The organism is Streptomyces broussonetiae, assembly GCF_009796285.1.
Lineage (GTDB): Bacteria > Actinomycetota > Actinomycetes > Streptomycetales > Streptomycetaceae > Streptomyces > Streptomyces broussonetiae.
The window spans coordinates 5054535-5111072 of sequence record NZ_CP047020.1 but is presented as its reverse complement, the minus strand read 5'-3'; the positions used below and the strand labels follow the sequence as shown (position 1 = coordinate 5111072).

52 protein-coding genes and 2 pseudogenes (1 of these 54 cut by a window edge) are annotated in these 56538 nt (G+C 71.8%); 28 read left to right on the top strand and 26 right to left on the bottom strand.

Annotation, left to right across the window (positions count from 1 at the left end; genetic code table 11):
* The first annotated feature begins 340 nt into the window (after positions 1-340).
* Positions 341-745, top strand: coding sequence for a nuclear transport factor 2 family protein (locus GQF42_RS23715; protein WP_158923021.1), 405 nt, complete (start codon positions 341-343; stop codon positions 743-745).
* A 125-nt stretch (positions 746-870) separates the two neighbouring features.
* Positions 871-1368, top strand: a complete 498-nt coding sequence (locus tag GQF42_RS45015; RefSeq protein WP_199273177.1) for a GAF domain-containing protein — start codon at positions 871-873, stop codon at positions 1366-1368.
* A 282-nt stretch (positions 1369-1650) separates the two neighbouring features.
* On the opposite strand, the gene GQF42_RS23705 is transcribed toward GQF42_RS45015, so the two are convergent.
* On the bottom strand, positions 1651-2025 hold the full coding sequence (locus GQF42_RS23705; RefSeq protein WP_031172494.1) for a hypothetical protein: 375 nt from the start codon (positions 2023-2025) through the stop codon (positions 1651-1653).
* Between the two features lie 635 nt (positions 2026-2660).
* Between GQF42_RS23705 and GQF42_RS23700 the strand changes: the two genes are divergently transcribed.
* A complete protein-coding gene (locus tag GQF42_RS23700; RefSeq protein WP_158923019.1) occupies positions 2661-3011 on the top strand; it encodes a MerR family transcriptional regulator in 351 nt (116 codons plus the stop codon).
* Between the two features lie 384 nt (positions 3012-3395).
* Here GQF42_RS23700 and GQF42_RS47305 read toward each other — a convergent pair.
* Positions 3396-3539 (bottom strand): annotated as a pseudogene (locus GQF42_RS47305) (VapC toxin family PIN domain ribonuclease); the annotation flags it as partial.
* A gap of 154 nt (positions 3540-3693) precedes the next feature.
* Between GQF42_RS47305 and GQF42_RS23690 the strand changes: the two are divergent.
* The 11 genes from GQF42_RS23690 to GQF42_RS23640 all read left to right on the top strand — a co-directional run bounded on the left by GQF42_RS23690 (position 3694) and on the right by GQF42_RS23640 (position 13812).
* Positions 3694-5535: a trypsin-like serine protease gene (locus tag GQF42_RS23690; RefSeq protein ID WP_158923017.1), complete on the top strand. Its 1842-nt coding sequence runs from the start codon at positions 3694-3696 to the stop codon at positions 5533-5535.
* A 612-nt stretch (positions 5536-6147) separates the two neighbouring features.
* Positions 6148-6294: a hypothetical protein gene (locus GQF42_RS23685; protein ID WP_158923015.1), complete on the top strand. Its 147-nt coding sequence runs from the start codon at positions 6148-6150 to the stop codon at positions 6292-6294.
* Positions 6295-6421: 127 nt separating this feature from the next.
* The gene (locus GQF42_RS23680; protein ID WP_158923013.1) at positions 6422-8287 is read left to right on the top strand and encodes a SpoIIE family protein phosphatase; all 1866 of its coding nucleotides are present in this window, start codon (positions 6422-6424) and stop codon (positions 8285-8287) included.
* A 387-nt stretch (positions 8288-8674) separates the two neighbouring features.
* Positions 8675-8935, top strand: a complete 261-nt coding sequence (locus GQF42_RS23675; RefSeq protein ID WP_158923011.1) for a hypothetical protein — start codon at positions 8675-8677, stop codon at positions 8933-8935.
* 78 nt (positions 8936-9013) lie between these two features.
* Positions 9014-9304, top strand: a complete 291-nt coding sequence (locus GQF42_RS23670; protein ID WP_158923009.1) for a hypothetical protein — start codon at positions 9014-9016, stop codon at positions 9302-9304.
* A gap of 174 nt (positions 9305-9478) precedes the next feature.
* Positions 9479-9817, top strand: a complete 339-nt coding sequence (locus GQF42_RS23665; RefSeq protein ID WP_158923006.1) for a helix-turn-helix domain-containing protein — start codon at positions 9479-9481, stop codon at positions 9815-9817.
* Between the two features lie 231 nt (positions 9818-10048).
* Complete coding sequence (locus tag GQF42_RS23660; protein ID WP_020943091.1) at positions 10049-10255, top strand: cold-shock protein; 207 nt, start codon at positions 10049-10051, stop codon at positions 10253-10255.
* Between the two features lie 216 nt (positions 10256-10471).
* Complete coding sequence (locus GQF42_RS23655) at positions 10472-11941, top strand: DEAD/DEAH box helicase (protein ID WP_199272767.1); 1470 nt, start codon at positions 10472-10474, stop codon at positions 11939-11941.
* An 80-nt stretch (positions 11942-12021) separates the two neighbouring features.
* A complete protein-coding gene (locus GQF42_RS23650; RefSeq protein ID WP_158923004.1) occupies positions 12022-12429 on the top strand; it encodes a CBS domain-containing protein in 408 nt (135 codons plus the stop codon).
* Between the two features lie 33 nt (positions 12430-12462).
* Positions 12463-12750, top strand: coding sequence for an SCO5918 family protein (locus GQF42_RS23645; protein WP_158923002.1), 288 nt, complete (start codon positions 12463-12465; stop codon positions 12748-12750).
* Between the two features lie 186 nt (positions 12751-12936).
* On the top strand, positions 12937-13812 hold the full coding sequence (locus GQF42_RS23640) for a PhzF family phenazine biosynthesis protein (protein WP_158923000.1): 876 nt from the start codon (positions 12937-12939) through the stop codon (positions 13810-13812).
* 52 nt (positions 13813-13864) lie between these two features.
* Here GQF42_RS23640 and GQF42_RS23635 read toward each other — a convergent pair whose 3' ends face one another.
* The 10 genes from GQF42_RS23635 to GQF42_RS23585 form a co-directional block, all read right to left on the bottom strand.
* On the bottom strand, positions 13865-14047 hold the full coding sequence (locus GQF42_RS23635; protein ID WP_158922998.1) for a hypothetical protein: 183 nt from the start codon (positions 14045-14047) through the stop codon (positions 13865-13867).
* Positions 14048-14049: 2 nt separating this feature from the next.
* The gene (locus GQF42_RS23630; RefSeq protein ID WP_158922996.1) at positions 14050-16080 is read right to left on the bottom strand and encodes a multicopper oxidase family protein; all 2031 of its coding nucleotides are present in this window, start codon (positions 16078-16080) and stop codon (positions 14050-14052) included.
* Positions 16081-16387: 307 nt separating this feature from the next.
* On the bottom strand, positions 16388-17308 hold the full coding sequence (locus GQF42_RS23625; RefSeq protein WP_158922994.1) for a hypothetical protein: 921 nt from the start codon (positions 17306-17308) through the stop codon (positions 16388-16390).
* Between the two features lie 19 nt (positions 17309-17327).
* A complete protein-coding gene (locus GQF42_RS23620) occupies positions 17328-17810 on the bottom strand; it encodes a DUF6114 domain-containing protein (protein WP_158922992.1) in 483 nt (160 codons plus the stop codon).
* An 87-nt stretch (positions 17811-17897) separates the two neighbouring features.
* Entirely contained in the window at positions 17898-18533 is a 636-nt protein-coding gene (locus GQF42_RS23615; protein ID WP_158922990.1) for a DUF6230 family protein, read from the bottom strand.
* 329 nt (positions 18534-18862) lie between these two features.
* Positions 18863-19306: a DUF7144 family membrane protein gene (locus tag GQF42_RS23610; RefSeq protein WP_158922988.1), complete on the bottom strand. Its 444-nt coding sequence runs from the start codon at positions 19304-19306 to the stop codon at positions 18863-18865.
* A 185-nt stretch (positions 19307-19491) separates the two neighbouring features.
* Positions 19492-20805: a hypothetical protein gene (locus GQF42_RS23605; RefSeq protein ID WP_158922986.1), complete on the bottom strand. Its 1314-nt coding sequence runs from the start codon at positions 20803-20805 to the stop codon at positions 19492-19494.
* Positions 20806-21659: 854 nt separating this feature from the next.
* Positions 21660-21965, bottom strand: coding sequence for a hypothetical protein (locus GQF42_RS23595; protein ID WP_233273438.1), 306 nt, complete (start codon positions 21963-21965; stop codon positions 21660-21662).
* 220 nt (positions 21966-22185) lie between these two features.
* Positions 22186-22725, bottom strand: a complete 540-nt coding sequence (locus tag GQF42_RS23590; protein WP_158922982.1) for an MFS transporter — start codon at positions 22723-22725, stop codon at positions 22186-22188.
* A 30-nt stretch (positions 22726-22755) separates the two neighbouring features.
* Complete coding sequence (locus tag GQF42_RS23585) at positions 22756-23214, bottom strand: MarR family winged helix-turn-helix transcriptional regulator (protein WP_233273437.1); 459 nt, start codon at positions 23212-23214, stop codon at positions 22756-22758.
* Positions 23215-23491: 277 nt separating this feature from the next.
* Here GQF42_RS23585 and GQF42_RS23580 point away from each other — a divergent pair, with 277 nt between their 5' ends.
* Positions 23492-24715, top strand: coding sequence for an esterase/lipase family protein (locus GQF42_RS23580; RefSeq protein ID WP_233273436.1), 1224 nt, complete (start codon positions 23492-23494; stop codon positions 24713-24715).
* Positions 24716-24928: 213 nt separating this feature from the next.
* A pseudogene (locus GQF42_RS46045) lies at positions 24929-25087 on the top strand (alkene reductase); the annotation flags it as partial.
* A gap of 65 nt (positions 25088-25152) precedes the next feature.
* Here GQF42_RS46045 and GQF42_RS23570 read toward each other — a convergent pair.
* Complete coding sequence (locus GQF42_RS23570; protein WP_158922978.1) at positions 25153-26514, bottom strand: C1 family peptidase; 1362 nt, start codon at positions 26512-26514, stop codon at positions 25153-25155.
* A gap of 129 nt (positions 26515-26643) precedes the next feature.
* The gene (locus tag GQF42_RS23565) at positions 26644-27459 is read right to left on the bottom strand and encodes a TrmB family transcriptional regulator (protein WP_158922976.1); all 816 of its coding nucleotides are present in this window, start codon (positions 27457-27459) and stop codon (positions 26644-26646) included.
* A gap of 270 nt (positions 27460-27729) precedes the next feature.
* On the opposite strand from GQF42_RS23565, the gene GQF42_RS23560 reads away from it, so the two are divergent.
* On the top strand, positions 27730-29004 hold the full coding sequence (locus GQF42_RS23560) for a S53 family peptidase (protein ID WP_233273435.1): 1275 nt from the start codon (positions 27730-27732) through the stop codon (positions 29002-29004).
* Between the two features lie 80 nt (positions 29005-29084).
* On the opposite strand, the gene GQF42_RS23555 is transcribed toward GQF42_RS23560, so the two are convergent.
* Positions 29085-29270 (bottom strand): hypothetical protein, encoded by a 186-nt coding sequence (locus tag GQF42_RS23555; protein ID WP_158922974.1) that lies wholly within the window; start codon positions 29268-29270, stop codon positions 29085-29087.
* Positions 29271-29393: 123 nt separating this feature from the next.
* The gene (locus GQF42_RS23550) at positions 29394-30173 is read right to left on the bottom strand and encodes a VOC family protein (protein WP_158922972.1); all 780 of its coding nucleotides are present in this window, start codon (positions 30171-30173) and stop codon (positions 29394-29396) included.
* A 256-nt stretch (positions 30174-30429) separates the two neighbouring features.
* On the opposite strand from GQF42_RS23550, the gene GQF42_RS23545 reads away from it, so the two are divergent.
* From GQF42_RS23545 to GQF42_RS23530, 4 genes are all read left to right on the top strand, one after another.
* The gene (locus tag GQF42_RS23545) at positions 30430-31281 is read left to right on the top strand and encodes an SCO2400 family protein (protein WP_158922970.1); all 852 of its coding nucleotides are present in this window, start codon (positions 30430-30432) and stop codon (positions 31279-31281) included.
* Positions 31282-31379: 98 nt separating this feature from the next.
* Entirely contained in the window at positions 31380-32252 is an 873-nt protein-coding gene (locus tag GQF42_RS23540; RefSeq protein WP_158922968.1) for an NAD(P)H-binding protein, read from the top strand.
* Between the two features lie 62 nt (positions 32253-32314).
* Entirely contained in the window at positions 32315-32815 is a 501-nt protein-coding gene (locus GQF42_RS23535) for a hypothetical protein (RefSeq protein WP_158922966.1), read from the top strand.
* A gap of 60 nt (positions 32816-32875) precedes the next feature.
* The gene (locus tag GQF42_RS23530; protein ID WP_158922964.1) at positions 32876-33244 is read left to right on the top strand and encodes a hypothetical protein; all 369 of its coding nucleotides are present in this window, start codon (positions 32876-32878) and stop codon (positions 33242-33244) included.
* Positions 33245-33268: 24 nt separating this feature from the next.
* Here the strand turns inward: GQF42_RS23530 and GQF42_RS23525 are convergent, their stop codons facing one another.
* Both GQF42_RS23525 and GQF42_RS46040 read right to left on the bottom strand, forming a co-directional pair.
* Complete coding sequence (locus GQF42_RS23525) at positions 33269-38101, bottom strand: DNA repair ATPase (protein WP_158922962.1); 4833 nt, start codon at positions 38099-38101, stop codon at positions 33269-33271.
* A gap of 115 nt (positions 38102-38216) precedes the next feature.
* A complete protein-coding gene (locus tag GQF42_RS46040) occupies positions 38217-40625 on the bottom strand; it encodes a flotillin family protein (protein ID WP_158922960.1) in 2409 nt (802 codons plus the stop codon).
* 250 nt (positions 40626-40875) lie between these two features.
* Between GQF42_RS46040 and GQF42_RS23515 the strand changes: the two genes are divergently transcribed.
* On the top strand, positions 40876-41946 hold the full coding sequence (locus GQF42_RS23515; RefSeq protein WP_233273434.1) for a PucR family transcriptional regulator: 1071 nt from the start codon (positions 40876-40878) through the stop codon (positions 41944-41946).
* A gap of 86 nt (positions 41947-42032) precedes the next feature.
* On the opposite strand, the gene GQF42_RS23510 is transcribed toward GQF42_RS23515, so the two are convergent.
* Together GQF42_RS23510 and GQF42_RS23505 are read right to left on the bottom strand one after the other, a co-directional pair.
* Positions 42033-42980 (bottom strand): MIP/aquaporin family protein, encoded by a 948-nt coding sequence (locus GQF42_RS23510; protein ID WP_158922958.1) that lies wholly within the window; start codon positions 42978-42980, stop codon positions 42033-42035.
* A gap of 84 nt (positions 42981-43064) precedes the next feature.
* A complete protein-coding gene (locus tag GQF42_RS23505) occupies positions 43065-43730 on the bottom strand; it encodes an SDR family NAD(P)-dependent oxidoreductase (protein WP_158922956.1) in 666 nt (221 codons plus the stop codon).
* Between the two features lie 227 nt (positions 43731-43957).
* Between GQF42_RS23505 and ctaD the strand changes: the two genes are divergently transcribed.
* Both ctaD and GQF42_RS23495 read left to right on the top strand, forming a co-directional pair.
* On the top strand, positions 43958-45676 hold the full coding sequence (gene ctaD, locus GQF42_RS23500) for an aa3-type cytochrome oxidase subunit I (protein WP_158922954.1): 1719 nt from the start codon (positions 43958-43960) through the stop codon (positions 45674-45676).
* Positions 45673-46017: a cytochrome C oxidase subunit I gene (locus tag GQF42_RS23495; RefSeq protein ID WP_158922952.1), complete on the top strand. Its 345-nt coding sequence runs from the start codon at positions 45673-45675 to the stop codon at positions 46015-46017. Before ctaD ends, GQF42_RS23495 begins: the two co-directional genes overlap by 4 nt.
* Positions 46018-46048: 31 nt before the next feature.
* Here the strand turns inward: GQF42_RS23495 and GQF42_RS23490 are convergent, their stop codons facing one another.
* Entirely contained in the window at positions 46049-46735 is a 687-nt protein-coding gene (locus GQF42_RS23490; RefSeq protein WP_158922950.1) for a DUF6445 family protein, read from the bottom strand.
* Between the two features lie 219 nt (positions 46736-46954).
* Here GQF42_RS23490 and GQF42_RS23485 point away from each other — a divergent pair, with 219 nt between their 5' ends.
* Positions 46955-47689, top strand: coding sequence for a DUF4142 domain-containing protein (locus tag GQF42_RS23485; protein ID WP_375989360.1), 735 nt, complete (start codon positions 46955-46957; stop codon positions 47687-47689).
* A 13-nt stretch (positions 47690-47702) separates the two neighbouring features.
* Here GQF42_RS23485 and GQF42_RS23480 read toward each other — a convergent pair whose 3' ends face one another.
* From GQF42_RS23480 to thrS, 3 genes are read right to left on the bottom strand one after another with little or no spacing between them, the layout of a single operon-like run.
* Positions 47703-49409, bottom strand: a complete 1707-nt coding sequence (locus GQF42_RS23480) for a glycoside hydrolase family 13 protein (protein ID WP_158922946.1) — start codon at positions 49407-49409, stop codon at positions 47703-47705.
* Positions 49410-49450: 41 nt separating this feature from the next.
* Complete coding sequence (locus tag GQF42_RS23475) at positions 49451-50419, bottom strand: nucleoside hydrolase (protein ID WP_158922944.1); 969 nt, start codon at positions 50417-50419, stop codon at positions 49451-49453.
* Between the two features lie 40 nt (positions 50420-50459).
* Positions 50460-51695: a threonine--tRNA ligase gene (thrS, locus tag GQF42_RS23470; protein ID WP_158922942.1), complete on the bottom strand. Its 1236-nt coding sequence runs from the start codon at positions 51693-51695 to the stop codon at positions 50460-50462.
* Between the two features lie 322 nt (positions 51696-52017).
* Between thrS and GQF42_RS23465 the strand changes: the two genes are divergently transcribed.
* Positions 52018-52809, top strand: coding sequence for a hypothetical protein (locus GQF42_RS23465; protein ID WP_158922939.1), 792 nt, complete (start codon positions 52018-52020; stop codon positions 52807-52809).
* Here GQF42_RS23465 and GQF42_RS23460 read toward each other — a convergent pair whose 3' ends face one another.
* The gene (locus GQF42_RS23460; RefSeq protein WP_158922937.1) at positions 52810-54153 is read right to left on the bottom strand and encodes a tetratricopeptide repeat protein; all 1344 of its coding nucleotides are present in this window, start codon (positions 54151-54153) and stop codon (positions 52810-52812) included.
* A gap of 129 nt (positions 54154-54282) precedes the next feature.
* Between GQF42_RS23460 and GQF42_RS23455 the strand changes: the two genes are divergently transcribed.
* Positions 54283-54501: a hypothetical protein gene (locus GQF42_RS23455; protein WP_158922935.1), complete on the top strand. Its 219-nt coding sequence runs from the start codon at positions 54283-54285 to the stop codon at positions 54499-54501.
* Between the two features lie 64 nt (positions 54502-54565).
* Positions 54566-55810: an amidohydrolase gene (locus GQF42_RS23450; RefSeq protein ID WP_158922933.1), complete on the top strand. Its 1245-nt coding sequence runs from the start codon at positions 54566-54568 to the stop codon at positions 55808-55810.
* A gap of 30 nt (positions 55811-55840) precedes the next feature.
* On the opposite strand, the gene GQF42_RS23445 is transcribed toward GQF42_RS23450, so the two are convergent.
* Positions 55841-56538 carry the 3' portion of a hypothetical protein gene (locus tag GQF42_RS23445; protein ID WP_158922931.1) on the bottom strand. The gene runs 508 nt beyond the window's last position, so only the last 698 of its 1206 coding nucleotides appear in the window; its start codon lies off the right edge, out of view; the stop codon is at positions 55841-55843.

Genomic DNA, 56538 nt, shown 5'->3' with positions numbered 1-56538 from the left:
GGGAACAACGGGGAACAGCGGTGACTCAGACAGCGGCCAGCTGGAAGCCGAGACGGCTCCGCCGCAGGTCAGCACAGCAATCGAACGTGGATCACCTTGCCTTCCCAAGCTGAGAGCGCGAGTTCGATTCTCGTCACCCGCTCCGGAGAGAAACCCCAGGTCAATGGCCTGGGGTTGGTTTGTTGTTGTCTAGGGCAATGGGGACGACGCCGTTGCCACGGTGGACGGCTGCAGCCCCCGGTCCGGCCAAAGGGAGGACTTGGCAGCTCATGCCCGCTTGGTCCCGGCCTGGCTGCGGCCCGGAGTGCCTAGGCTGGCACCGCTACGGAAGGACGGTGCCATGGAAGCTGACTCCCGGACCAGGGCCGCGATCGAGGAGCACTGGCGGGCCTCGGAACGCGGGGACACCGAAGCCGAGCACGCCATCTACGCCACGGACGCGATCCTGGACTACCCGCAGTCAGGTGAGCGGTTCCGGGGCCGCGCGACGATCTCCGCGCAACGTGGCGGCCACCCGGCCGACCGGCACTTCACCGTCCAGCGGATCACCGGCCATGCGAATCTGTGGGTGAGCGAATGCCTCATCACCTACGACGGTGTGCCTTCGTACTCGGTGAGCATCATGGAATTCGCTGACCAGCACGTGGTGCACGAGACGCAGTACTTCGCCGACCCCTTCGGCGCGCCGGCCTGGCGGGTCGCGCTCGCGGAGGCGATCCCTGGCCGGACCATCGCCGGAGCCTGATTCGTGGCCGCCTCGAGTCAACCGGTGACCAGCCTGTCGCTTTGCTGAAGTCCCAAGAACTCCTCTTGGGATGACTTCAAGCGCCTCCGGCAGATGAGCACACATGCCAAGGTGAGGAAGGCTGCATGGATGTCGTCGTGGACCTCCCGGCGGATCCGCAGCCGGCGGAACCAGTGCAGGTGGGCGAACGCGCGCTCCGCGCCCCAGCGTTGGGTGCCGAGGCCGGAACCGTGCTCTGTGTCGCGCCGGGCTGTCAGCGGTTGCACGCCGAGGTCCCGAGCCGGCCGACGGTATTTGTCATGGCCGTGTCCGCAGTCTGCTCGTACCCCTGCCCGGTGAGGGCCTCACGGACGGGGAAACCACAGGTGATCGACGACTCCGAGGCGGGCCGCTGCTTTCTCGACGCGGTCCGCGTCGAGCTGCCCGAGGAGGACGGCGTCCGGGTCCATCTGCCGCTGCTGGACGGCGGTGACCAGGTGGGGGTCATGGCGGTGACGCTGGACAGCGTCGATGACGACGACCGCCGCCTGCTGCTCCGGATCTCCGGCCTGGTGGCCGACCTGCTGGTGGCCAAGCACGGCTATTCCGACCTTTCTTCCGTGTCCGACGCGGTGAGGCGGTGAGCGCCGCCGCGGAGATCCAGTGATCCCTGCTGCCGCCGCTGACGGTGACCATGCCTCGGGTCGCTGTGGCCGGGATCCTGGAACCCGCCCATGACGTGGCGGCAGCAGCTTCGACCACGCCCTCAACGGCGACGTCCTCCACGTGGTCATGATCGATGCGGGCGGGAGACCGCCCTCAGGATCCCGGTGGGGGCCCTGCCGACGCGCGTCGGCAGGGCCCCCACCGCTGTGTCACCGTCCACTCGGAAAGCGCCGGCCGGGCAACGGGGCGGAGGCAGCGTCTCACCGGTCGAAGTGGATGAGATCTCCTACGGTCCATGCGCTGACGTCCTTGATCGCGACTCGGTACATGCCGCCCGTCTCCGGGATGCCGAGGCTGCCCTGCAGGATCCGAGCGAGATGAAAGTGCAGATGCGTGGGCGCCTCGCCACGACCGGGCCGGTTCCCTCGCGGACCGCGCGCAAAGACGTCCGAGAACGGGCCGAGACGGTCCGAGTCCTTCAGGACCTCCGCCACCCGCTCCCTCCACACGGCCTCCGGAGCCAGCCGGCCGGTGATGACGGCGCCGCCGACGACCACGGTCAGCGACATCTGATTGCTTCGCTCGGACTCCACAGCGGCGGAGATGGCGACGAGCAGCTCATCAGGGTTCGACATGACAGCACAGCTTATTCGGCCCACCCGTATCAGGAACCGCCCGTGGGGCTGAAGCAGTTGCGCGCTCGGCAGGAGGCGGCTTCCGCCGACCGGTGAGGCCCGATCGCGGCAGGCTTCTTCCATCACCAGAAGGGTGAAATCTACTTTTGCATGAGTAGATTTTCGTTCCTGACATGGGTACGCTCTTCTCGTAGACACGGTCGACGGGACCCGCCAGACACGAACTGGCGGGTGGCTTAATACGAAGTACGCAGGTCAGCGCGGCTCTCGAGCCTCGAAGCCAGTGTTCCCAGAACGGTGACGGGACTGAGAGCCGCACTGGGCGGCTCGCACGTCGAGGAGCTGCCAACAGCAGTACCGGTTCACTCAGTGGTTGGTTCAGAGAGGAACGGAGGAGCAGACGCCATCAGGATCGCCCGGCCCGAGAAGTACTCGGCCCGGGTACCGCAAGACCCCGGAATGGATGGTGGTCCCCGGTCAAGCAGCTGCGATCCCCCCGCACCCCCTCTGCCGGGCCGGGTAGCGGAAACAGAAGGTCGGCACAGCAGTAGGGCCGACAGATGGTGTTCAATTTCCTTCGGGGCCCTGGTGCCGTACGCACCAGGGCCCCTCGACGCGTTGCACAACGAGGTGACATGACATCGGACAACCCCCTTCATGATCGTCTGGACGACGACGACTACCCCGCGTACACGATGGGCCGGGCAGCCGAGATGCTCGGCGCCACCCCGGCCTTCCTCCGGGCCATCGGTGAGGCTCGTCTGATCACTCCGCTCCGCTCGGAGGGAGGACATCGCCGGTACTCCCGCTACCAACTGCGGATCGCCGCGCGCGCCCGGGAGCTCGTCGACAAGGGGACTCCGATCGAGGCCGCGTGTCGCATCGTCATCCTCGAGGACCAGCTCGAGGAAGCGCAGCGCATAAACGCCGAGTACCGTCGCGCCGCCGGCGAATCGGCGGACCGTGCCGGCTCCGACTCCGCCTGAACACGCGGGCGCGTGCCGTATCCGGAACGCCGTCTTGCGGCCGAAGGAGAGCACGGCTCGGAAGGTCGCCGGTCCGCTGCTGCCGAACCGACGCCGCCCTCGCCTCCGGGAGGCGCACCCCGCCGGAAGGGCTGTGCACTCGCCAAGGGTCCCCGGGCATGTCGACGCAGACAGCGGCGCCAAGCGCAGAGCCCGTTCGCGCAAGCGCTTCGGCCGGTGTCCTTCAACGCCGTGCCCACAGCGTGCCCACAAGAGCGGACGACCAGGGTCACCAGCGGTACCAACCGGCCCGCGCAACGGCGCAGGCTTTGCACGTGATCCGTCGTGGGCGGTGCGCAAGCCGCTCGCCGGAGCGGGCACTTGACCGCCGAGGGCCCTGCGTCGGAGCGGGAGATCGTCGGGACGTACCCGGACGCCCTGGAGCGGCCCAACAGGCGTGCGGCCCGGAAGTCCCGTCGGTCGCGGGTGAGAATCGCGTCCGTGTCGTAGTCGGCGGCGAGCCACGCTCACCGCATCGGCGAGGCCGAGGGCCGACGCCCCAGAAGCGGGGCAACCTGGTGACAGAGACGAGAAAGTCAGGTTTCCGTGGCGTAAGAGGCTGGTGAAGATCAACGGGCTGGAAGTACTATCAGCCGCTTCGTTGATGCCACCCCCCTCAGCATCTTCACCACAGGAGACATGAGTGTCCTCTGCCCCCAGAGGCGGGAAACACCGTCGCCGGGCCCGGATAGCCGTACCCGCCGCTGCCGCCACGCTGCTTCTCGGCGGCGCCGGTGCGTTCCTCATGGCGCCCGCCAACGCGGCATCACTGCCGACGGACATCGGCGTCACGGGCCACGGCAGCGTCGGCAAGTCGCAGCTCACTGCCCGGGTGCACGGCGCGCTCACCGCGCCGGCCGCCAACACCCCCGCCGTCCTGCGACCCGCCGCGAGCACCGGAGCGTCGTCCGGCACCACCACCAGCCCCAAGCCGCAGCCGTCGTCCTCCGGCACCGCCGGCACGCAGATCATCGGCGGCACGACCACCAGCATCTCCACAGCCCCGTGGATGGTGCAGCTGTGGTACTACGACGACAAGGGCACCACCGACACCAGTGACGACGTCGGCTTCTTCTGCGGCGGCACCGTCGTGTCGCCCACGAAGATCCTCACCGCCGCGCACTGTGTCTCGGGCTACGACTGGCACGCCAACGGTTCCATCGTCTACGGGACCGACCAGCTGCCGACCACCGACTCGTCGACCAACACCACCGACCTCCACGGCGGCACGGTGACGGGCGTGTGGCGGCAGTGGAACGCCCCTTCGTTCAAGATCACATCGAGCGGCACCGCCGTCAACGACGTCGCCGTGCTGACGCTGCCCAACCCGATCAGCGCCAAGCCGCTGCCCATCACCACCTCCGACGACACCACGTCGTACAAGGCGGGCACCCAGGCACAGATCTACGGCTGGGGGCGCACCAGTTCCACCAGCCAGGACATCTCGCAGACCCTGCGCAAGGCCACCGTGCCGGTGAACGGCGACTCGACCTGCTCGAGTTATTACGGCGGCGACTTCGTGGCGGGCGCCATGACCTGCGTCGGTGCGTCGGCCAGCGGCTCCGACAGCGGCACGGTCGCCACCTGCAACGGCGACTCCGGCGGCCCGCTGGTCGTCGGCGGGCGCGTCGTCGGCGTCGTGTCGTGGGGCGTGCAGGACTGCGTGAGCCAGGGCTCCTACAGCGTCTTCACCAAGCTGAGCACGTACGTCGGGGCGGCCGAACCGCGCATCGACGACACCGACCTGAGCGGTGACGGCCGCGCCGACATGTTCGCGATCGCGTCCAACGGCCAGGGATACGAGTACGACTCACGCGGCAAGTCCTTCGGGTCCCGGGTGTCGCTCGGCGACTGGAGCGGGGTCAACCTGGTGCGCCAGGCCGACCTGGACCGCGACGGCTACGCCGACCTGCTGGTACGCACCACCGACGGCAGCCTGTACTGGCAGCACTACAACCTGTCCACCGGCAACACCGAGGTCAGCGCGCTCGGGTCCGGCTGGAACGGCATGAAGGTCATGCTCGTGCCCGGCGACGTCACCGGTGACGGCTACCAGGACCTGCTTGCCGTTGACTCCAGCGGCAACATCTGGCTCTACCCGGGCACCGGCCACGGCAACTTCGGCTCGCGCGTCAAGCTCGGCTACGGCTGGAACATGTACGGCGCCAACGTCTTCGGCAAGGGCGACTTCACCGGCGACGGCAAGCTCGACCTGCTCGCCCAGGACTCCTCCGGGAACCTGTGGCTGTACAAGGGCACCGGCAACAAGTCGGCCCCGCTGGCCTCCCGCGTGAAGATCGGCTACGGCTTCCACTACACCGCGTACGTGATGAACGGGGACATGACCGGCAACGGCCACTCCGACCTGATCGCCCGCGACAGCAGCGGCAACCTGTGGCTGTACGAAGGCACGGGCGACGTCTCGCACCCGCTGGCCTCCCGCGTCAAGATCGGCTACGGCTACAACGGCTACCGGCTGAGCTGACCGGTCCTCCGGCGGGAGGTCGAACCCGCCACCCGGACGACGGGCCCGCGTGCATCCTCACCAGAGCGCACGCGGGCCCGTTCGCCCAGCACCCCGGCCAACCAGGCGCTGCCCGCAGAGCCCCGACGGCCTCCGCCGGGCCATGCCCCAAGAGTCCCCGCAGCCCGCTGTCCCGGACCCGCCGGAAGGTGAACCGGGGCCGAGCGTTGCCTGCTGCGAGGAACGCGACAGCCAACCCCTACCAGGCACACACTTCGCCGGTCGTCCTGTGCGCTCGCCATGGTCCTCCGATCTGGGCCTCCGAACCGGCATGCTGCTGCACGCGTTCGACACGGACCACGTCGTCGAAGCCGGCGGCCACCTCGCGCTGCCGCTCGCCCGCGTGCTGACAGATTCGCGCGGCGGGGGCCCTTGACGACGTTGCTGTCGAAGCAGCGGTTTCGCCATGACGACGAGCTGTGGCCCAGGTGAACTCAGCGCCTTCACGCAGGCGGGCAGCTTCTTCACGTCGGCGCTCACCCGCAGAAGGTCCTCAACCACTACGGCAACGTGGCCCATCTTCAGGACTGTCTGGCCGATCGCCTCCCCCAGCTCCTGCCCAAGGACGCGGAAATGTCCGCTTGGGAGGTCACCGCGCTGATCGCCGGCGTCCTGTTGCACGAGACGGCCCGGGCCGAGCGGCCGAGCCGGGCCGCGGGCCGGCCCTCCGTCCGCACCGGCGGTGTCGGGCTCAGCCGGAGGAGCCGTACGGCGCTGTAGCGGATGCGCCGTCGTGTCGGCCGTGCGGCCGGGTACTCGCAGGAGGACCATCGGGGCACCGGCGTCTTCATGACCGGGGCCGGGGCCCCGGCGGCGGTCTGGTCCGTGCAGGAAGGGCGGCGGCGTGATGGACGGCTTGAAGCCCGGCGCAGAGCACGAACGGCCGCTGCCGGCAGCGAAGCCGCAGCTGTGGCAGCAGGTCGTCGAGCAGCTGGGTACGGCCGTCGCCGTGATCGACTCGGCCGGGCGGATCGCCGCGGTCAACCCGGCCGCCGAGCAGCTGCTGGGGCGCGCGGCAGCGACGATGTGCGGGCAGGACCTGCACGACCTGTGCCACCGGGACCCGGGAGGCGCCCGGATCCCCCGAGAGCGCTGCCCGCTGCTGCGGGCACTGGCCGAGGGGCGTTCGGCGCGCGGGGACGACGACAGGTGCCTGCGGGGTGACGGACGGCTGGTCCCGGTCTCCTGGTCGACCTCGCCCCTGACCGACGACGACGTCTGCGATGTCTCCGGCGTCGTCCAGGGCATGGTCGTACTCATCCACGAGACCGCGGCGGGCCACGGTGCCCGTCAGGAGCAGGCGGAACGCGTGGAACAGAGGGAGCGTGCGGAACAGGCGGAGCAAGCCGCTCGTACGAGCGCTCTGGAGAGCCTCGCCGAGCGGTTGACCCTCGTGGCGGAGATCACCGACGTACTCGGTCAGACCCTGGAGGTGGACGAGGCCCTTGCCCGGTTGAGCCGGCTCCTGGTTCCCCGTCTCGCCGACTGGGCGGTGGTGGACCTCCTGGTCGGCCCCCGTCAGGTGCACCGGGTGGCGGTGACCGGGCCCGAGGGCCGTGACGCCGGGCAAGAGGACTGGCAAGGTCAACTTCCGCCGCCGGCCGAGGAGTCGGCCCGTTCGCCCCTGGTCCAGGTACTGCACGGAGCCGGTCCCGTCGTACAGGACCGGGCGGACCTGGAGGTACCGCCCGACTCCCCGCCGGCCGCCGTTCACAGCGCCTTCCTCAAAGCGGCCGGCGCGGCATCCGTCATCACGGTGCCGCTGGGCACCAGACGGCAGGTCACCGGCGCCCTGACCCTGGTGCGGACCGACCCGGCGCGTCCCTTCGGCACCGGCGATGTGGACGTGGCGAGCGACATCGGCCGCCGGGTGGGCCTCGTCATCGACAACGCCCGCCGGTTCGGCCGGCAGCGTGCGGTCGCCGAGGCCATGCAGCGCAACCTCCTCCCCCCGCTGCCCGAGCACGGCCGGATCCAGCTGGCCGCCCGGTACCAGCCCGCTCCGGCCGGCTCTCAGGTCGGTGGCGACTGGTACGACGCGTTCACACTGCGGGACGGCACGCTCGCGCTGGTCATCGGCGACGTCGTGGGCCACGATCTGACCGCCGCGGCCGGTATGGCGCAGTTGCACGGCATCCTGCGCTCCCTCGCCTGGGACCGCACCGAGCCGACCGGCGCCATCGTTGACCGTCTCGACACCGCCATGCACGCCATCACCAGCGTGTCGATGGCCACCCTCGTCCTCGCCCGGGTGGAAGGACCGGACACCGGCCCCTGGACACTGCGCTGGACCAGCGCCGGGCACCCGCCGCCCCTCTTGCTGACCCCCGACGGAAACGCGCAGTACCTCGAAGCCGGGCAGGGACTCATCCTCGGAACCCACCTGGACGCCGGCGGTCACCGGCCGAGCGCCGCCCACGTCCTGCCGCCGGGGTCCACGCTCCTGCTCTACACCGACGGCCTGATCGAAGTGCCCGGCAGCGACCTGGACAGCGGGCTCGGCCGGCTGCGCCGCCACGCCCTCGCCCTCGCCCACGAACCGCTGGAGACCCTGTGCGACCAGCTGTCCGCCCGGATGCCCCCCGGCAGCACCGACGACATCGCCCTCCTCGCCCTGCGCCTGCCCGAGGCCGAGACGACGGCGACACGTACGGTGCTCACCTCTCCGGAGCCGGCACCAGAACCCGGAACGGGCCGGGCAACAGGTGGGTAAGGGGGTCGTCTGCGGCGCTCCGCCACCCCCGGGACCGCTGCGTCTCGAGCACCCTGCGGTCCCGGGCGTCCACCAGCGTGACGCCGGGCGCGGCAGTGCGCGGTCATGGGGCGGACCCTGCCCCGGGTCGCGGACGAGGACCGCTCCCGTGTCGTCGATCTCCGGGAGCGGCACCGGTGCCGGAGCCGGTGCGCGCAGTGCCCTCGGTCTCTCCACCGCACTCCGGCCGGACCGCCGGTCGGCCGCGGTACGCACGGCCGCCCTTACCCGGCATACCCTTCAGGAGAGGGGTGCCGTGGAAACACACCGCAGCCCCGTCACCGTCGCTCGGCGGCCCGGGCAACGACCGCGTTCCGGTGTGTACCCGTCGCCCGCCAGGAGGTCCGTATGGAGCACGAGCCCTTGCCCTCCGAGAGTCACGCCGAGGTCCGCATCGTGGCCGCGACCCCAGAGGTCGCCCGGCGCGTGGCCGACGTCCTCCGCCGCTGCTTCGCCTCGACCGAGCAGCGCAGCTACCCCGCCGGCCACGAAGGAGGGACCCGGCTCCACCTCACCCTCGACACCGCGAACGCCGCGGAACCCGCACGGTCCTGGCTCTCGACCAGTACATCGACAGAGCAGGCACGAACACACGCCGACGAGGTGTGACCCGGGTCCCTGAGGCACGGTGATCCACCGTCGCGTCCATACCCACGCGGCCGGCAAACACCTCGGAGAACGACAGCCATGACGAAACTCCGCGAACGCAAGAACAACCGGAAGGCGGTCCTGGAATCCCTGTACGGGGCCGTCGAGCACAACCGCCTCGAGATCAGCGGATCGGTGCTCCGCGCCGAGCTGGACCTGCCCGACGAGGACCTCTCCGCCGCGTGCGTCTACCTGGCCGACGAGGGCCTGATCCACGTGGACTGGACCTCGCACCGGACCCCGGCCGCCGTCTCGCTGACACACGTCGGTGTCCGCCTGATGGAAGAGCTGGAGGAGGAGCAGGACGAGCACGACGACTTCGCGAGCTGAGTACGCCGGCCGGACACAGGATATCTGCCACGGCGGGACCACATGTCCGTGCCCGCTGGAGTTAGGGTTGTCGCACGAGGCAGATGGCACCGCAGGCGGATGGCGCCGAGTCCTTCGCAGCACGGGCGCCAGGCACGCCCGGCTCCCTCGCCGCGTCCCCGAAACGAAGGTGCTATGCCCGCTGAGAACACCCCTGTCGCCGACAACCTCGACGACGACGACTATCCCGCCTTCACCATGGGGCGGGCCGCCGATGTCCTCGGCACCACCCCCGCCTTCCTCAGGGCCGTCGGCGACGCCGGGCTGATCACTCCGCTGCGTTCGGAAGGCGGCCACCGCCGGTATTCCCGTCGCCAGTTGCGTGTCGCCGCCCGCGCCCGGGAGCTGGTCGACCAGGGCACCCCCGTCGAGGCCGCGTGCCGCATCGTCACCCTGGAGGACCAGCTCGACGACGCCCTCCGGATGCACCGGGAAATGCGCCGGGAGCCGGACGAGCACCGTGCGGATACCTAGTCCCGCCGACACAGAAATGCACACTCCAGCGGGATGACAATTGCCGGACGAGCCCAGAAAAGCATGGCCTTCGCGACTCGCCCTGTGTTAGCGTGATAGCAGTTGCAGTTTTGGTTGCCAGAGATTTTTTCTTTGCAGAGCTTTCCGGGATCCTTCCGGAGGGGTGATCATCGCGGCGACTCGGCTCCGTAAAGTGCGGAGTCCGGCACTGCCCCTCAAGGGAGATTCAATATGGCATCTGGCACCGTGAAGTGGTTCAACGCGGAAAAGGGCTTCGGCTTCATCGAGCAGGAGGGTGGCGGCGCTGACGTGTTCGCCCACTACTCGAACATCATCAGCAACGGTGGCTTCCGCGAGCTTCAGGAAGGCCAGAAGGTTAGCTTCGACGTCACGCAGGGCCAGAAGGGCCCGCAGGCCGAGAACATCGTTCCCGCCTGACGCTGACGCGAATCGTCGCGAGCCACGGGTTCGCGCACATGTGGCTGGGGCCCGCGCTCTTGGGGTGCGGGCCCCGGCCTATTTCTTTCTACTCCCGTAGGACCGCGAGGAACCTGGGGAACGTCAACCCGAGGTCTTCGGATTTCACTCGGCTCATTCCTGTGATTCCCCCTCAAGGAATTCCTCGATACGTGCCGCATCGAGGAAGGCCCCGTCGTGGACCGAACCCGTTCCGCCAGCTCCGGTCGTTCCAGCCGCTTTCGGGCGCAGGAAGGGCACCGTCGACATTCCGGTCCGGGCCCCCGGCACAAGAGCGGTCAACGAGCACGCCCCGGCGCACGCCGACAGGAGTTCGCCCTGCCGGTCACCCTCACCGAGCCGCTGCCCCCGGTCGAGACGTTCGCCGAACTGGACCTGCCCGCACGGCTGCTGGCCGCGCTCGGCACCGAGGGCGTGGCCGTTCCCTTCCCGATCCAGGCCGCCACCCTGCCGAACGCGCTGGCGGGTCGGGACGTCCTGGGCCGGGGGCGTACGGGCTCGGGCAAGACGCTCGCCTTCGGCCTGCCGGTACTGGCCCGCCTCGACGGGCAGCGGGCCCAGCCCGGACAACCGCTCGCCCTGGTCCTCGTCCCCACCCGGGAACTGGCCCAGCAGGTCACCGACGCGCTCACCCCGTACGCCCGCGCGCTGCGCCTGCGGCTCACCACCGTGGTGGGCGGCATGCCGATCGGCCGGCAGGCGAGTGCGCTGCGCGGCGGTGCAGAAGTCGTCGTCGCCACGCCCGGCCGCCTCAAGGACCTCATCGAGCGAGGAGCCTGTCGGCTCGACCAGGTCGCCGTCACCGTCCTGGACGAGGCCGACCAGATGGCCGACATGGGCTTCATGCCGCAGGTGACCGCACTCCTCGACCAAGTCCCGGCCCGCGGCCAGCGGTTGCTGTTCTCGGCCACTCTGGACCGCAACATCGACCTCCTGGTGCGCCGCTACCTCCACGATCCCGTGGTGCACTCGGTCGACCCGTCCGCGGGAGCCGTCACCACCATGGAGCACCATCTGCTGCACGTGCGCGACGCCGACAAGGACACCGCCGCGACCGAGATCGCCGCCCGCGACGGACGCGTGATCATGTTCCTGGACACCAAGCACGCGGTCGACCGGTTCGCCCAGCACCTGCTGTCCGTCGGGGTACGTGCCTCGGCCCTGCACGGCGGCAAGTCCCAGCCGCAGCGCAACCGGACACTCGCCCAGTTCAAGGACGGCCACGTCACGGCCCTGGTGGCCACCAACGTCGCGGCCCGCGGCATACACGTCGACCACCTCGACCTCGTCGTGAACGTCGACCCTCCCGGCGACCACAAGGACTACCTCCACCGCGGCGGCCGTACCGCCCGGGCCGGCGAGTCCGGCACCGTCGTCACCCTCGTCCTGCCGCACCAGCGCCGCGCCGTGGACCGTCTGATGGCCGACGCCGGCATCACTGCGAGCACCGCCCTGATCCGCCCCGGCGAGGCCGAACTACAGCGCATCACCGGCGCCCGTACCCCCTCCGGCGTTCCCGTCACCCTCACCGCGCCGGTCGGCGGACGAAGCGAGGGCAGACGCGAGGGCAAGGGATCCGCCGGCCGCAACCGCAGGGGCCGGGCCGCCGCCCGCGCCCGTCGCTCCGCCCCGAGGAACACCCCGTAGCCGCCCGTACGGGGATGCACTCCCAGCAGTCAGGCAGATCCGTCGCCCGTACCGCCCGCCCCGACGAAGAGGAGAAGCCCTTGACGCAACATCCGCCCCGAACGCAGCAGGCCGGCAGCGCCGACTGCATCGCTCTGACCGCCCGCGACGCCATGCACGCTCCCGGGCCCCAGGTCGACGACCAGATGACGGTCGACGTCGCCCTGTCCGTGCTCATCGGTGCCCGTGTCCCGCACCTGCTCCTCCAGGACGAGGACGGACGGTGCGCGGGACTGGTCACCCGGGCCCAGCTCGCCGGGCACCGCGGCGGCTCGTGGTACAGCGACCGGACCCGGCTGCGGGACATCCCGCTCGACCGCGGACCGTTCACCTCGTCCGTCGCCGCACTCGGAGAGGCGCAGGCCGCCATGCGGGTCCGGACCCTGGACGTGTCCCCCGTGATCGACGAACACGGCTACGCCCTGGGCATCCTCGCCCTCATGTCCTGAGCCATCACCCCTGACCGTTCTGTGGAGGCATCCATGCGCTGTGTCATCGCGCGTTTCCCCTTCGACCTGACCAAGATCGAGGTCGAGCAGTCGATGAGCGGCATCACACCCGAACCCGCCACCGGCCTGTGCGTGACCATCGACCGCCGCGTCTACCCCGTGATGCAGGTCGGGGAAGTGATCACCCGGCAGAACCGCCGCGACTTCACCTCGGTCGAGATGCACCGGGCACTGACCCGCCTCGGCTTCACCTGCCACGACGCGCGCCCGCTCACCCCGGACCGGGCCGCGCGAGCCGACGAGCGTGCCCTCGGTTGGTGACGTCCGGGAGCGCGAGTTCGATTCTCGTCACCCGCTCCATGAAGAAGGGTTCGAGGTGTGCTGCACGACCGACGGCGCTACGAAAGCGCCCTCGCAGGTCCGCCGAAGAGGGCCTACGGCCCGTGGACCTGTGTCGGTGTGCGGCTCGCGGGAATTGCCGCGGGCCCGCTCCGCGTTGCCGCGAGCATGACGACGAATGCGCCGCAGCCCGAGGTGTTGCGATACACAGCCTTCTCCACCGACCCCGACGGCGGTAACCCCGCCGGCGTCGTTCTGGACGCCGGTGCCCTGGACGACGGCGACATGCTGGCCATCGCCGCCGACCTCGGATACTCGGAGTCCGCGTTCCTGACCGCGCCCCCCGAGGGCCTCGGCGGACAGGAGGGACGGGCGTACAGCATCCGTTACTTCAGCCCCCGGGCCGAGGTGCCGTTCTGCGGGCACGCCACCGTCGCGACCGCCGTCGCGCTCGCCGAGCGGACCGGCACCGGGGAGCTGGTGTTCGCGACGCGCGCCGGAACCGTGCCGGTGGAGGTGGCCGAGGAGGACGGGACCGTCAGGGCCACGCTCACCAGTGTCGAGCCGCACATCGAGGAGATCGCCGACGCCGACCTCGAGGAGGCACTCGCCGCGCTCGACTGGCCGGCCGCCGACCTCGACCCGGCCTTCCCGCCCCGCGTCGCGTTCGCCGGTGCCCGCCATCTCGTCCTCGCGGCGGCGACACGCACGCGCCTCGCGGATCTCGCGTACGACTTCGCCCGCCTCGAGGCCCTGATGCACCGCTTGGACCTGACCACGGTCCAGTTGGTGTGGCGGGAGTCGGCCACCGTCTTCCATGTCCGTGACCCGTTCCCCGTCGGCGGCGTCGTCGAGGACCCGGCAACGGGCGCCGCAGCCGCCGCGTTCGGTGCGTACGCCCGTGAACTCGCCCTGGTCCCCGAGGATGCCGTGCTGACCCTGTACCAGGGCGAGGACCTGGGCCGCCCCGGCGAACTGACGGTGACCCTGCGCTCGGGAGACCCGCGCGTCCGTGTCGGCGGCGCGGGAACGCGCATCGGCTGACGGGCCGGCCGTTCTCCCCGCTCGGCACCGGGCCTCCCCCTGCGGCGGCTGCTCAGAACAGGCCGTTGCCGCACGGCAGTTTCGCCGGGACCGGGACGATGACGTCCCGGTGCTCGACGATCCTGCCGTCGGCGGCCTCGGGGTTGTGCTGGAAGTAGGTCTCGGTGGAGATGTAGTCGGTCAGCACCGAGTGGTCGGCGCCGTGGCGGCTTCCGGGAGGAACAGGGCTGATCACGCTCAGGTGCCCGGCTGCCGGGTGCGGGTACTCGCCGCAACCATGCGTGTGCCCCCGACCTGGAGCGGCCGCATCATCTCGTTGTCCTCGTGCTCGAGGATGTGGCAGTGCCAGACGAAGCGGCCGGGAAGATCGAACCGGGCCTTCACCCGGGTGATTTCTCCCGCATACGCGATCACGGTGTCCGTGGAGCCGCGCTCCCAGGTCTCCGGCGGAACCGGTGATCCGTTGAACGGTTGCCGGTTCACCACCTCGAACTGCACCTGGTGGATGTGGATCGGGTGGGCGTCCACCGTGAAGTTGTGCAGCTCCCAGATTTCGGTCGCGTTCAGCCTCGGGTTCTCGGTGACCGGATCGGCCCAGCGGAGCTGTACGGGGTTGCCGGCGGAGTCGACCGTGCCGAGCAGGTCCAGGACCGGTGTGTCCAGCGGCACTTGGGGCCTTGTGGAGGCCACCTCGCCGAGGGCCAGCCGACGGGTGACGCTCGCCGAGCCGAGCGGCCTGGTCCCGGGCAGCCGGAGCCTGTCCGGCGGAACACTCCTGTCCCTGCCCGCCGACGGGCCGACCACGAACTTCATCACCTGCCCGGTGGTGGCCGGATCCGCCACGGGGAAGTCCACGCCGGGTTCGCCCCGCCCGAAGGGCTGGTCCGCTCCCTCGTTGACGAGGAACAGCTCGGTGCCTTCCGGGATCCCGGTGAAGTCGACGATGACGTCGGCCCGCTCCGCGTTGGCCAGCAGCAGCCGCTCCCGCCGTACCGGTGCCGGCAGCAGCCCTCCCTCGTTGCCGATCTGCCAGAACGGTACGGCCGACCGCGCCGGCCGGGCGGTCGGGCTGTCCGCGATCTTCAGGATCAGGAAACGGGCGTCGCAGCCGTTGAGGAGGCGCAGTCGGTAGCGACGAGGTTCGGCCTCGAGCTTCGGCCAGGTCCGGCCGTTGACCACCATGGTGCCGGCGAAGAACTCGGGGTTCCAGATGGGGGGCACATCAGTGGTGGGCGTGTACGGCCCCGTGAACCCGTCGAAGAACTCCCGGCTCGCCGGATAGAACAACGAGCCGTCCGGGTTGAACGAGCGGTCCTGGATGACCAGGGGGATCTCGTGGTACCGGGTGCCCGGCGGATCACCCAGGGCGGGAGCCGGTCCGGGCAGGACCCCCTTGGGCAGGTCGCACTCGCCGCCGCGCAGCAGATAGAACCCGACGAGGCCGGCGTAGACGTTGAGCCGGCTCATGCCCAGGGTGTGATCGTGGAACCAAAGGGTCGCCGCCCGCCGGTCGTTGGCGTACCGGTGGATCGCGGTACCCGGCTCCCACGCCACACCGCGCTCACGGGCGGACTTCTCCCGGAACGCGTCGTGGAACGAGCCCGCGGTGGCGAACCCGGAAGGAATGTCGTTCGCGCGTGGCAGGTACCACGCCTCGGGGTAGCCGTCGCTCTCCTCGGTGGAATGCCCGCCGTGCAGGTGAGTGACGATCGGCACGGGACCGGTGTACGGATCCGGCGTCGTCGTGAACGTCGGCTGGGAATCCCGCCCGGCCCTGCCGCCCGGCGGGTTCGCCCAGTGCAGGGTGGGGTCGACCGCCAGCAGGTGCGGGCGGAACCGGCCCTGATCGTCGACGAGATCGTTCACCCAGGTGACACGGACGGGCCGGTCGACCCTGGCCTCGATGGTGAACGACGGGAAGCTGAACGTCCGTTCGTCTTCGAGCGAGCCGTATCCCCACACCGTGGTGGACGGCAGAGTGGGCGGCAGGACCTGCTGGCTGAACTGCCGGACACCGATGACGTACGTGTCGGCGCCGTCCTCCCGGGCAGGGCGAGCCGGCGGCATCACCGGCGGGATCACCAGGTCGGTGACGTATTTCGGGATGGTCGTGGGGTCCAGCACGGGAACCCTGAACCTGCCGGCCGCCCCGGCCCTGCGGGCCACCGCGGTTCCGTTCGAGAGCGCCACCGCCCCATGGGGTTCGGAGAGGAACACGGCCGCCCCGCCGAGGGACCCGGCTACGAGCAGATCTCTTCGTCCGATCACTTCTCCGCCTTCTGCAGCCCGAAGCCGTTGGCCCATTACCCGCGTGATGTTATGCATCACATACCGTGTGAAACGGTTGGATATCACTCGTGTCGTCCGGCTGTTGAGGACGGGCGGACGCTGCAGCCCCCGTCGGCGCCTGCACCATGCACGGAAGCACGCGCCTCACCGCGGAGTCAGCAGCCGCGGTCGGACCGCCCGTGCGTACCGGTCGTCCGGCTCGGCGAAGGCCGCACGCCCGCCTGCCCTGATGCGCGCGCAACTCCTCGTTGCGCGCGTCGGAGTGGCAGGCCGCCTGTCCCGCCGGTCATCCGGCCGCGGCGCGCAGCTGCGGGCCCGTGACGGACAGCCGGCCGCCGAACTGGGCGGCCTGCCGAACGGTTACCGCGACCAGCGTGATCGTGCGGGCCGGAGTGGCCGGGTGCGAGAGCCAGTGCGGTACGGCGTCGGGGGTGAGGGTGACCGTGCGGTGCGCGGGGAGCGGGCCGCCGGTGAGGCGCGTGAGCGTACCGGACAGCCTGCGGACGTAGAGGGTCACGACGCCGTCGGCGCCCTGGCCCCCGAAGGTGGACGTGGTCGTGGGCCCGGCTCGAAGACGCGTCGCCGTGCGGCCCCGGCCCGCGGACAGATCGAGGCCGACGGCGTCCAGCGACCGTACGGTGAACTTGAGCGCCCGGACGGTCCCGGCCGCGGTGCGCACCCTGACCACCCCGCGGAACCTCGCACCGCGCAGGACGAGCCGGTCGGCGCGCAGCACCCAGGAGACCTTCGCGGGGCGGGCCGGGGGCAGGTCGAGCGGTGCGGCGGCCGGCGGCGAGGAGACGTGCGCGCTCGCTCGCCCGGTCGCTCGCGCCGTCGCTCGCACGGTCCTTCTCGTCGGCCACGGGGTGTGCGCGGTCGCAGGACCGGCGTCGCGCTGTGACGGCGAGGTACCGGGCGTTTCCGGGGCGGTGCTCGGGGGCGTCGGCATGCCGCTCACCGGCGCCGGGCTGATGTCCTCGGGCGTCGGCACACCGGACGCCCCCGCCGTGGGACCGGCTGCCGCACCGGAGCCGGGCAGCGGGCCGGCCGCCCGCGCTGCGGCGAGGTGCAGGGCCAGCGGCACCGAGGCCACGGCCAGCGCGCAGGCAAGAGGCCACGGCAGGCGGCCGACGACGACGGCCGCGTGGCCCGTCGTTCTCGTACGGCCCAAGGGCTTGTGCCCGGGTTCGCGCGCGCGGGAGTGCACGCTCCGGCTGCGGCGGTGGTCAGGTACCACTGGGCTTGTCTCCCGCCGGAACCGGCGTGGCTGCGCGGTCGCTCGGCGGCGTCGACCGCTCGCCGGCCGGGGGCGGCATCCAGGCACAGGCCAGGGAGCCGCCGATCAGGCCGGAGAGCACACCGAGGAAGAGGCCGCCGAGGTTCGCGACGGGAAAGGAGATCAGGGCGAGCAGGAGGGTGGCGATCCCGTCGAACACCCGAAGGTGAGGGCGGCAGCAGAGCGTGACGCCCAGTACCAGGAGCAGAACTCCGATCACCAGGGATCCGGCACCGGACGTGGTCGACAGGGCGAGCGGAATCCCGCGCAGGTCCAGGTGTGCGTAGGGCCAGTAGAGAATGGGCAGTCCGGAAGCGAACGTGAACAGCCCGGCCCAGAAAGGGCGTTGACCACGCCAGGTCCGGAACCGGCGCCGGAACTCCGTTGCCGTGGCGAGCAGTTCACGTCGTCTTCCGAAGGTGTTGGTGATCACGCGTCCCGTCCTGGTCAGTGGTGCTGCGGCCCCGTGAGGAGGGTGCGGGGCCCGGGCGTGCGGCCTCCCGCGCAGGGGCCGTCCGGGTCAGGGGCATGCGTGGTTGCCGGGCTCGGTCCGCACGCTCAGGCCCGGAATGTTGAACGTGCCGGCGGAGAGCGCGATCGCGCTCACCCGCAGATCGGTCAGGGTGACCGACACGGCCTGCTGGCCGACGCCGTCGGGATCGAAGAACTGCGAGTCCCTGTCTCCGGGCCTGACCGGGCCCTTGGTGATGGCACCCTGAGCGACACCGATGTCGAGGCCGTTGAAGCTCGCGTCCTTGGCCGTCTCGGCCGTCGCGTCGATGAACAGCTCCGACGCCTTGGACGGCCGGCCGCCCCCGCCGGTGACCCGCAGGGTCTGTCTGCCCAGCACCGGAACGTCGACGACAACGGACTGGCACAGCCCGTCGACCGTCGCGTGCCGGAAGGCGGTGACCAGAACGGGTACGACTTTGCGTTTCCTGGTCACGTCGGCCATGGAGTAGAGGCTGACCCCACGGGCGGTCAACTTGTCCGCGGTGACCTGGAACTTCTGTCCGGAGACGAAGAACGACGCGGCGAGCACCCCCTGCGCCATGGCGACGCCGATCGCCGCACACGCCGCCATGCTGGGCACCAGGATCACCGCGAAGCGCCTCCACCGGGTTCTCCCGGCGGTTCTCCCGGCGCGGTGCGCCATCCCGTCTCCTTCGGTCGTGAGGTGAGTCCCGCCATGCCAGGAAGGCAGAAAGTGCCCGATTTTCCCGTTTATGGATACTAGGCTCCCGGCCGTGTCGACCGACTGCATGCCAGGCCCGCCGTACGAGTGACGCACGTTCCGCTGGGCCCTTGGGCCGACGGGAGCGGGGAGCCTGCCGGGCACCGGCGGTGAGTTCACCTGCCGGTGCGGTCCCGGTCCCCGCCCGGCGCGCCGATCTCCTCGGCGAACGGGCCGACATGGTCGGCACAGGGGGCGAACGTGGCTCAGTCGTACCGGATTTGGCCGGGCGACGGGCGGGTGACGGTGGATCAGCGGCTCGCGGTGTCGGGCTGGTGGACCGCGAGCGCCCAGATGACGAACACGTCGATGGCCATCATGATCACGGACCACACCGGCGCGTACGGCAGGAAGAGGAACTGGGCCACCAGACTCAGGGAGGCGAGCACGATACCGACCACGCGCGCCCACGAGGCGCCCGAGAGGATCCCCCAGCCGGCGAAGGCGGCGATGACGCCGAGGATCAGCAGGATCCAGCCCCAGCCGGTGAGGTTGACCTTGTAGACGTAGCTGTCGATACGGGCGTAGACGTCGTCCGCGGCGATCGCCGAGATGCCCTGGAAGACAGCCAGGATGCCGTTCAGCAGAAGCATCACACCGGCGAAGACGGCGCCACCGGTCGACCAGGAGGTCTGCGGACCGGGCGAGGGGCGATAGCCGCCGGAGGACGGTCCGGAGTGAGGCTGTGCGGTCATGACGACGCTCCGTTCTCACAGGGCAGACGGCGCTCGGGACGTCCGCCGGACTGTTTCGACCGTGGGCCCGTACGGGTGGAGCGGCCACAGGCGTTACGCCGATCGGGTGACGGTGGCGGCGGACACGGAGGGCGGTCTCGGCTCCCCCGCCCGGTTTCACCAGGGCTGTGCCTGCGGTGCGGAGGTCAGGCAGACGTTCCGGCCGCGGGCCGGCCGTCGGCCGGTGGCTGCGCCGCCAGGAACTCGACCACGGCGAGCACGAACAGCAGGCACAGGGCGATGCCGACCACCACCCAGCCGGTGGGGTACGACCACAGCAGGTAGACCAGCAGCGATACGACCACCAGGAGCCAGGTGATCCAGGCGCGGTGACGGCGCACGAAGGGCCCGACCGGTCCGGTGCGCAGCCCCGCGCGGTCGGCGGTGGCACGCACCGCACCGATGCCGGAGGTCCACAACCCCCTGACGAGCCCGGCGTACCGGCCCGGACCGGCGAGCCAGGCGCCGAGGGCGATGACGATGCCGAGGGCCACGACCATGCGCACGGTGGTGTACAGGAAGTGGGTCAGCGCGTCGTACACGGCTCCGGCCGCGGCGGGGGAGACGTCGGCGGGCAGCCGGTCGAGATAGATCACGCGGAACACGCGCAGCCCGATGCCGAGGATCCCGGTGGCGACGGCGACGCCCAGGCAGCCCGCGACCAGGGCCCGGCGCCGCCGGACCGAGAGCAGTACGCCCGCGGCGACCAGCAGCACGGCCAGCACCGGCAGCCGGTTCCCGGCGAGCTGGAGCAGCCGCACATAGGTCTTGACCTTCCCGACCTGGTCCGACCTGAGCAGAGTGAAGTCGGTGTGCACGGCGGGGATGTGTGCGGCGACGGTCATGCCGGCATCGACGAGACGCTGTTCGACCCGGTCCACCAGCGGGCCGAGGTCGAGGGTGACCGAGTCGTTCCTCAGCTGGACCGCACCGCCGCCGCTGCCGGTGAGGGCCTTGTCGAGGGAACTGTGGATCGAGCGGTTGGCATCGGTCCACAGGGTCTTGAAGGCGTCCGACGCGGCGACCGTCCGCGCCTGGTCGTGCACGAAGCTGCGTACCGCTCCCTCCAGCGAGTCGCCGAGCCTGCCGCCCAGCGCCTTCCGCAGGCGCGGCCGGTCCTGGGGGACCGCTTCCGAGAGCAGGGCCGGCAGGTCGAGGTGGCTCATGAGCGCGTCGGTGGCCCGGTCGGCGACGGCGTTCTGCACGGCGGGGTCGGAGGCGAGGGGGGCGACCGTGGCCACATAGCGGTCGGTGTCCCCCAGTTCGTCAGCGGCCCACGCGGCGACGACGGAGAGCGGGGCGAGGACGCATCCGACGACGATGAGCACCGCGGCGAGCGAGGACCTGCCACGGTGCCGGGGCGGCCCGGGCCGAGCGCTCTCGAGAGCCGCCACCCGGGCCCGCAGTGCCGCTATGTCCGACCGTTCCGTGTGGTCGCCGTCCGCGCTGCCTTCCGTCACCGCGCCTCCCCGTCGATACCGGTCCCTGTTCCTGCCAGCCGACCCGTATCGAAGCGGCGGCGCGAGCAGGAGTACGCCGTCCGGGTCACCGGACAGCCCCCGCTCGCCCGCCGATCGGCGAACCGCCTCGACCGTCGTACGACAAGGCCCGCGCTTCGGGTGACGGCATGCCATGGACGGCACGACGGAAGCATCTGCGCACACGTGCCGAGCAAGACCGGTGAGCGGTGCGGGGCCGACATCGCTCCTCGAACTCCTCGCGTGTGCTCACGACTTCATGACGTCAGGACTTCATGGCGGCTCGACTTCACGACCTGCACGCGCCTCGGCGTTCGACACGACTTCGCCGTTCTTCCCGTGCCGTCCGTCATGGCCTCTCCTGCCGCTGGGACCACGCCACCCGTTGATCCCGTTCCTCCCGTGCCGGCCGGGTGCCCCGTGCCTGCCGGGCCTGCCCGGCGGGCCGGAGGGGCCGCGCGGGCCGGCAGAACCGGTGGGGCCGGGCGGGCCTGAGATGCCGGGCTCGATGAGGACTGCCTGGAGGTCCATGTTCCGTGACTGCATGTCGTCGAGCTGCATCTGGTGGGCGATGAGCGCGGTGGACTGCGCGATGACCGCGACGACGAGCGCGGCGCCGAATGCAAGGGGACGCCATGGTCTGCGCGATGTTTCATTTACGCTGCTCACATTATTCCTCACGCGGTACGACGGCGAAAAAGGGAATGACGAGGAATGGGAAGCGCGATGCGCACCACTACCGCACAGGACCCGGCGGGAAACGGCGGCGGATCACGCTGAAGCCACAGAACTCGGACGCGCCACCGGCCGGCCGGACCTCGGTGCAGCCCTGGGCCTCAGGTGGGGCTCGGGCTCTCGGACGGCGATGTCATGGAGGCGGCGTTCTGTCCGTCCGTGCCGTCCTTGCCGTCCTTGCCGTCATGGCCGTCCCTGCCGTCACGGCCGTTCGTGCCGTTCTGCCCGTCCTGCCCGTCCGTGCCGTCCTTCCCGTCCTTGCCCGCCGGGCCGACGGGTCCGGGCGGACCAGTGGGGCCGGGCGGACCGGACGGGCCGGGCTTGAGGTGCTCGTCCTGGAGGTCGATGTGTTGTGCATGCAGATCGTCGATCTGCATGTCCTGGGCGACGAGCGCAGCGGACTGCACGACAAGTACGGTGATCAGCGCTGCGCGGAGCACAAAGGGGCGCCGCGGTCTACGCGACATTTCATTTACGAATCTCACATTGTCCCTCACGTTGCGTGATGACGAAAGTGTAAATGATGAGGTGTGAGAAAAGGCGGATCTCCTCGCCGAGCCTGGTCCGTGGTGAACCCGATAACCCCGAATGGGCCTTTCACGTGACGCGGGGCAATTCGTATTTCAGTCATGCAATATGCGCGAGGGCCGGGAAGAGGCCTTCCTCCTCGACAGGGTGCGGTCGAGGAGGGTGATCACGCACTGCGCCCGGGGGCCTGTCCAGACCGGCGGCCCGGGCCCGGCGGCGGATCAGCAGCATCGCGGTCGGGCAGGCGCAGGAGGTGCCGAGGCCGATCGGGACCCGGCCGATCAGCAGCGTGATCAGGTCCTGTGCGCATCCGCCGGCCACTCCGCCGACGGCGACCAGGACGATCCCGGCGAGGAAGACCCGGCGCGGCCCGAACACCTCGGCGGCTTTGCCGGCGGTGGGCTGCGCGATCGCGCTCGCCAGGTAGAGCGCGGTGACCAGTGCCGCGGTCTGCCCGACCGGCACCCCGACGCCGTGGGGGATCGGCAGCAGAGCCGTCGCGATCAGCGAGCTGTTGCCGGGGTTGAGGGCCGACCCGATGAACAGCGGCGTGGTGAACCGCCACGAGAAGGGGCGGCCCCGCACGGATATGCCGTCACCGGTCACGGAGGAGGAACTCGCCTCGGGCGAGGCGGACATGGCGGCTCCGGTTGCGTGTCGGAGCGGCGCTCACAGCAGATCGGCAAGACGCTCGATCAGTGGTGCCGCGTCGGCGAGGGTCTCGATCTCCGCGTCGGTGAACGACTCCTCGAGGGCGGCGGTGACCTTGTCGGTCATGGCGTTGCGTCCCGAGCGAACGGCCGCCAGGCCTTCCGGGGTCAGACTCAGGATCGAGCGGCGCGCGTCCGCGGCGTCCGCGGTGCGCGCCACCAGACCCAGCTTCTCCAGGCTCGCGACGGTGGCTCCCATCGCCTGCGGAGTGATCTGCTCACGCCGGGCCAGCCCCGCCGTGGTCATGGGTCCCAGCCGGTCGAGCCGTGACAGGGCGGTGAGCTGCGGGGCGCTCAGCTCGCCCGCGGCCGAGGCCTCCTGGGCACGGCGTTTGAACGCGCCGATGGCAACGCGCAGCCGGTTGGCCGTCTCCCGGACCCCCGGCGCCTCGCTCACGTACTCCTCGGATTCCCTCACAATTGGAAGGCTAATATTCTAAACCTAGCTTTGCAATCCCAGCCTTCCACGTGGCATGAGAGCCGGTCGCACCGGCGCGCGCATACGTCCGCTGACCAGCCACTTCGCCAACTCCCGGAGACGTTCCACGAACGAGTGAAACCGTCTTCGTTCCAGGGTGAAGCCATCCACGCCTGGTGATCATCAGGTTGTTCTCACGCCGTCGGCAGTCCGGTGGGCACGCCCGTGCGCTGCCGCTGCTCCGGCGTGCCCACCCCCCTGCATGAGGAGCAGACCAGTGACCCCACAGCAAGAGGAGACGGCCGAGCGGCAGGTCGGCGGGTTCACCATCGGTGATCCGCTGGCCACCGCGCCCAAGGGCATGACAGAGGCTCCCGAGCCCGACGAGCGGTGGCAGCTGCCGAACGGCTTCGCCCACGTCTACTTCGGCGAGCGCAACAGGGGCATCACCCGACCGGTGATCATGGCGGACGGCTTCAACCTCGGCCGCAGCGACCTGAATTGGCTCTACGTCGGCCTGAACGGAGCGGACGGGGGCTACCCGCTGCTCGATCAGTTGCGCAGGCGGGGCCGGGACGTGATCCTGCTCGGCTTCGAGGAGCGCACGGCCTCGGTCCTGGACAACGCCCGCGCCGCGGAGGCCGCGATCATGCGGACGGTCGCCGAGCAACTGGGCGCCGCGCCGCTGTCGGTCGGCGGGTTCAGCATGGGCGGCATGATCACCCGCTTCGCCCTGGCCAGGCTCGAGATGCAGCGCATGGACCACCGCACGCGGATGTACTTCTCCTACGACAGCCCGCACCGCGGCGCCGTCATCCCCGTCGGACTCCAGGCGTTCGCGCACTTCATCCCCGTGGCCAACGACTTCGCCCGGCAGATGAACAGCCCGGCGGCGCGGCAGATGCTCTGGCGTCACTACGACCCGCACAGCGGCCGGATCGGCGTCGCCCCCGAACGGCAGGAATTCCTGCGGAAGTTGGAGGAGGTCGGCTCATGGCCGCGGCTCCCCCGCCTCCTCGCGCTCGCCAACGGCCGCGGTGACGGCGCCGGTCTGGGCATCGAGCCCGGAAGCTTCGCCCTCGGCGTCCAGCGGATCTACCCCGGCACGGTCTTCTCCACCCAGGCCCAGGGCCGCGACGTCGTCGTCGCCGAGCTGAAACGGCGCTTCCCCCAGGCCGAGAAGACCATCACCACCAGCGACTTCCCGGAGACCGACGGGGCGCCGGGGGGCACCCTGCGCTCGTACGGGATCCTCGCCGACATGCTCCGGAAGTTCGGCGGCCAGGTCGACCTGCGCCACGAGCACGTCTGCTTCGTGCCCTCGGTGAGCGCGGTCTCCATCCGTGACATCGACCAGCACAAGGACCTCTACACCGCCGTCGACGACATCGACCCCGGCGAGAGCGACGCCGACGACTTCCTCTGCTCCGTCACCAACACCGGCCACACCGCCATCACCGAGGAACTGTGCACGTGGCTGCTGGACCGGCTGCCTGACTGACCCCTGAACGCTCGGGGGTGCCGGCGGCCCACCGACACCGAGAAGGGTGGACCGCCGGCCGGCCCGTGGGGCGCACCGCCTCTACGACAGGGGGGCGTGGCGCTCGACCGCACTGCCGAGCCTGTCCTCGATACGGTCCAGGACACGGATCATCGTGTCCCTCTCGCCCGCCTCCGGACCGGCGACGACACTGTCCTCCGGCTCCGCCCACACCTCGAGGACGGCACCGCCGACCTCATCGCCTACGGCGCCCTCTTCCTCGCCAACCCCGACCTGCCCGCCCGCCTGACCGCCGGCGGCCCGTTCAACACCCCGGACCGCGCCACGTCCTTCGGCGGCGACCACCGCGGCTACACCGACTATCCCGCCCTCGGCTGCCCCATCCCCGTTGCGGGTGCCCACCGCACGGCGGGCGCCCGCACGTCCCCGCGTGCGGATCAGTCGGCGAGGGCACCCATGGGGTCCCAGGCGGGCAGGACGATCGGGGGCCGGTCGAGCGCTGCCGCCAGCTCCGGCGGCAGCGCGGAGCGGCGGACCGCGATCTCGAAGACATGCTCGCCGAACCACGAGTCGGTCATGGTCCAAAAGCCCTTGTCGGCCTTCTCCTCGCCCCAGCTGTTCTCCACCCGCCAGCGGCGCGGGCTCCCGTCCACCACGTCGACGCCGGTGAACAGCATCGCGTGGGTCATCTGCGTGTCGTGGTGCAGCAGCCGGGCGGCCTTGTCCATGGTGAAGGGGGCGTCGTAGACGGACGCGTAGTCGAAGAGAGCGGCGTCCCAGACACCGGCGTCCGCGCGCATCATCTTTTTCACGTCGCAGCCGAACCACACCGGCTCGCCGCCCACGATCGCGTCCATGGCCAGCTGCTTCACCAGCTCCATCCCGACGTTGAGATAGACCACCGGCGGGGCGTCCACGACGTTGCCGAGGTACTCGACGGTGAAGGTGCGCCCGACCGGGCTCGACTCCCGCGGGTCGTGCACCAGGCAGACGTACTCGTCCAGCGGAAGCTGTACGTACGAGGCCGCGAACTGGGCCGGGGTGAGCCAGCCGTCGCGGTGGAACCGCCTGTCCTTGTCCTCCCACTGCCACAGGAACCGCTTCGGGGGCGTGCCGAGGTGGATGCCGAGCACCCGGTGGACGGCGGCCAGCACCTCCCGTTTGTGCTCCCGCTGCGCCACGACACCCTCGCCGGCCCGCTCGCGCAGGTCGCGGGCGCCCTGGCGGAGCAAGGTCTCCAGGGCCCGGTTCATCGCCCGGGTGGCGGAGGAGGAGTCGGTCTCGGGCATGGCCGACTTGGGCACCAGACCGTGCTTGGCAACCAGCGCCACGAACATGTTCCACTGCCCGCCGTCACCGATCGGGTCCGCCAGCAGGTGCGCCACCGTACGGTCGTCCACGTCCCGGTCCGAGGTCTCGACGATCGCCTCGAGGAAGTGGTTCGCCCGCTCGAACTTGTCCCACCAGAGCAGGTAGTTCTGGGAGAACTCGAAGTCCCGCACGCCGAGCTTCTGCGCGGCGCCGACCCGGAGCAGGTTGAGCCCGGCGAACATCCAGCAGCGGCCGCTCTGCTTCTGGTTGGTGGCCTTCCAGTCGTCCAGGTGGTGGGAGACCGAGTGGTCGATGCCGGTCAGGATCCGGCGGTCCAGGGCGACGTCGTCCACCGGCGTCCGGGTGACCGCGTTCTGCATCAGCCGGTTCACCGGACGGGCGGCGAACTCCTTGTCGAAGTACTCGAGTTGGTCGGGTGTCAGACTGCGGTCCGCGTTCCGGCGGGAGTCGGCGTTTGCGTGGGTCACAGCGGTCTGCCTCCAGTTCCCCCGTGGTCTTGAGAGGAGCGCGTTTCACCGTCGCACGGGATGTGCGACCGCCACGAGAACGTTTCAATGTGACCTGAGCCACATCGGACGGTCAAGGGTGCGCGTCCCTCACGGCGCCGGGCCGGGCTCGGGCGCGGCGCCCTGCCACACCGTGTGGAAGGCCAGGCGCAGGCAGGCGGCGAGGGCCGGGTGTTCGATGAAGAGGGTGGTGGTGGAGCCGGCGCCGGCCACCGGGTCGGGCATGTCGCACAGGACGAGGGAGGCGTCGGCGATGACGAGCTTGAGCGGCAGTTCGGGCGCGAAGCGGGCCACCTCTCCCGCGGCGGAGAAGCGCCGCAGGTGTTCCACCGTCTCGGGGTCGTCCAGGGCGTCGTCGAGGTAGATCGCCCGGACCGTGCCGCCCGCCCGGTGGAGCCTGCGCACCACCGCGATGCCCTCCGCGTTCTCGGTGGGAGCGACGAACGGCGGTTTGCAGAAGGTGAGAAGCTCGTGGCGCGCCTGCCGCTGGATGTCGGCGAAGCGCTCGGCGATCGCCTTGGGGTCACGCAGGATCTCGATGTAGTCCAGCGGATCGGTGTGCTCCCGGCCTTGGGACCACAGCGGCTGCAGGACACCGGCAAGCCCCTGCGAGACCCGCTCCAGCCGGTCGACGGACTCGCGCTGGACGGCCATCAGCCGGGCGACGGCCAGCTCGGGGGTGACGGCGGAGTACGTGGCCACGCGCCCGGCATGGGCGGTGGCCAGCTGGCGGCGGACGAGCGCGTCCAGCACGTCGTACACGCGCTGGCGCGGCACGTCCGCCTCCCGGGCCGCCTCGGCGGCCGTGTAGGCACCGCGCCTGATGAGAGCCAGGTAGACCCGCGCCTCGTACCGGGGCAGGCCCAGCGACATCAGGTCGTTGACGGTTGCATCGTCCAGCTCCATGGCTGCACAAGCTACCGCCTCCGGCCGGGGAGTTGAGGGCAAGGTTTTACCAACGGGCCCTGTTCTCTTCGGCAAATGGTCAATAGCCTCGTGTGCAGCCACCACTGACCGGGGTGGCACGACCAACAGCATGCCCGGAAATCGGCTCCACTCGGCCACCCCCAACGGAAAGCGCTTGTCATGCACTCGCCATATGTGGCGGGTGCGGCACTCGTTGTCGCTTCCGGCCGCCGAGGCGGAGCCATCCATCCCCCCACGGAGGGCAGTTCATTGCATTCGCATCGCAGAAGGAATCCGATACGCCGCGGCGCGCCCGCCCTGCTGTCCGCAGCGGCCCTGATCACCGGCGGCCTCGCCGTCGCCTCGCAGTCGGCAGCCTTCGCGACAACGACGACCACCACCACCTCTTCCACGGCCTCCGCCTCCACCTCCGCCTCCGCAGTGCCGACCCACCGGCTCTGCTCTCAGCCGAGCAAGCCCGGCTACATGGCGTGCGAGGCGGTCGTACGCACCGACCTGAAGGCACAGAAGACCCTCGCCCGGCACGACACCCCCAAGGGCTTCGGGCCGGCCGACCTGCAGGCCGCCTACAACCTGCCCAAGGACGCCGGCAAGGGCGCCACCGTCGCGATCGTCGACGCCAACGACGACCCGAACGCCGAGAAGGACCTGGCGGCCTACCGCTCCCAGTACGGCCTTCCGGAGTGCAGCACGAGCAACGGCTGCTTCAAGAAGACCGACCAGGACGGCGGCACCAACTACCCCGCGCCCGACGCGGGTTGGGCCGGAGAGATCTCTCTCGACGTCGACATGGTCAGCGCCGCCTGCCCGCAGTGCAAGATCCTGCTCGTCGAGGCCAAGTCCGCCAGCATGGACGACCTCGGCGCGGCCGTGAACCAGGCCGTCAAGCAGGGCGCCAAGTACGTCTCCAACAGCTACGGCGGCAGCGAGTCGGCCGACGACACCAAGGCGGACGACCAGTACTTCAAGCACCCCGGCGTCGCCATCACCGTCAGCTCCGGTGACAGCGGCTACGGCGTCGAGTACCCGGCCGCCTCCCCGTACGTGACCGCAGTCGGCGGCACCTCGCTCAAGAAGGACAGCAGCACCCGCGGCTACTCCGAGTCGGTGTGGGGCACGTCCGCCGGCGGCGACGGAGCGGGCTCGGGCTGCTCGGGCTACGAGGCCAAGCCGTCCTGGCAGAAGGACACCGGTTGCGGCAAGCGCAGCGTCGCCGACGTCGCGTCCGTCGCCGACCCGGCCACCGGTCTCGCCGTCTACGACACCTACCAGGCCAGCGGCTGGAACGTGTACGGCGGCACCAGCGCCTCCTCGCCGTTCATCGCCGGTGTCTACGCCCTCGCGGGCGCCCCGGGCTCCGGTGACACGCCGGCCTCGTACCCGTACGCCCACCCGGACCAGCTGAACGACGTCACCAGCGGCTCCAACGGGTCCTGCGGGAACTACCTGTGCCAGGCGGGCAAGGGCTACGACGGCCCGACGGGCCTCGGCACCCCGAACGGTGTCTCCGCCTTCACCAAGTAGACCCGGCAGCACAGCAGACCGAGCAGCACAGCGGAAGGGCCCGGCACATGCCATGTGCCGGGCCCTTCCCGCGCGCGTGGTCACCTGAGCAGCTGCTCCAGGATCAGCTCACGCAGCAGGACGTCCGCCACGGGCCGTTCGGGATCCGCGCCGTCGGCGGGCCCGTAGAGCAGGTCGCGGCCGGCACCCGAGGGCGACCGTCCGAGCAGCCGAGCGAAAAAGCCTTCCGCGCCGAGGAGTCTTTCGAACCCCAGGTCTTCACACACGGATCCCCCATGGATGCTCTCCCGCCCAGGAGCAGGTGACCGATGTGGTGGAAGGAGATCAGTGCAACACGGTGCCTCCTGTTCGGACAACGGTGCTTACGGGGAAAGCGATTTCGCGGTGATCTAGGCCTGGGCCGTCCCGCGTGGATTCGGCTTCAGCACCGCGAAGGCCGCCTGCGTCGGGTCGGTCAGCCAGGCCACGCGGCCGACGTCGGGCAGGTCCGACGGCGGCATCAGGACCGTGCCGCCGTTGTCCTGGACCGCGGTGGCGGTCGCGTCCACGTCGGCCACGGCGAAGTACGGCATCCAGCGGGCCTGCGGGCTGTCCTGGAGCGGGGCCACGCCGCCGAAGGACCCCTCCTGCTGGTCGCCGGCGGCGATGCTGAGCACCCGGTACGTCATGCCCGGCGCCTTCATCTCGGCCGAGCGCCAGCCGAACAGCCGGTGGTAGAAGCCGACGGCCGACTCCGGGTCGCCGGTGTGCAGCTCCACCCACACCAGGGAGTCGTCCTGCGACGTGCGCTGCAGGCCCTGGCCCGAGCGGAGCACGGCGAACTGCGCGCCCTGGGGGTCGGTGAACTGCGCCATGGAGGCCTCGCCCATGGTCATGGGGGCGACGCGCACCGTGCCGCCGGCCGAGGTGACCGTGCCGGCCGCGGCCTGGACGTCGTCGGCGCGGAAGTACGTCATCCAGGCGGGCCGCGCGCCCTGTTCGGTCAGCCGGCCGACGGCGGCCACGGTCGCGCCGTCCTTCTGCAGGTAGCCGTAGCCGCCCGCGTCCGGACCGGCGGACGTGAACCGCCACCCGAAGACGGCGCCGTAGAAGGCGGCGGTTCGGTCGGGGTCGGGGCTGGCGACGTCGAGCCAGACGGGCGAGCCGGTGTGGAACTCCGTGCCGAGCATGTGTGTCCTCCTGCCGAACCGGTGCGCAGCCGTCCGCCACTATGCCGAGGCGGAGGCCGGGGCGATGCGGGACACGGCTGGGCACCGGGCGGCTGGCATATGCCATCGGCGGGGAATCTGCGCAGGAGCGCCACAGGGACTGCACACAGCCTTTCGAAAGGCTCGTTAGCGTGACTGCTCGCTCGATCCTTCGTACGAGCGTGACCAGGCCGTGGTCCCGGTGACCGACGGCGCAGTCAACCCAGGAAGACCGCAGATGGACTACTGCTCCTCGTGTCGTCGGCACCTCAACGGCGCCCTGGTCTGCCCCGGGTGCGGTGCCTACGCCCCGGACATAGCCCCGCCCGGCACCGACGGACACGCCGCCGCGGCGGCACCGGCGACCCTTTCGCACCTGCCGGCCACCGCCCTCCACACCGGCGCGGACACCTGGTACGACGACGCGCCGTTCACCGCCCAGGGCGCCGATGCCGCTGACGCCACGGACGTCACGGACGCGCCGCGGGCCCCACAGGGGCGGGCGGCCCGGCGGCGGCAGTTGGCACGCTGGAAGAAGAGCCAGCGCCGGGCCGTGGTGGCGACCGCCGTCGCGCTCGTCGGAGGCGGTCTGACCTTCGCCTCACTGGACCGCGGCTCCGGCGACCGCGCCCAGGCGGCCACCGCTCCGGACAACCGCAGCATGGGTCTCGGCGAGGAGCAGCCGGCCTCCCCCGACGCCCCGGCCACACCGGCCCCGTCGGCCCCGTCGGCCGCGCCCCACCACGCGTCCCGCACACCCGGCACGCCCACGGCGCGGACGCCGGTCGGCCATGTCGCCGCAAACGCCCCGCGGCAGCAGTCCTTCGCCACCACACCCCGTACGGCGGCGCCGGCCGCCCGCCCGGACAGCATCCCCACGACGCCCCGTCCGACGGCGTCGACCGCCGCCCCCGCGCCGGCCGCCCCGGCCCCGGCCACCTCCACGTCCGCCTCCGGCACGGGCACGACGGCAAACCCGGCTCCGAGCACCGGAAGCAGCACCGGAACCAGCGGCTCCACCGGCTCCGGCCAGACCTCCTCGACGCCCTCGTCCGGCCAGCTCTGCCTGGTCCTGGTCTGCCTCGGCTGACCCCTGCGCCACCGGTCCGTCACCTTCCCCCTTGATCGGCCAACTGTCCGATGTCATCGTCTGGTTGGTACAGGACGTACAAGACACGGGGGAAAGACATGATCGTCGTGACCGGAGCGACAGGAACCGTCGGATCCGAGGTCGTCAGCGGCCTGCGAGCGCGCGGGGAGAAGGTACGGGCGCTGGTGCGGGCCGGCTCGGCGGTGCCGGACGCGTGGGACGCGGGCGTGGAGCCGGTGGCCGCCGACTTCACGGATCCGGCGTCGCTGGACCGGGCGCTGGCCGGGGCCGACGCGGTGTATCTGCTCGTGGCGGTCCATCCGGAGATGGACGCGCACGAGCGGAACGTGATCGACGCGGCCGTACGCACCGGACGCCGGCCGCACCTCGTGCTGCACGCCGCCGCCGGGGTCGGGGAGCACCGCGAGGGCGTGCGGTTCCTCGCCGCGCACACCGTCGGACTCGGGCACCTGGGCGCGTCCGGGCTGCCCTGGACGGTGCTGGCGCCGAACGGCTTCTTCCAGAACTTCCTCGGCATGGCCGCCGCGCTGCGCGCCGGCCGGCTGTCCCTGCCGGGCGGCACGGGCGCGGTGTCGTACGTCGACACGCGTGACGTCGCCGAAGCCGCCGTGGCGGTGCTGACCGGCACGGGGCACGAGAACGCCGTCTACACGCTGACCGGACCGGCCGCCCTGACCCACGCCCGGATCGCGGACGTGCTCGGCGAGGTGGTCGGGCACCCGGTGACGTACCAGGCGCTGGACCCCGAGGCGGCCCTGGCCGGGATGCTCGCGGCCGGCTGGGAGCCCTGGCGGGCGGAGGGGATGGCCGAGCTGTACGGGCTCTACGCGGCCGGCGGTGCCGCCGCCGTCACGAGCGACGTGGAGAAGCTGACCGGGCACCCGGCCCGGCCGTTCGCCGCCTTCGCCACCGAGCACGCGGCCGTCCTGCGCGGCGCCGCACAGAGCTGACCCCTCGAGGGCCCGCCCCCGTCGATCGGTTACGCTGCGCGTCCGATCGACGGGGGAGCGACATGTTCGGCAAGCGACTGGCCACGGCCGGCACGGCACTCCTGCTGGCCGCGCTCACCGCGTGCGGCGGCGGCCACGCACACGGCGCCGGCCCTGCTGCGCAGCCGACCCCGCAGGCGGTCCACGGCATCAGGGACACGGTCCGCCACGTCACCCGGCAGACCACCCGCGCGACCCGGCCGCACCTGGTCAGGACGTGCACGACGAAGTCCCGTGAGGTCAAACACTCGGCCGGCTCGGGCACGGGCGGAAAGCGCCGCACCCGCACCTGGTACACCACCGACCGCTACCAGGACTGCCGCACGGTGCCCCACGGCACCGAGACCTACCGGCGGGAGATCCGCCCGGAGCGCTGGTGCGTCCGCCTGGACGACGTGGGCGGCGACCGCAGGCGCGACGACGTCTGGTTCCGCGTCACGCACACCGACTACGACACGGCCGACGCCGCCGCCGACCGGGCCCGGCTGCGCTTCGTCCCGGTGTTCCCGGACAACGGCTGCTGAGCGCACGCCTGAGTACGACAGCGGATGTGCCGTGGCCCGGCAGGCGGCCACGATGCCGCCGTGACCTCTTCCTCCTCGCCCGCCCCGGACCGCGGCCCGGTCGTCGCCCTGCTGGTGCTGACCGCGTTCCTGCTGCTGCCCCTGCTGTACGGGCTGTACTACGTCAGCCAGGACACCCTCGGCTGCTTCTCGCGGCCGGCCGGCTGCCGGGGGCAGCGGGCGGCCGTGATGCCGGTGGTGCACGCGGGCCTGGCACTCGTCGGCGGGCCGCTGTGCGGTGCGGCAGTACTCGGCGTCGCCGGCGCCCTGCTGCGGCGCCGGGCCGGGCTGTGGGCGGCGGCCGGCGCGCTCCTGGGCACGGTGGTGATGTGGGTCGTCGCCCTGTACGCACTGGGCGAAGCGTTCCAGCACTCGAACTTCGACTTCTGACCGCCGGACCGGCGACGCAGGGCATCAGCGGTCCCGGGTGCCGCCCCGTGCCCCCTCGATCGCCGACTCCACCCCCGCCAGCCGGTCCGCCAGCAGTCCCAGGGCCGCCACCGCGCGGGTCAGGGGGTCGTCCTCGGGCCCGCCGAGGGCTCGGGCGCGGGCGTGGGCCGTCTTCACCTCGGCCCAGCGCGCGGCCTGCCCGGCGTCGAGCGTGCCGCGCAGCTCGGCCAGTTTCAGCAGGTTGGCCTCGGCTCCCGTGGTGAGGGTCTGGGCCTCGGCGGTGTAGTGGTCGTGGACGACGGCCTCGCGCTCGGCGGCGTTCATGACCGGGCGCAGCCGCTGGGCGATCTTGTTCATGTCGCGGTAGGAGCCCTGGAGGCGGAACCGGGGCTCGGTGCGGGCCTCCTGCGACTGGGCGGCAGAGGCGATGTAGGCCGCGTTGACCTTCAGCACCGTCTCGCGGACCGCGATCGTGTGGCGCAACACCGCGACCACGCGCTCGAGTTCGGCCGCAGGGAGCGGGTGGGCCAGGCGGTCGGCGCGGGCCGTCGGATCCGCGGCGGCCAGCCGCAGCAGCAGGTCCTGGTCGGCGCGGTCGCGGGCGGCGAGCGGGGCGAGGACCGGGTTGGCGGTGAGGGCGTTCTCCAGGAAGCTGAGCGCGAAGACGTCCTCCTTGCCCGTGAGGACGTCGCCCAGGTTCCACACGTCGGCCCGGTTGGCGAGCATGTCGGGGATGCGGAAGCGCTCGCCGGACTCGGTGTAGGGATTGCCGGCCATGCACACCGCGAAACGCTTGCCGCGCAGGTCGTAGCTGCGCGGCCGGCCGTCCCACACGCCGTCCACCCGGCGGGTCGCGTCACACAGCGGGATGAACTTCTGCAGCAGCTCGGGCGAGGTGTGCTGGATGTCGTCCAGGTACAGGAGCGTGTTGTTGCCGGCCGCCAGCGCGAAGTTGATCTTCTCGATCTCGTGCCGGGCGGTGGCGTTCGGGGCGTCGGCCGGGTCCAGCGAGGTGACGGTGTGGCCGAGGGCCGGGCCGCTGACCTTGACCAGCATCAGGCCGAGCCGGTCGGCGACGTACTCCATGAGCGTCGTCTTGCCGTAGCCGGGCGGGGAGATCAACAGGAGCAGGCCGCCCGTGTCGGTGCGCTTCGACTCACCGGTGGTGCCCAGCTGGCGGGCCAGGCTGTCGCCGACGAGCGGCAGGTACACCTCGTCCACCAGCCGGCTCCGGACGAACGCCGACATCACCCGGGGGCGGTGGTCGTCCAGACGCAGCCGGTCGCGTTCGGCCGCCACCAGGGCGGTACGGCGGCGCTGGTAGGTGCGGAAGGCCGGGACGTCCTCGGCCGCGAAGAGTGCGGTGCGGGACAGGAACTCGTCCAGCCGCAGCGGCAGTCGGCCGCCGGTCACCCGGGGGTGGGTACCGAGCAGCCCCTCCGCCGTCGCGGTGAGCGGGGCGTCGCCGTCGTAGCGGGCGAGGCCGGGGCACAGCTCGGCGGCCACCGCCTCGGCCAGTTCGCCGGGCGCGGCCTCGGCACCGGTCGCGACGGCGTACGCGCCCAGCCAGGCCCCGACCACCTGCCGGCGCGCGGCGAGAGCCGCGAGGCCCTCGAGGTCGTCACGGTAACTCCCGCCCGCATGCCGGAACTTCTCCAGCAGGGTGCGCGCCCCGGCTCCGAGCACGAAGCCCTCGGGGCCGCTGGTCAGCTCCTCGAAGAGGTACGCGGCGGCCGGCCCGCCCGGCGCCGAGGGGTCCCACGTGCCGATCGCGGCGGCCAGCTCCCGCTCCAGCTCGCCGACGGCCGGCACGGCGCCGAAGGCGTCCCGTGCGCGGGCCAGCGACACCGCCCGCCGGGCCCAGGCCGCGCGGGCCTCCGCCGTCGTGCCGTGCGCCCAGAACAGCTGGGCGGCGGCGCGGACCGCGGGCTCGTGGCGCAGGGTCCCGGCGCCCTCGTACAGCGGCAGCAGCGCCTGGAGCAGCACTGTCGCGTCGTGGTCGTGGACGCCGCGCTCGTAGCCCTCGTCGTAGGACTCCTGCGCCGCTCGCCGCACCAGGTCCGGCAGGTCGGCGGCGGCCAGGGCGGCCGGGCCGTGCGCGGTCAGCAGGCGGGCGGCGAGGTGTTCGGCGCGGTACACCGCGGGCGACTCCGACGGCAGGTGGCGCTCCCAGTAGGGGCGGTACGCCGCGAAGTCGGGGTCGGCGACCGGGGCGCGGTAGTCCGTCCCCGTCACCGCGAAGGCGAGGGCGTCGCCGTGCGGGACGAGGGTGAGGTCGAGCGGCTGGGTGTTGACGGCGAACCGGTGGCCGCCGAGCCGCAGGGTGCGGCCGTCGTCGGCGTACAGGTCAGTGCGGTCGCGCAGGGCGCGCACGGCGTCCTGGCGGGCGGACTTCATCCGTCCGTCGAGTTCCTCGGCGCGCACGCTGTCGCCGAGGGCGCGCAGGTCGTCGGCGGTGCGGCGGACCTTGGCGACCAGCGGGTCGGAGGCGAAGTAGGTGGTGATCCCGTCGGTGTCCGGGAGTGTGGCGGCCCGGCGGCCGATCGTCTCCAGCATGCGCCCCGCGGAGAGGGCGAGCTGTTCGGCGCGGCGGGCGCGGGCGTCGGCGAGGGACTGCTTGCGGGCGGCGAAGGCCTCGTAGATCTCGGTGCGCCGGTCGGCGAGTTCGGCGAGGAAGTCGTCGAACTCGGCGAACCGGCCGTCCAGGTCCTCCAACCTGCCGAGTACGGACGCCAGTTGGTCGTCGCACTCCTGTGGGGTGCCGGAGGTGGCGAGCGCGGCGGTGACGGCCTGGGCGAGCAGGGCGGTCTCGGCGGCGAACTCGGCGCGCCCCTCGTGGTCCTGGAGGCTGCGGCGGCGGGCGTCCAGGGTCGCCCGGGCCCGGTTGACACCGGCCAGCACGTCGGCGATCCGTTCCAGGACGGCCGTGCGGACGGTGGCGTCGGCGATGTCGAGACCGGTGACGACCTCGGTGACCGTGCGCAGCCCGTCGGCGAGATCGTCCAGGCGGGCGGCGACGGGCGCGGCCCCGGCGACGGTCTCGACGGCCGCCGCCTCGGCGACGAGCCGCTCGACCTCCGCCCGCTGCCCGGTGAAGGCGTCCTCGCGGGCCAGGAACGTGGTGGCGCGCCGCCCGAACGCGACGAGGTCGGCCTCGGCGCCGGCGGCCAGCTCCTCGAGCCGGGCGGCATCGACGTGGCGCAGTTCCTTCAGGGTGAGCAGATGGCCGTGCGCGTGCCTCAGTTCGGTCAGGCCGCGCACCCAGGCGGCGGCCTCGCGCGGAGCCTCGCCGCGCAGCCGGCGCACCACCGCGGCGATCCGCTCGGCGGCCTCCTCGAGTGCCTCGGCCGCCTGCCGGGTCAGCTCCCGTACGGTCTCGAACTCGGCCAGCACCTGTCCGGCCGTGCTGTGGACCTCGCCCAACGGCCTGGCCAGATCGCCAAGTTCGGGATCGGCGAGCCAGTGGTGGGTGTCGGCGGCCCGCACGCAGGCCGCGGCCAGCGCCCGGTAGCCCTCGCCGGTCTCGATGCCGTCGGTGACCAGCCGGGCGACGGACAGGCAGTCGGCGAGCCCGCGCACCAGATCGGCGTTGCCGACCCGGGCGAGCGCGCCGGTGCCGGTGCGCAGGGCGGCGGCGTGGGTGTCGGAGACGTACGGCGAGGTCCACCACTGCAGCGGATGGGTGTGCGCGGGCTCGTCGCCGCCGTCGCGCAGCACGGCGAGCGCGCCGTCCTCGAACAGCGCCCAGCCCCGGCACGGCAGCGGGGCCGCGACCTCCTTGCGCAGGGTGTTGTACGACAGCAGCAGCGTGCGTCCCTGGGCCCGGGAGCGGAACGCGTACAGCACGTCCTCGCCGTTCGGCGCGCGCAGCTCCCGTTCGAACTCCAGGCCCCGTACGTCGAGTTCGTAGGTCTTGTGACCGCCGCCGGCCAGGCAGTAGCCGCCCGGGAAGACGATCCCCTGCTCCTCGGGCAGCAGCCGGCAGGCCTGCCCGATGCCGTCGAGCCGGACCACCGTACGGGCCAGGGTGTCGAAGACCAGGTGGCGGTCGGCGTCCTCCTTGTACGGCCGGATCCGCAGCAGCACCAGCGGGCCGGCCTGGGCGTGCTCGACGGCCGCGTCCGCGAGGGACTGCAGCGGTTCCTGCACCGGCTCGGTGTACAGCGGCTGCCCGTCCGGGGTACGCACGGTGAGGCTGCCGCCGACGGTCGTCACGCCGAGGCCGCCGGGCACGGCCACGTACGGGTCCCGGCCGAGGACGTGGTCCTCGCGGGTGGTGCCGGTCCAGGTGACGTCCTGGCCGGGCGGAAAGACGTCGTCGCGGTCGCCGCGCGCGTCCAGGAACGCCACCTGGCCGTCGTCGGCGATGCTCCAGCGCAGCACGCGGACGTCGTCGGCCTTCTCGCCCGTGCGGAACACCGCGAGCAGCCGGCCGTCGACCCGGCGCAGCCGCAGCAGCCGTGCCTGGCGGTAGTAGCGGTGCAGTGCGGTGAACTCCCGCACGAACGCCGGGTCGTCGAGCAGGCCGGGTACGGCGTCGGCGGGCAGCCGCTCGCCGTCACGGCCGTACAGCGCGAGTACGTCCGCGACGGCGGCGTCGGCCGTGCTGGTTGTGCCCGTTGTGCCGGTTGTGCCGGTTGTGCCGAGGAGCAGTGCGTCCCCCACGGCCACGACGTCGCTCGGGACGCACGGGTGTGCGGTGCGCAGCCGGGCGGTGGCCGCGAGGTCGAGCCGAGCCGAGCCGAACTCCTCGGACCGGCGGGCGTTGAGCGCGTCCGCCCTGCGGGCCAGCTCGGCGGCGTGTACGGCGAGCCGGTCACGGAGTACCTCGTAGGTACCGGCGTCGACGGTGGCCATGGGGAGTGCTTCCCTTCGTGGACGGTGCGGCTGCCCGCTCGGGCCTGTGAGACGTATGCCGCGCGCGGGTGCGTGGGGGGCTCATCGCACCCACGCACCCGCACGCCGCGCGCCGTCAGTTCGGCGAACCGCTGCCGTTCAGGGCCGTCACCGGCGTGTCCGACAGGCCCAGTTCGCTCGCCCGGTCCAGGAGTTTCTGGAGCTGCCCGGTCTGCGGGCCGCCGCCCTTGATCTGCTTCATCAGCAGCGCCGACACCGTCAGGTTCCGCACGTCCGCCGTACCGATGGACCCGAGAACCCCACTCAGGTCCTCCGTGAAGCTGCCGGAGCCGTCCAGCCAGCGCCCCGCCAGTGCCTGGGCGGTGTGGGAGTTGTCGACGAAGCCGTCCACGCCCTTGCCGAGCGAGACCGCCGACACCAGCCGGTCGAAGAAGACGGACTCCCCGCCGACGATGTCGATGTCGGCGTGCTCCAGACCCGTCGAGAGCACGGTCGCCTGCGCCTCGGCGACCTGCCGCTGCGTCTCCAGGCCGGCCAGTCGGATCTCCTTCTCCGCCGCGAGCCGCAGCCGGTACTCCTCGTGCCCGCGCGAGGCGTCGTCGAGGGCGGCCATCGCGGCGGCCTTCTCGGTGAGCCCCTCGGCCTCGGCCTTCAGCTTCTCGCTGATGGCGGTCGCCTCCGCAAGCGCCCTGGCCTTGGCACCCTCCGCCTCGGCCGCGCCCATCGCCCTGGCACCCTCGGCCTCCGCAAGCGCCCTGGCCTTGGCACCTTCCGCGTCAGCGAGACCCTTGGCCCGCGCGCCCTCGGCCTCGGCCTTCAGCCGGACCGTGGCGGCCTCCGCCGCCGCCCGCGCGCTCTCCGCCTCAGCAAGCCCCTTCGCCTTGGCACCCTCCGCCTCGGCCAGACCCTTGGCCCGCGCGCCCTCCGCCTCGGCCTTCAGCCGCGCCTCGGTGGCCTCCGCCGCCGCCCGCGCGCCTTCCGCCTCCGCGAGCGTCCTGGCCTTCGTGCTCTCGGCCTCCGCAAGACCCTTCGCCCGCGCACCCTCCGCCTCGGCGAGTGCCTTGGCCTGGGCGCCCTCGGCCTCCGCGCGCAGCCGGGCCTCGGTGGCCTCCGCCTCCGCACGCCCGGCCTTGACGGTGACCTCGGCCTCCTTGTCGCGGACCTGGACGGCGGCCAGCCCCTCGGCGGCGGCCTCCGCCTGGACGCCCTCGGCGAGCCGCAGCTTGGCGCGGGCGTCGAGGTCGGCCGTCTTCATCCGGGCCTCGGCGAGGGTGAGTTCCTCGGCGGCCCGGTGCGCCGCGGCCTGCTCGGCGGCCTCGGCGGCCTTGATGTCCTTGACCAGCTTCTCCTGCGCCTCGGCCTCGGCGGCGATGACGAGCGTCTGCCGCTCACGCTCGGCCTGCTCGACCGCGCGGAGCTTCTTGATGGACTCCTCCTGCTCGGCGACCGTACGGTCCACCGCGACCCGCTCCCGGATGACCTCGGCGATCTCCCGCTTCTCCGCCTCGACCTCCTTCTCGGCGGAGATCCGGGTCAGCTGGGTCTCCCGTTCCCGGGCGATGACCTCGAGCAGCCGGTCCTTCTCGATGCGCTCGTTCTCGACGGCGATGACCCGCTCGCGGTTCTTCGCGGCGACGGCGATCTCCCGGGCCTGGTTCTCGCGCTGCACGCCCAGTTGTTCCTCGGTGCGCAGGAAGGCTCCCTGCGCGCGCAGCCGCTCCTCCTCCGTCACGCGGGCGGTCTCGGCCTCCTCGCGGGCGCGCGAGGTCTCGATCTCCCGCTTCTGCTTGATCTCGGCGTCCTTCTGCCGGCGTTCCAGCTCCAGAATGGCCTCGCGGGCGTCGACGTCCTGGCGGGTGATCTCCTTCTGCTCGTTGCGCTTGGCCTCGTTGGTGCGCACGTGCTCGACGGCCGTCAGCTCGGTGATCTTGCGGATGCCCTGGGCGTCGAGGACGTTGGCCGGGTCGAGCTGGGTGAGCGGGGTCTGCTCCAGGTAGTCGATCGCGGCGTCTTCCAGGTGGTAGCCGTTGAGATCGATTCCGATCAACTCGATGACGTGGTACCGGAGTTCCTCGCGCTTGGTGTAGAGGTCGGTGAAGTCCAGCTGCTTGCCGACGGTCTTGAGCGCCTCGGAGAACTTCGCGTGGAACAGCTCCTGGAGGGTGTCCTGGTGGCTGGCGCGTTCGGTGCCGACGGTCTGGGCGACCTTGATGACGTCCTCGACGGTCTTGTTGACCTTCACGAAGAACAGGATCCGGATGTCGGCGCGGATGTTGTCCCGGCAGATCAGCCCGTCCCGGCCGGCGCGGCTGATCTCGATCGTCTTCACCGAGATGTCCATGACCTCGGCCTTGTGCAGGATCGGCAGGACGACCTGGCCGGTGAAGGACACGGCCACCTGGCGCGTCTTCGACACGATGAGGGCCTGGCTCTGGTCCACCTTGCGGTACAGCCGGGAGAAGCCGAGCAGCGCGAGCAGCACGACGACGAGACAGACGGCGACCAGCACGCCGAGGACTTCCATGACACACGTCCTTGCGTCAGACGATGAGGACGGAAGCCCCCCGTGGCCGCGGTGCCGGACACCTGTCTGCGCAGGTGCCCGGCACCTTCAACCCCCGTAGTGCTCCCCGTGGACAGCATGGTGCGAGACGGGCGCACACCCGCGCATTGCCGGTTTCCGGCAGTGTTGACTAGGGTCTGGATGCCGGACGGACGCCAAGAAAACGTCACCGGCGCGTCAAGATCGACGGGGGGACGGGGGCGGGGCCGACGTGCGCGAGCACCAGGGGATACCCGAGGAGTATCTGGACGGTTTCCGCCACACGCTCACCGAGGTCGCGGCGAGCGGCCGCCGGCTGACCCGCGAGGAGTTGAAGACCCGCCGCACCCTGGGCGAACAGGCCGCCGAGGCCGGGCACGGCCTGCGCGCCCTGATCGTCGCCCACCTCGCCGCCACCCGCGCCGCCTGGCCGGCCGGGCCCGGCTCGGCGGAGAGCACACTGGCCGCCCTGGCCGCCGTGGAGCAGGCCGTCGACGCGTTCGCCGAGGGCTACGAGCGCGCCCAGCGGCTCACCGTGCGCCGCGAGGAGGCGGCGCGCAGGGAGTTCATCGACGACCTGCTCTACGGCCGCAGCGACCTGGGCCGGCTCGTCGAGCGCGCCGAACGCTTCGGCCTGCGCCTGTCCCGCGCACACGCGGTCGCCGTCGCCGAGGGCTCGACCGCGTACGTCGAGGGCGGCCCCGTGGCCCGGCAGGTGGAGGCCAGCGTCCTGTCCCGCTTCGACTCCCACAACATCCTGCTCACCACCAAGAACGGCCGGCTGCTGTGCATCGCGCCAGGCGACGAGGACGAGGTCCTCACCCACTTCGCCCAGCAGGCGTACGCGGCGACGGACGGCGGCCGGGTCGCCGTCGGCCGCCCGCAGCACGGGCCGGGCGGGGTGGTGCAGTCGTACGAAGAGGCCCTCGCCGCGCTGGAGATGGCGGTCCGTCTCGACCTGGCCGGACCGGTGCTGCGCGCCGCGGACCTGCTCGTCTACCCGGTGCTCGCCCGGGACCGGCAGGCGATGGCCGACCTGGTCTCGCACACCCTGGGCCCGCTCACCGGGGCGCGGGGCGGGGCCGGTCCGCTGCTGGAGACCCTGACCGTGTACTTCGACGCCGGGTGCGTGGCCGCGGAGGCCGCCCGCCGCCTGTCCCTCAGCGTCCGCGCCCTGACCTACCGCCTGGAGCGCATCCACCACCTCACCGGCGCCGACCCGGCCGACCCGGCGCACCGTTACATGCTGCAGACGGCCGTCATAGGAGCCCGTCTGCTGGACTGGCCGGACCGCCCGCTGTAGGTCCCGCCCGCGCGGGCTCGGCCCGCCGGGCGTGCGCATGCGCCGAGGACTGCCCACCGGCCGACGGTCCCTCAACAGAGCCCCGTCTAGCCCTTGTCGGCGGTCCGCACCGCAGTCGCCCGCCCCGGCTCCGGCACCTCGGCCAGTTCCGCGCGCACCAGCAGGACGTCGCCGACGAACAGGTCGTACACGAGGATCCCGACCACGCCGCCGATCAGCGGGCCGACGATCGGGATCCACCAGTAGGAGCTGTACGAACCGGCCACACTGCCCGGGAAGGCCAGACTGCTCCAGCCGGCCGCGTAGGTGAACAGGCGCGGCCCGAAGTCACGGGCCGGGTTGATGGCGTACCCCGCGTTGGCGCCGTAGGACATGCCGACGGCGGCGACGACGAGACCCACGACCAGCGGCCCGAGGTTGGCCTGCACGGCCTGGTTGCGTACGTCGAGGACGGCCGCGATCAGCATGAGCAGGAACGCCGTACCCACGATCTGGTCGACCAGCGGGCCCCAGTAGCCGCCGTGGTAGTACGCCGCCGGAAAGGTCGCGAAGATGGAGAACGTGGCGTTGGTGTGCCCGTTCACCTTGGGTCCCGGCGCCACCCGGTCGTAGGCGTGGATCGCGTCGTGATAGACGAGATAGACGACTGCCGCGCCGGTGAGCGCGCCGACGACCTGCGAGAACCAGTACGGCAGGACCTTGGCCCAGGAGAAGCCCCGGCGCACGGCCATGGCCAGCGTCACCGCCGGGTTCAGGTGGGCACCGCTCACGCCACCGCCGACGTAGACACCGAAGGCGACGGCGAAGGCCCAGCCCCAGGCGACCAGCAGCCAGTCCCCGGACGCGAGGAAGATCGTGGTGGGGGTGGCGGCGCGGCCCGAGCCGGGCAGCGCGGCGACCGCCATCGCGACCACACCGCAGCCGAAGGAGATGAGCACGAAGGTCCCGAGGAACTCGGCGAGACACTCGCCGAGGAGCCCTCCCCGGCTTCTGAGCCGGGACGGCCTGATGATCGCGGGGATTTCGACAGCCACGGAGGCCCCCTTGACGAGAGCGATACGGCCAACGTCACCATATTGGCGTACAAAACCGCACCCCGCAGGCCGACGGTTGCCGGGTCAGCTGTCGAGGTCGTCGGCGAAGTGCCGGAACCCGTGCCGCTCCCGGTGCATGCCCCACAGCACCTCCGCGAGCACATCCGGATCCTTGCGCACGTGCCCGGGAGTGATGGCCCCCGGGATCACCAGCTGCGCGACATGGATCCCCTCCCCGGCCAGCCGCTCGTGCAGCAGGTGCCCGTACGCGCTCTCCGCCGCGAAGGCGATCGAGGTCCCGGCCCGTTCGGTGTGCGGTACGGCGGCGGTCCCGCCGTTGACGAACAGGATGGTCCCGCGCCCGAGCCGGCGCATCCCCGGAAGCACCGCCTGTACGGCGGCGACGGGCCCGTACACGGAGAACTCGAGGGGTCCGACCAGATCCCGCGGCCCGGTCTCCAGCACGGGCCGCATGAAGTCCCGGTGGGGCACCGGACTGTACTGCAGCACCTCCACGGTGCCCAGCTCCTCGGCGGCCCGCCCGAGCGCACGGACCAGCTCCTGCGGTCTGCGCACGTCGGCGACGAACCCGTGGGCCTGCACCCCACTCTCGTCGAGCCCCTCCACCAGCCGGTCGAGCCGCTCCCGGTTCCGCGCGAAGAGGGCGACCGCGAACCCCTCCCGCCCGAACCGCCGGGCGACGGCGGCCCCGAGCCCGGGCCCGGCACCCACGATGGCGACACTGCTCATGCCACCATCCGTACCGCACCCGGTACCGCTCCACACCGCACTCGCCCGTGCTCGTGGGCCGGGCCCTGCCTGCGCACACGCCGGCGCTGCGCCGTTCGTGTGCATCCGTCACGCGATCGGCCGCACGTCGGCCGCCCGGAGTCGGCCGCACGCCGTCGCGCGGCCAAGATGACCTGGAGCGGACGCACGGCGTGCGCGGACCGCGAGCCTCGGGAGACGGACGACCTGTGAGCATTCTCAACCAACCCCAGGGTTCCTCCGCGGCCGAGGACGCCTACGAGAGCGAAGTGCCGGTCAGGGGCAGGCGGCCCGGCAGTGTCGTGGTGAAGTGGCTGACCACCACCGACCACAAGACGATCGGCACGCTGTATCTGGCGACGTCGTTCGCGTTCTTCCTGATCGGTGGCGTGATGGCGCTGCTGATGCGCGCCGAGCTGGCCCGTCCGGGCCTGCAGATCATGTCGAACGAGCAGTTCAACCAGCTGTTCACGATGCACGGCACGATCATGCTGCTGATGTTCGCGACCCCGCTGTTCGCCGGCTTCACCAACTGGATCATGCCGCTGCAGATCGGCGCTCCGGACGTGGCGTTCCCGCGGCTGAACATGTTCGCCTACTGGCTCTACCTGTTCGGTTCGCTCATCGCGGTGGGCGGCTTCCTCACCCCGCAGGGCGCGGCCGACTTCGGCTGGTTCTCCTACGCCCCGCTCCACGCCGCCATCTACTCGCCCGGTGTCGGCGCCGACCTGTGGATCATGGGCCTGGCCTTCTCCGGCTTCGGCACCATCCTCGGCTCGGTCAACTTCATCACCACGATCATCTGCATGCGCGCGCCCGGCCTGACCATGTTCCGCATGCCGATCTTCGTGTGGAACGTGCTGCTGACCGCCGTCCTGGTCCTGCTCGCCTTCCCGGTCCTGGCCGCCGCGCTGTTCGCCGTGGAGGTGGACCGCAAGTTCGGCGCCCATGTCTTCGACGCGGCGAACGGCGGCCCGCTGTTGTGGCAACACCTCTTCTGGTTCTTCGGCCACCCGGAGGTGTACATCATCGCGCTGCCGTTCTTCGGCATCGTCTCGGAGATCATCCCGGTCTTCGCCCGCAAGCCGATGTTCGGCTACATGGGCCTGATCGCCGCGACCATCTCCATCGCCGGTCTGTCCGTGACGGTGTGGGCGCACCACATGTACGTCACCGGTGGTGTGCTGCTGCCGTTCTTCTCCTTCGTGACCTTCCTGATCGCGGTCCCCACCGGTGTGAAGTTCTTCAACTGGATCGGCACGATGTGGAAGGGCTCGTTGTCCTTCGAGACACCGATGCTGTGGTCGGCGGGCTTCCTCGTGACGTTCCTCTTCGGCGGGCTGACCGGTGTCATCCTTGCCTCGCCGCCGATGGACTTCCACGTCTCCGACTCCTACTTCGTGGTGGCCCACTTCCACTACGTGGTCTTCGGCACGGTCGTCTTCGCGATGTTCGCCGGTTTCCACTACTGGTGGCCGAAGATGACGGGCAAGATGCTGGACGAGCGCCTCGGCAAGATCACCTTCTGGACCCTGTTCATCGGCTTCCACACCACGTTCCTGGTCCAGCACTGGCTGGGCGCCGAGGGCATGCCGCGCCGCTACGTCGACTACCTGGCCACCGACGGCTTCACCGCCCTGAACACCGTCTCGTCGATCGGCTCGTTCCTCCTCGGCCTGTCGATGCTGCCGTTCCTCTACAACATCTGGAAGACGGCCAAGTACGGCAAGCCGGTCGGCATGGACGACCCGTGGGGATACGGCCGTTCGCTGGAGTGGGCGACCTCCTGCCCGCCCCCGCGGCACAACTTCGTCACCCTGCCGCGCATCCGCAGCGAATCCCCCGCCTTCGACCTGCACCACCCCGACATCGCGATGCGGGAGCACGAGCACCAGCTCCCGGCGGGGTCCGACCGGGGACAGGGGTGAGCGGTCCGCCTCGGCAGGAAGCCGACAACACGCTCGCCGACGAGGCCGCGGGATACCTGCTGTGGCAGGCCCGGGTCGCCGAGGCGGAGCGGCGGGCAAGGGAGTTCACCGGGCCGCTGGACTGGCTGACGAGCGCGCAGCGCGAGGAGATCGAGCGCCGCCACATCTCCGACGGCCTCGCCCGCGCCCGCGCCGACCTGGAGCGCATCGCGGCCCGCTGCGCCTCGCTGCGCGCCGAGTACGAACACCGCTACCGGGAACTCAAGCGCCGCTGCCTGGCCGTGACCCTCGTCGTGTGCGCGGGCTGCACGGCCGTGGCGACGCTGCTGTTCCTCCTGTGAACCGTGCCCTTCGCAGGGCTGTGCAGTCGGCTCACGCCATCCAGAAGAACACCGCCGTCATGCGTTTCTGAGCCAGTTCCTTGCCGTGGTAACCCGTCGCGCTGTGCACAAGGTTGGCGTTGTACAGGAGCAGGCGGTTGTACTTGTGCGGGACGCGCACGTCCTCCTCGAAGTGGTCGCCGGGGACGAACCGGGTGCCGAGGGCCTCGACGAGGTTGTTGTGCGGGGCCTGGACGATGTTGCCGCCGAGCCGGCCGCCCGGCAGTGACTGGCGGTAGAAGGCGGTGCCGCAGTCCTTGGGCACGTCCGGGTTGAGGTAGAGCACCGCCGCGTACCGGCACAGGGCGCGGGCGTCGGTGTGCGGGCGCGGCTCGCTCTCGCCCTCACCGACCACCTGGACGCAGTTGTGGTTCAGCGTGCCGCCGCCCGCAGTCCGCTGCACCCACAGCTCCTTCGCCCCGGTCGCCTGCTTCACCAGCCCTTCGACGCAGGCGAGTTCGGCGGGCTCGAGGCCGGGCATGGCACGCAGCCCGGGCCAGGTCTCGGAGGTGTACGGGTACCCCTCGACCCAGTCGTCCTTGGCCAGACAGCGCTCCCGCACGGCGTCGGCGTCGGGCAGCGCGTCGTCGAAGACCCAGTAGTCACGGCCCTTGGTGGGCTTGCGGTACGGCAGGACGGGAAGCGCTGCCGGCGTCCTGGGGGGTGGCTGTGGGGGCATGCGGCGAATCTATGCCAGCGTTTCGTCTCGCCTCTCCCGAGGAATGGTCAACTCTTCCGGCGAAAGGTCAACTCTTCTTTACCTGGCAGGCCGATACGAACGGCCCGCCCGTCCGTACTGCTGTGTGTCCGAACCGCCTCGTGGCGGCTTACCGACGGGGCAGGAGGCACGGTGCGCTTTTCGCGGAACGCGACGGGAACAGTTTTCGTGGGCGGTGCGATGGCCGTGACCCTCGTGGCACTGGCCTACCCGGGCATGCTCGGTCTGAGCAAGGTCGCCACCGCTCAGGACCGGGTCATCGCCAACACCCAGTGGGGCCCGCTCACCGAGCAGGACCGCGACTTCGTGGTCAAGGTGCGCGCGGCAGGCCTGTGGGAGTACCCGGTGGGGCAGATGGGACTCCAGAAGGGCACCACCCCCGGCGTCATCACGGCCAGCAAGCACCTGGTCGACGGGCACGCCGCGCTGGACACCACCTGCCGCAAGATCGCCCCGATGCTCAACATCACGCTGCCGGACCTGCCGAGTCCTCAACAGCAGGGATTCGTCAGCCAGTTGAAGGCGGACAGCGGCAAGAAGTTCGACAGCGACTTCGCCAACATCCTGCGGATGACCCACGGCGCGATCTTCAACACCATCTCGAAGATCCGGTCCACGACGAAGAACACACTGGTACGAGCCCTTGCCGACCAGGCCAACAACACCGTGCTGGACCACATGACGGTGATGGAGAAGACCGGTCTGGTCGACTTCGACCAGACGATCTTCCAGCAGACGACCCCGCCCAAGCTGCCCAACTCCGACCTGACCCCGCCACCGCCGGCGCCCGGCCAGCCGGAGGTGGTGCTGACACCGCCGCCCAACGCCACGTCGACTCCCGTCGACATCAACGGGATCGCCGGTGGCGCGGCGGCGGCCTCACCGGGGGCGAGCCCTGCGCCGACGGCGGGCTAGGCCCTGGGCACCCTCAGGGCGCCAGCCACACCGTCGTGTCAGGGAGCAGCAGTGCGCTGCCCCCGAGCGGCACGCTCGCCAGCAGCACCTCGCCCGCCGGCAGCGGAACCGGCACCGTCCCGAGGTTGGTGACACACCGCCAGGCCCCGGACCGGCTGAAGTCCAGGACGTCGGCCGGATGGTCGGCGGTCCACGTCAGGGTCTCGCCCTCGAGCAGCTTCCGGCGCAGCCGCAGGGCCGAGCGGTACAGCTCCAGGGTCGAGCCCTGCGTCCCCGTCTGGGCCTCGACGGCGTAGGCCGCGAAGGACGGCGGCTGCGGGAGCCAGGCGGGGCCCGGGCCGAAGCCGTACGAGGGGCCCGCCGGTGTCCACGGCAGGGGCACCCGGCAGCCGTCGCGGCCCTTGCTCGTGTGCCCGGACTGCTCCCAGACCGGGTCCTTCAGTGCCTCGGCGGGCAGGTCGGCGACCTCGGGCAGCCCGAGTTCCTCGCCCTGGTAGAGGTACGCCGAGCCGGGCAGTGCCAGCATCAGCAGGGTCGCCGCGCGGGCCCGGCGCGAAGCGGCGTCGGTGTCGAGCGCGGGGACCCGGCCGTCGGACAGCAGCCAGGACCCCGGGTCGGTGCCGGCCGGGAGCATCAGCCGGGAGGCGTGGCGTACGACGTCGTGGTTGGACAGCACCCAGGTGGCGGAGGCGCCGGCGGCCCGGGCGGTGGCCAGCGAGCCGGTGATCACCTCGCGCAGCGCCGCGGCGTCCCAAGAGGCCTGCAGATACTCGAAGTTGAAGGCCTGTCCCAGTTCGTCGGGCCGGGCGTAGCGCGCCCGGCGCAGGTCGGGCACCCAGGCCTCGGCGACGGCGGTGCGCGGCGGGCAGTAGGCGTCGAGGATCGTGCGCCAGTCGCGGTAGATCTCGTGGACCTCGTCGCGGTCCCAGTACGGGTGGCTGCCGGGCGCGACGCGCGGCAGGGACTCCTCGCCGGTGGCGCCGACGCCCCCGATGTCCCGCAGCGGTTCGGTGAGGTCCTTGGCCAGGCCGTGGGCGACGTCGACACGGAAGCCGTCGACGCCCCGGTCGGACCAGAAGCGCAGGGTGGTGCGGAAGTCGGCGCGGACCTCCTCGTTGCCCCAGTTCAGGTCGGGCTGCTCGGGGGCGAACAGGTGGAGGTACCACGCGCCGTCCGCGGTGCGCCGCCAGGCGCTGCCGCCGAAGACCGACTGCCAGTCGGTGGGCGGGAGTTCGCCGTGCACGCCCCTGCCCGGGCGGAAGACGTAGCGGTCGCGGGCGGCCGATCCGGGCGCCGCCCGCAGCGCCTCCTGGAACCAGGGGTGCAGGTGGGAGGTGTGGTTGGGGACGATGTCCACGACCACCTTCAGGCCGAGCCGGTGGGCCTCGGCGGTCAGCGCGTCGAAGTCGTCCAGGGTGCCGAGGCGGGGGTCGACGTCCCGGTGGTCGGCGACGTCGTAGCCGCCGTCGGCGAGTTCGGAGGGGTAGAAGGGGCTCAGCCACACGGCGTCGACGCCGAGCGTGGCGAGGTGGTTCAGCCGCTCGGTGACGCCCCGCAGATCGCCGAGGCCGTCACCGTCGGCGTCGGCGAAGCTGCGGGGATAGACCTGGTAGACGACGGACTGCCGCCACCAGTCGGGGTTCTTCGAGGAGAGGTCCGGATTCCTGGAGGAGAGGTCCGGCGAGCGGTCCGGCGCGTGGTCCGGAAAGTCGTCTGCCATGCGGGCTCCGTTCGGGCTCCGTACGGGCACGGGCGCGCTTGCTAGGGCCGCGCCACCGTCTCCAAGTACAGCTTCACGTACCGCTCGACGTCCACCTCCAACGCCACGTCCACCCAGGCCTGTTCACGGGCACCCTCGTGGATCTCGGACTCGCCGGGGCGGGGGCGGCGGTCGACGATCGTCTGGCCCCGGGAGCGGCCGGGGGCCAGGGCGACCTCGACGGGCAGCAGGCGGGTGGTGAGGCCGGCCGGGTCGGCCACCGCGCACACCGCGCCCGCGTCGCCGAGGCCGCCCGCCTCCTCCGCCTCGGGCTCCTCGCCCACCGCGGTCGGCCGGTGGGCGAGCAGTTCGCCCGCCAGCCGGGTGCCGGGGTCACCGCTCGTGCGCAGCCGGTGGACGTCCGGGGCCGGGACGACGACCTGCATGAAGACGTCGAGGCCGTACATCGTGATGGGCACCCCGGCGGTGAGCAGGATCGCCGCCGCCTCCGGATCGTGCCAGACGTTGAACTCGGCGACCGGTGTGGCGTTCCCGGTGGCCACGGCGCCGCCCATGAAGACGATCCGCTCGATGTTGCGGGTCACCTCCGGATGGGTGCGCAGGAGCAGGGCGATGTTGGTCAGGGGCGCGGTGGGGACGAGTGTGACCGGGCGGGGCGCGGCGAGGATCTCGCGGCGCAGCAGGGACACGGCGTCCAGTTCGGACGCGGTGCGCCTCGGCGCGGGCAGGCCCAGGTCACCCATGCCGTCGGCGCCGTGCACGTGCTTGGCGGCGCGGGCCGGTTCGATCAGCGGGCGGGCGGCGCCCCGGCCCACCGGGATCTCGGGGGCGCCCGCCTGCTCCAGCACGGTGAGGGTGTTGCGGACCACGCCGTCGACGTCCGTGTTCCCGGCCACGCAGGTCACCGCCCTGAGGTCGATCCCCGGGTGGCGCACGGCGAACAGCAGGGCGAGGGCGTCGTCGACACCCGTGTCGCAGTCGATGATCACGGGAGTGGGCTGACCGGTCACGGCGGACTCCTTCCGTCGAGCCGACCTTAGATCAGGACGCTCACTCCCACAGGGCGGTGCCGCGTGCCGCGACCCGGTCGGCGATCCGGCGCAGCAGCTCAGGCACCGGCAGCTCCCCGGGGCGCAGGCCGCCGCGCAGCCGTACGTCCGCCCGCCCGGCCCTGGCCTCGCGGGCGCCGATCACCGCCTGGTACGGCACCAGGCGCGCGGCCCGGATCCTGGCTCCCAGGGTGCCCTGCTCGGGCCCGGCGAGTTCGGCGCGCAGGCCCAGCGCCACGGCCTCCCGCACGAGTGCCGCCGCCTGCTCCAGCTGCTCCTCGCCGACCGGCAGCACCGCCAGCTGCACCGGCGCCAGCCAGGCCGGGAAGGCGCCCCGGTGGGTCTCGATGAGGTGGGCGACGGCCCGCTCGACGCTGCCGATGATGCTGCGGTGCACCATCACCGGACGGTGCCTGGCACCGTCGGCGCCGATGTAGTGCAGGTCGAAGCGGGCCGGCTGGTGGAAGTCGATCTGCACGGTGGACAGGGTGGACTCGCGGCCGGCCGGGTCCGCGATCTGCACGTCGATCTTCGGCCCGTAGAAGGCGGCCTCGCCCTCCGCCTCCTCGTGGTCCACGCCGGCCTCGGCCAGGACCTCCTTCAGCAGCGCGGTCGCCCGCCGCCACAGCTGCGGATCGGCGACGTACTTGCCACCCTCGCCGGGCAGCGACAGGCGGTGGCGTACGGCCTCGATGCCGAGGTCGGCGTAGGCGCGGGCGATCAGCTCCAGCGCGCCGCGGGCCTCGTCCACCGCCTGCTCCAGGGTGCAGAAGATGTGGGCGTCGTTGAGCTGAATGGCGCGCACGCGGGTCAGTCCGCCGAGGACGCCCGACAGTTCCGCACGGTACATGCTGCCCAACTCGGCGATGCGCAAGGGCAGGTCGCGATAGCTGTGGGAGCGGGAGCGGTAGACGAGCGCGTGGTGCGGGCACAGGCTCGGCCGCAGGACCATCTCCTCCGACTGGTCGGGGCCCAGTTTCATGGGCGGGTACATGTCGTCGCGGTAGTGGTCCCAGTGCCCGGAGATCTCGTACAGCTCGCGTTTGCCGAGCGCGGGCGAGTACACATGCCGGTATCCGGCCCGGCGTTCGGCGTCGCGGATGTACTCCTCCAGGGCGTGCCGGACGGCCGCACCGTCCGGCAGCCAGTACGGCAGACCGGCGCCCATCAGCGGGTCGGTGTCGAACAGGTCCAGTTCGCGGCCGAGGCGGCGGTGGTCGGCAGGCGCGTCGTGCATGGTCGGGTCTCCTTGCGCAAGGAGGCGAACGCCCAAGGACACGCCAGAAGCCCCGGGGCGCTCGCCCCGGGGCTTCGATGCTGGTCAGGTGTCAGCGCGCCGGGACGGTGTCCGGCGTCGTCGTGCTCGGTCGGCACTGCTGGGCGCGCTGCATACGGGGACCGTAGCAGCCCCCGCAGCCGCGCGGCGAGGCATTTTCCCCGCGTCCGCGCACCCGGTGCGCAGGGCTGCTCACCCGTACGGCCCGGAGCGCTGGTGGGGCGGGCGGGGCGGTGGTGCCGTGAGAGCAGGCACATCCGCAGGCACCCCAGGAGGCACCGCGATGACCTGGTTGAGCGACGCGATACGCCCCCGCGGCCTCCACCTCGCCCTCATCACGGCCGGGCTCGTCACCGTCGGCGGCTGCGCGGCCCTCGGTCTGCGCCATCCGGCGACCGCGCCCCAGCCCCTGCCGACGATCGACAGGCCGACCCCGATACCGCGGGCGTCCGGGCGGCCGGACGGTGCCGCGCTCACCGACGACCAGGTGCGGTCCGCGCTCCTGACCGAGACCGATCTGGGCGCCCCCTGGACGGCGACCCGCGGCGCGGCCACCTGGCGGGACGAGCTGCTGAAGGCGACCAGCTCGGCCGGCGCGTGCTCGCGGCTGATGGACACGCTCTACACCGACGAACTCCTCGGCGGCCCGCCGCGCGCCGCGGTCGGCCTCGACGACGCCGACACCAACGCCCAGCTGCGCTACCAGATCGGCGCCCGCCGCCCCGCCGACGTCAACACGATGCTCGCCTGGCTCAAGACGCTGCCGCAGCAGTGCGCCCGGTTCACGGCCACCACCGACAACGGGCTGCAGGAGGACGTGCGGGTCGACGAGGCCTCGCTGCCCGAGGTCGGGGACGCCCGCCAGGGCCTGCGCATCACCATCGCCGCCACGACCTCCGACCACCGGGACCTCCTGCTCACACTGGAGCTGGCCGCCGTCCGGGTCGGCCAGGACTCCTTCGCGTTCACCAACGGCGGCCTGGGCGACGTACCGAACAACGCGACGCAGGCCGCCGTCCAGGTCGGTGCGCTGCACCTGGCGGACGTCCACAAGCGGGGGCGGGCGCAGGTGTGATCACAACGGCGGCTGGGCCGGGGCCGGGCCGAGGGTGGTGGTGCCGGGGGCCGTGCGGTGGCCGAGGCCGGTGCGGTAGGCGTCCAGGGCGGCCTCGGTGCGGCCCGTGCGGCGCAGGAGGTCGCCGAGGAGGCGGCACAGGTCGGCCAGGTCCCCGGCGGCGCCCGCGCGTTCCAGCAGGCTGAGCGCGCGGACGTAGTGCTCCTCGGCGGCCTCGGTGTCCCGGGCGTCCTCCGCGATGATGCCGAGCAGCCGGTGGGCCGCGGCGGCGTGCACCGCGCCGCGCTCGGAGGAGAAGTCCCCGAGGACGCCCTGCAGCAGCTGGGCGGCCTCGACGGACTTGCCGAGCCGGTGCAGCACGTCGGCGAGTTCCACGGCGGCCTGGCTGCGGTACAGGGCGGCCCGGGTCTCGGAGAGCATGGCGTACGCCTGCCTCAACTCCCCTTCGGCGCGCTCCAGTTCGCCGTTCTGCGCACAGACGTAGCCACGCATCCAGTGGCAGTTGGCCAGCTCGGTGCGCAGGCAGAGCCGGCGGTACAGCTCGGCCGCCTTGGCGAGTGAGGCGTCGGCCTCGGCGAGCCGGCCCTCGGCGAGCAGGGTGCGGGCCACCGAGCGGTGCATCCGGGCGAGCAGCGCCTGGTCACCGGTCTGCGGGGCGAGCGCGAGCGCGAACTCGGCGGCCTGCGCGGCGCGGGCGTGCGCACCCATGTCCATGTACGGGCCGATGATGCTGGCGTAGAGCAGCAGCAGGGCGTCGGGGTCGTGCAGTCCGCCACGGTTCAGCTCGTCGAGGGCGGACTCCAGCAGATAGACGGCGTAGCGGAGTTCACCGGCGAGGTAGTGCGAGACCGCGCGCCCGCGGACGGCCGGCACCCGCACCGGCAGCGACTCGTCCGCGACACAGGCCTCGGCACGTTCGAAGAACTCGCGCGCCCCGACCAACTCCCCCGTCTCCAGGGCGCATTCCCCGAGCCCGAGCAGCGCGGAGGCCTGCTCGCAGCCCAGCCCGTGGCGCTCCGCCTCCGCGAGCAGTGACGTGTACTGCGCGGCGGCCTCCTCGGCGCGCCCGTCGGCGAGCACCCGCTGGGCCTCGGTGAGCCGCAGCCGCAGGTCGGTGGCGAGGTGGGCGGGCCGCCCGACGGCCAGCTCCTCGAAGGCCACCCCGAGCCGCCCGGCGATATGCCTGAGCGCCTCGTCGGAGGCGCGCACCCGACCGGCCTCCACGGTGGAGATGTAGGCGGGCGTGTAGGCGGGCTCCGCCAGCTGTCGCTGCGTCAGCCCGCGTTGGTTCCTCAGATGCTGCACCCGCCGTCCGACCACTGTCGGATCGTCCCGTTCCCGCATTCGTCGAATCCCCCCAACTCCCCTGATACCTCTTGCCGTTCGACCCTGGCAGCCCTAGGTTAAACGGCAAGTTAAGCGTGCTTAATACGTCGCTGTTGTATTACGTCGCTGCTGTGTTGCGAGGTCGCCGTGCAAGGACGTACGCCCGCCCCCTACGGGCGCCCCACCCCCGCACCCCTGATCCCTTCCCGGATTCGCCTGACCGCAGGCACCCCGACCGCACGCGGTGTGGCGGCCGCCGTGATCGCCGCGTCGGTCCTCGTCCTCGCGGCCAACGCCGGCCCCGCCCACGCGGCGGCCCAGCCCCCGGGCCCGCAGACCCACCGGAGCGCACCGGCGCACCCCTGAGGACAGCCCCTCGCCCAGGCCCTCCCCCTCCCCCTGCGTCCGCCGCGGGCCTAGGCTTGCGCACGTGACGTCCGCAGCCGCGCGTGCCGCCCTGGATCTGACCTCCGACCTCCCGGTCCCGGACCTGGAAGATCTCTACCGGGACCTGCACCGCCACCCCGAGCTGTCCCTGCGTGAGCACCGCACCGCCGGCCTGCTGGCCGGCCGGCTGAAGGCCGCCGGGTTCGAGACCACCGAGTCGGTCGGCGGCACCGGGGTCGTGGGCCGGCTGGGCAACGGGGACGGGCCCGTCGTGCTGCTGCGCGCCGACATGGACGCGCTGCCGGTGCGCGAGGAGACCGGGCTGCCGTACGCCTCCGGGACGGACGGTGTGATGCACGCCTGCGGGCACGATCTGCACGTCACCTGGCTGGCCGGTGCCGCCCGGGCGCTGGCCGCCGGGCGGGATGCCTGGCGCGGCACCCTGCTGGTGGTGGGCCAGCCCGCCGAGGAGTCCGGACAGGGCGCCGCCCGGATGGTCGCGGACGGGCTCTACGAACGCTTCGGGCGCCCGGACGTCCTGCTCGGCCAGCACGCGGTGCCCGGCCCGGCGGGCCTGTACCCGCACACGCCCGGCCTGATCATGTCGGCGGCGACGGACGTGGACATCGTCGTGCACGGGCGGGGCGGGCACGGCTCGCGCCCGGAGGCCACCGTGGACCCGGTCGTGACGGCCGCCTACCTGGTCACCCGGCTCCAGACGGTCGTCTCGCGGGAGCTGGCCGCCGGGGAGTCGGCCGTGCTGACCGTGGGCCGGATCGAGGCGGGCACCCGGCACAACATCATCCCGTCCGAGGCACGCATCTCGCTGAACCTGCGCAGCCAGTCGGAGGAGGTCCGCCGGCGGATGCTGGCCGCGATCGAGCGCATCGCGCGCGGCGAGTGCCTGGCCGCCGGCTGCCCGCGCGAACCCGAGGTCGTCCTCGGCGACAGTTTCCCGGTGACCGTGAACGACGCGGCCACCGACGCCGCCGTGGCCGCGGTGCACGGCGAGGTCTTCGGCGCGGGCACGGTCTTCGACCCGGGCCCGGCGATGGCCAGCGAGGACTTTCCGCAGCTGGCGCTCGACGGCACGATCCCGTACTCGTACTGGTTCGTGACGACCACCCCCGCCGGGGTGTGGGAACAGGCCCCCGGCGACACCCTCCCGGAGAAGCTGGCGGCCGTACCGGGCAACCACAGCCCGCACTTCGCGCCCGACCTGTCCGTGATCGCACCGGGTGTCCGCGCCCTCGTCTCCGGCGCCCTGGCGCTGCTGTCAGTGGCATGACCTGGCCGGGCCGACGGCCCGGACCGCCACCTACCGGACCGCCGACCGGAGTTGAAGCAACTGCTGCTGGATGTTCTCCAGCGCCCCCTGCCGGCGGCCCGGTACCCGCAGTCGCAACTGCGTGAGCGCGGGCCCGAGTTCCCGGGCCCGCGCCGCGTCCCCGATCCGGCCCCACTGGTGATGCGCCCGGTCCACGGCCGCCTCCACGGCAGGCGCGTCCACCGCCTGCCCGGCGGCCAGCCGCACCCCGGCAACCGCCAGCCAGGCCCGGCAGCTGCCCACCGCGTCCCCGGCGAACATCGCCAGATCGGCCCGGACCTCGGCCCAGTGCAGCGCCGCGTCGGAGGCGGGCCCGTACGCACGCACGGCATCGGATTCATACCGGGCGGCCAGCTCGTCCGCCTCACCGTGCCGCCCGCCCCGGACAGCGGCGCTGATGAGGGTGTGGGGGTCCGGCGGGAGAGGGTGCGGGGCCGGCTCGGCGGCCTGCCCGTCCTGCGCGACGGCATGGGTGTGCTGTCCGGTGCCGGGCGGGGGCACGGTGGGGACCAAGGGCCGGCCGAGGGGGGTGGACGGGTGGGCGAACGGGGGCGCGGGAGCGGAACCCCCGGCGACGGCGAGCACCAGATCCCGCCCCGCAGCGGACTCGGCGATCCGGGCCAGCGCCTGCTCGTGCAGCACGGGCAGCGCAGGCCGGTGCCCACTGCGCAGCAACGTGGCCACCGCCT

Bases quoted from the DNA above. Each gene is read 5' to 3' on its own strand.
- GQF42_RS23715 (WP_158923021.1), top strand. From the start codon at position 341: ATGGAAGCTGACTCCCGGACCAGGGCCGCGATCGAGGAGCACTGGCGG.
- GQF42_RS45015 (WP_199273177.1), top strand. From the start codon at position 871: ATGGATGTCGTCGTGGACCTCCCGGCGGATCCGCAGCCGGCGGAACCA.
- GQF42_RS23705 (WP_031172494.1), bottom strand. From the start codon at position 2,025: ATGTCGAACCCTGATGAGCTGCTCGTCGCCATCTCCGCCGCTGTGGAG.
- GQF42_RS23700 (WP_158923019.1), top strand. From the start codon at position 2,661: ATGACATCGGACAACCCCCTTCATGATCGTCTGGACGACGACGACTAC.
- GQF42_RS23685 (WP_158923015.1), top strand. From the start codon at position 6,148: ATGTCCGCTTGGGAGGTCACCGCGCTGATCGCCGGCGTCCTGTTGCAC.
- GQF42_RS23680 (WP_158923013.1), top strand. From the start codon at position 6,422: ATGGACGGCTTGAAGCCCGGCGCAGAGCACGAACGGCCGCTGCCGGCA.
- GQF42_RS23675 (WP_158923011.1), top strand. From the start codon at position 8,675: ATGGAGCACGAGCCCTTGCCCTCCGAGAGTCACGCCGAGGTCCGCATC.
- GQF42_RS23670 (WP_158923009.1), top strand. From the start codon at position 9,014: ATGACGAAACTCCGCGAACGCAAGAACAACCGGAAGGCGGTCCTGGAA.
- GQF42_RS23665 (WP_158923006.1), top strand. From the start codon at position 9,479: ATGCCCGCTGAGAACACCCCTGTCGCCGACAACCTCGACGACGACGAC.
- GQF42_RS23660 (WP_020943091.1), top strand. From the start codon at position 10,049: ATGGCATCTGGCACCGTGAAGTGGTTCAACGCGGAAAAGGGCTTCGGC.
- GQF42_RS23645 (WP_158923002.1), top strand. From the start codon at position 12,463: ATGCGCTGTGTCATCGCGCGTTTCCCCTTCGACCTGACCAAGATCGAG.
- GQF42_RS23640 (WP_158923000.1), top strand. From the start codon at position 12,937: ATGACGACGAATGCGCCGCAGCCCGAGGTGTTGCGATACACAGCCTTC.
- GQF42_RS23615 (WP_158922990.1), bottom strand. From the start codon at position 18,533: ATGGCGCACCGCGCCGGGAGAACCGCCGGGAGAACCCGGTGGAGGCGC.
- GQF42_RS23610 (WP_158922988.1), bottom strand. From the start codon at position 19,306: ATGACCGCACAGCCTCACTCCGGACCGTCCTCCGGCGGCTATCGCCCC.
- GQF42_RS23590 (WP_158922982.1), bottom strand. From the start codon at position 22,725: ATGTCCGCCTCGCCCGAGGCGAGTTCCTCCTCCGTGACCGGTGACGGC.
- GQF42_RS23565 (WP_158922976.1), bottom strand. From the start codon at position 27,459: ATGGAGCTGGACGATGCAACCGTCAACGACCTGATGTCGCTGGGCCTG.
- GQF42_RS23550 (WP_158922972.1), bottom strand. From the start codon at position 30,173: ATGCTCGGCACGGAGTTCCACACCGGCTCGCCCGTCTGGCTCGACGTC.
- GQF42_RS23545 (WP_158922970.1), top strand. From the start codon at position 30,430: ATGGACTACTGCTCCTCGTGTCGTCGGCACCTCAACGGCGCCCTGGTC.
- GQF42_RS23540 (WP_158922968.1), top strand. From the start codon at position 31,380: ATGATCGTCGTGACCGGAGCGACAGGAACCGTCGGATCCGAGGTCGTC.
- GQF42_RS23535 (WP_158922966.1), top strand. From the start codon at position 32,315: ATGTTCGGCAAGCGACTGGCCACGGCCGGCACGGCACTCCTGCTGGCC.
- GQF42_RS23525 (WP_158922962.1), bottom strand. From the start codon at position 38,101: ATGGCCACCGTCGACGCCGGTACCTACGAGGTACTCCGTGACCGGCTC.
- GQF42_RS46040 (WP_158922960.1), bottom strand. From the start codon at position 40,625: ATGGAAGTCCTCGGCGTGCTGGTCGCCGTCTGTCTCGTCGTCGTGCTG.
- GQF42_RS23505 (WP_158922956.1), bottom strand. From the start codon at position 43,730: ATGAGCAGTGTCGCCATCGTGGGTGCCGGGCCCGGGCTCGGGGCCGCC.
- GQF42_RS23490 (WP_158922950.1), bottom strand. From the start codon at position 46,735: ATGCCCCCACAGCCACCCCCCAGGACGCCGGCAGCGCTTCCCGTCCTG.
- GQF42_RS23485 (WP_375989360.1), top strand. From the start codon at position 46,955: ATGGCCGTGACCCTCGTGGCACTGGCCTACCCGGGCATGCTCGGTCTG.
- GQF42_RS23480 (WP_158922946.1), bottom strand. From the start codon at position 49,409: ATGGCAGACGACTTTCCGGACCACGCGCCGGACCGCTCGCCGGACCTC.
- thrS (WP_158922942.1), bottom strand. From the start codon at position 51,695: ATGCACGACGCGCCTGCCGACCACCGCCGCCTCGGCCGCGAACTGGAC.
- GQF42_RS23465 (WP_158922939.1), top strand. From the start codon at position 52,018: ATGACCTGGTTGAGCGACGCGATACGCCCCCGCGGCCTCCACCTCGCC.
- GQF42_RS23460 (WP_158922937.1), bottom strand. From the start codon at position 54,153: ATGCGGGAACGGGACGATCCGACAGTGGTCGGACGGCGGGTGCAGCAT.